General features: G+C 49.9%; 61 protein-coding genes, 1 tRNA gene and 1 pseudogene (2 of these 63 only partly in view). 30 read left to right on the plus strand and 33 right to left on the minus strand.

All coding sequences use genetic code 11. The annotated features are described in order from the left end of the window. From SU32_RS08700 to SU32_RS08755, 12 genes are all read left to right on the plus strand, one after another. Positions 1-596, plus strand: the 3' portion of a protein-coding gene (locus SU32_RS08700; protein ID WP_053998967.1) for a two-component system sensor histidine kinase NtrB. It extends 511 nt beyond the left edge of the window; only the last 596 of its 1,107 coding nucleotides appear in the window; its start codon lies beyond the left edge, outside the window; its stop codon occupies positions 594-596. 18 nt (positions 597-614) lie between these two features. Next, positions 615-2,066 (plus strand): nitrogen regulation protein NR(I), encoded by a 1,452-nt coding sequence (gene ntrC / locus SU32_RS08705; RefSeq protein ID WP_053998968.1) that lies wholly within the window; start codon positions 615-617, stop codon positions 2,064-2,066. A 105-nt stretch (positions 2,067-2,171) separates the two neighbouring features. Continuing rightward, entirely contained in the window at positions 2,172-4,484 is a 2,313-nt protein-coding gene (locus SU32_RS08710; RefSeq protein WP_053998969.1) for a sensor histidine kinase NtrY-like, read from the plus strand. Further along, the gene (gene ntrX, locus SU32_RS08715; RefSeq protein WP_053998970.1) at positions 4,481-5,842 is read left to right on the plus strand and encodes a nitrogen assimilation response regulator NtrX; all 1,362 of its coding nucleotides are present in this window, start codon (positions 4,481-4,483) and stop codon (positions 5,840-5,842) included. The genes SU32_RS08710 and ntrX overlap by 4 nt, the downstream gene beginning before the upstream one ends. 6 nt (positions 5,843-5,848) lie before the next feature. Next, positions 5,849-7,225 carry a Trk system potassium transporter TrkA gene (gene trkA, locus SU32_RS08720; RefSeq protein ID WP_053998971.1) on the plus strand — a complete coding sequence of 459 codons (1,377 nt, stop codon included), beginning with the start codon at positions 5,849-5,851 and terminating at the stop codon, positions 7,223-7,225. 20 nt (positions 7,226-7,245) lie between these two features. Further along, a complete protein-coding gene (locus SU32_RS08725) occupies positions 7,246-8,115 on the plus strand; it encodes a D-amino-acid transaminase (RefSeq protein WP_053998972.1) in 870 nt (289 codons plus the stop codon). A 131-nt stretch (positions 8,116-8,246) separates the two neighbouring features. Next, positions 8,247-8,498 (plus strand): RNA chaperone Hfq, encoded by a 252-nt coding sequence (gene hfq, locus SU32_RS08730; RefSeq protein ID WP_053998973.1) that lies wholly within the window; start codon positions 8,247-8,249, stop codon positions 8,496-8,498. Positions 8,499-8,569: 71 nt separating this feature from the next. Next, positions 8,570-9,889, plus strand: coding sequence for a GTPase HflX (gene hflX, locus SU32_RS08735; protein ID WP_053998974.1), 1,320 nt, complete (start codon positions 8,570-8,572; stop codon positions 9,887-9,889). After that, complete coding sequence (locus tag SU32_RS08740) at positions 9,889-10,938, plus strand: DNA polymerase III subunit delta' (protein WP_053998975.1); 1,050 nt, start codon at positions 9,889-9,891, stop codon at positions 10,936-10,938. The genes hflX and SU32_RS08740 overlap by 1 nt, the downstream gene beginning before the upstream one ends. Positions 10,939-11,088: 150 nt before the next feature. Continuing rightward, on the plus strand, positions 11,089-12,621 hold the full coding sequence (gene metG / locus SU32_RS08745; protein WP_053998976.1) for a methionine--tRNA ligase: 1,533 nt from the start codon (positions 11,089-11,091) through the stop codon (positions 12,619-12,621). Continuing rightward, the gene (locus SU32_RS08750; protein WP_053998977.1) at positions 12,621-13,415 is read left to right on the plus strand and encodes a TatD family hydrolase; all 795 of its coding nucleotides are present in this window, start codon (positions 12,621-12,623) and stop codon (positions 13,413-13,415) included. Before metG ends, SU32_RS08750 begins: the two co-directional genes overlap by 1 nt. Beyond that, positions 13,408-14,217 carry an MBL fold metallo-hydrolase gene (locus tag SU32_RS08755; RefSeq protein WP_053998978.1) on the plus strand — a complete coding sequence of 270 codons (810 nt, stop codon included), beginning with the start codon at positions 13,408-13,410 and terminating at the stop codon, positions 14,215-14,217. Before SU32_RS08750 ends, SU32_RS08755 begins: the two co-directional genes overlap by 8 nt. 35 nt (positions 14,218-14,252) lie before the next feature. On the opposite strand, the gene hglS is transcribed toward SU32_RS08755, so the two are convergent. The 4 genes from hglS to SU32_RS08775 are packed head-to-tail and all read right to left on the minus strand — an operon-like array spanning position 14,253 to position 19,433. Then, the gene (gene hglS, locus SU32_RS08760) at positions 14,253-15,626 is read right to left on the minus strand and encodes a 2-oxoadipate dioxygenase/decarboxylase HglS (RefSeq protein ID WP_201454905.1); all 1,374 of its coding nucleotides are present in this window, start codon (positions 15,624-15,626) and stop codon (positions 14,253-14,255) included. 53 nt (positions 15,627-15,679) lie between these two features. Continuing rightward, complete coding sequence (gene amaB / locus SU32_RS08765; RefSeq protein ID WP_053998980.1) at positions 15,680-17,179, minus strand: L-piperidine-6-carboxylate dehydrogenase; 1,500 nt, start codon at positions 17,177-17,179, stop codon at positions 15,680-15,682. 27 nt (positions 17,180-17,206) lie between these two features. Continuing rightward, positions 17,207-18,388: a pyridoxal phosphate-dependent aminotransferase gene (locus SU32_RS08770; RefSeq protein WP_053998981.1), complete on the minus strand. Its 1,182-nt coding sequence runs from the start codon at positions 18,386-18,388 to the stop codon at positions 17,207-17,209. Continuing rightward, the gene (locus tag SU32_RS08775) at positions 18,378-19,433 is read right to left on the minus strand and encodes a saccharopine dehydrogenase family protein (RefSeq protein WP_053998982.1); all 1,056 of its coding nucleotides are present in this window, start codon (positions 19,431-19,433) and stop codon (positions 18,378-18,380) included. Before SU32_RS08775 ends, SU32_RS08770 begins: the two co-directional genes overlap by 11 nt. A 99-nt stretch (positions 19,434-19,532) precedes the next feature. On the opposite strand from SU32_RS08775, the gene SU32_RS08780 reads away from it, so the two are divergent. From SU32_RS08780 to SU32_RS08810, 7 genes are all read left to right on the plus strand, one after another. Continuing rightward, on the plus strand, positions 19,533-20,435 hold the full coding sequence (locus SU32_RS08780) for a LysR substrate-binding domain-containing protein (RefSeq protein ID WP_053999071.1): 903 nt from the start codon (positions 19,533-19,535) through the stop codon (positions 20,433-20,435). A 133-nt stretch (positions 20,436-20,568) separates the two neighbouring features. Further along, positions 20,569-20,898, plus strand: a complete 330-nt coding sequence (locus SU32_RS08785) for a hypothetical protein (protein WP_053998983.1) — start codon at positions 20,569-20,571, stop codon at positions 20,896-20,898. A 57-nt stretch (positions 20,899-20,955) separates the two neighbouring features. Further along, positions 20,956-21,510 carry a L,D-transpeptidase gene (locus SU32_RS08790; protein ID WP_144421084.1) on the plus strand — a complete coding sequence of 185 codons (555 nt, stop codon included), beginning with the start codon at positions 20,956-20,958 and terminating at the stop codon, positions 21,508-21,510. Further along, the gene (locus tag SU32_RS08795; protein ID WP_053998984.1) at positions 21,507-21,812 is read left to right on the plus strand and encodes a hypothetical protein; all 306 of its coding nucleotides are present in this window, start codon (positions 21,507-21,509) and stop codon (positions 21,810-21,812) included. The genes SU32_RS08790 and SU32_RS08795 overlap by 4 nt, the downstream gene beginning before the upstream one ends. Then, positions 21,809-22,297 (plus strand): DUF411 domain-containing protein, encoded by a 489-nt coding sequence (locus SU32_RS08800; protein ID WP_053998985.1) that lies wholly within the window; start codon positions 21,809-21,811, stop codon positions 22,295-22,297. Before SU32_RS08795 ends, SU32_RS08800 begins: the two co-directional genes overlap by 4 nt. Then, positions 22,294-22,983 carry a L,D-transpeptidase gene (locus SU32_RS08805; protein ID WP_053998986.1) on the plus strand — a complete coding sequence of 230 codons (690 nt, stop codon included), beginning with the start codon at positions 22,294-22,296 and terminating at the stop codon, positions 22,981-22,983. Before SU32_RS08800 ends, SU32_RS08805 begins: the two co-directional genes overlap by 4 nt. 63 nt (positions 22,984-23,046) lie before the next feature. Beyond that, a complete protein-coding gene (locus SU32_RS08810) occupies positions 23,047-23,466 on the plus strand; it encodes a c-type cytochrome (RefSeq protein ID WP_245625512.1) in 420 nt (139 codons plus the stop codon). Positions 23,467-23,525: 59 nt separating this feature from the next. Here SU32_RS08810 and SU32_RS08815 read toward each other — a convergent pair whose 3' ends face one another. Beyond that, positions 23,526-24,500 carry a L,D-transpeptidase family protein gene (locus SU32_RS08815; RefSeq protein ID WP_053999073.1) on the minus strand — a complete coding sequence of 325 codons (975 nt, stop codon included), beginning with the start codon at positions 24,498-24,500 and terminating at the stop codon, positions 23,526-23,528. A gap of 280 nt (positions 24,501-24,780) precedes the next feature. Further along, the gene (locus SU32_RS08820; RefSeq protein WP_053998988.1) at positions 24,781-25,698 is read right to left on the minus strand and encodes an MYG1 family protein; all 918 of its coding nucleotides are present in this window, start codon (positions 25,696-25,698) and stop codon (positions 24,781-24,783) included. A gap of 262 nt (positions 25,699-25,960) precedes the next feature. On the opposite strand from SU32_RS08820, the pseudogene SU32_RS08825 reads away from it, so the two are divergent. Beyond that, positions 25,961-26,371 (plus strand): annotated as a pseudogene (locus SU32_RS08825) (GNAT family N-acetyltransferase); the annotation flags it as partial. 87 nt (positions 26,372-26,458) lie between these two features. On the opposite strand, the gene SU32_RS08830 reads toward SU32_RS08825, so the two are convergent. Continuing rightward, positions 26,459-28,318, minus strand: coding sequence for a TRAP transporter large permease (locus tag SU32_RS08830; protein WP_053998989.1), 1,860 nt, complete (start codon positions 28,316-28,318; stop codon positions 26,459-26,461). A 66-nt stretch (positions 28,319-28,384) separates the two neighbouring features. Beyond that, positions 28,385-29,419: a TRAP transporter substrate-binding protein gene (locus SU32_RS08835; RefSeq protein ID WP_053998990.1), complete on the minus strand. Its 1,035-nt coding sequence runs from the start codon at positions 29,417-29,419 to the stop codon at positions 28,385-28,387. A 124-nt stretch (positions 29,420-29,543) separates the two neighbouring features. Between SU32_RS08835 and SU32_RS08840 the strand changes: the two genes are divergently transcribed. After that, the gene (locus SU32_RS08840; RefSeq protein ID WP_053998991.1) at positions 29,544-30,266 is read left to right on the plus strand and encodes a GntR family transcriptional regulator; all 723 of its coding nucleotides are present in this window, start codon (positions 29,544-29,546) and stop codon (positions 30,264-30,266) included. A 213-nt stretch (positions 30,267-30,479) separates the two neighbouring features. Here SU32_RS08840 and SU32_RS08845 read toward each other — a convergent pair whose 3' ends face one another. Beyond that, positions 30,480-30,770, minus strand: a complete 291-nt coding sequence (locus tag SU32_RS08845) for a YciI family protein (RefSeq protein WP_053998992.1) — start codon at positions 30,768-30,770, stop codon at positions 30,480-30,482. 112 nt (positions 30,771-30,882) lie between these two features. On the opposite strand from SU32_RS08845, the gene SU32_RS08850 reads away from it, so the two are divergent. Continuing rightward, positions 30,883-31,197 carry a winged helix-turn-helix transcriptional regulator gene (locus SU32_RS08850; protein WP_053998993.1) on the plus strand — a complete coding sequence of 105 codons (315 nt, stop codon included), beginning with the start codon at positions 30,883-30,885 and terminating at the stop codon, positions 31,195-31,197. Positions 31,198-31,378: 181 nt separating this feature from the next. On the opposite strand, the gene SU32_RS08855 is transcribed toward SU32_RS08850, so the two are convergent. From SU32_RS08855 to SU32_RS08865, 3 genes are all read right to left on the minus strand, one after another. Next, positions 31,379-32,554 (minus strand): helix-turn-helix domain-containing protein, encoded by a 1,176-nt coding sequence (locus SU32_RS08855; protein ID WP_053998994.1) that lies wholly within the window; start codon positions 32,552-32,554, stop codon positions 31,379-31,381. Between the two features lie 178 nt (positions 32,555-32,732). Then, positions 32,733-32,930: a hypothetical protein gene (locus SU32_RS08860; protein ID WP_053998995.1), complete on the minus strand. Its 198-nt coding sequence runs from the start codon at positions 32,928-32,930 to the stop codon at positions 32,733-32,735. A gap of 294 nt (positions 32,931-33,224) precedes the next feature. Then, the gene (locus tag SU32_RS08865; protein WP_053998996.1) at positions 33,225-33,830 is read right to left on the minus strand and encodes a LysE/ArgO family amino acid transporter; all 606 of its coding nucleotides are present in this window, start codon (positions 33,828-33,830) and stop codon (positions 33,225-33,227) included. A 91-nt stretch (positions 33,831-33,921) separates the two neighbouring features. On the opposite strand from SU32_RS08865, the gene SU32_RS08870 reads away from it, so the two are divergent. Next, positions 33,922-34,791, plus strand: a complete 870-nt coding sequence (locus tag SU32_RS08870; protein ID WP_053998997.1) for a LysR family transcriptional regulator ArgP — start codon at positions 33,922-33,924, stop codon at positions 34,789-34,791. Positions 34,792-34,832: 41 nt separating this feature from the next. On the opposite strand, the gene SU32_RS08875 is transcribed toward SU32_RS08870, so the two are convergent. Continuing rightward, entirely contained in the window at positions 34,833-35,156 is a 324-nt protein-coding gene (locus SU32_RS08875) for a DMT family transporter (protein WP_053998998.1), read from the minus strand. A 398-nt stretch (positions 35,157-35,554) separates the two neighbouring features. Here SU32_RS08875 and SU32_RS08880 point away from each other — a divergent pair, with 398 nt between their 5' ends. Together SU32_RS08880 and SU32_RS08885 are read left to right on the plus strand one after the other, a co-directional pair. Continuing rightward, entirely contained in the window at positions 35,555-36,139 is a 585-nt protein-coding gene (locus SU32_RS08880; RefSeq protein WP_053998999.1) for a biotin transporter BioY, read from the plus strand. Beyond that, entirely contained in the window at positions 36,136-36,558 is a 423-nt protein-coding gene (locus SU32_RS08885; protein WP_053999000.1) for a DUF1284 domain-containing protein, read from the plus strand. The genes SU32_RS08880 and SU32_RS08885 overlap by 4 nt, the downstream gene beginning before the upstream one ends. Before the next feature lie 24 nt (positions 36,559-36,582). Here SU32_RS08885 and SU32_RS08890 read toward each other — a convergent pair whose 3' ends face one another. Next, positions 36,583-37,458 (minus strand): DMT family transporter, encoded by an 876-nt coding sequence (locus tag SU32_RS08890; RefSeq protein WP_053999001.1) that lies wholly within the window; start codon positions 37,456-37,458, stop codon positions 36,583-36,585. Positions 37,459-37,638: 180 nt separating this feature from the next. Between SU32_RS08890 and mazG the strand changes: the two genes are divergently transcribed. Continuing rightward, entirely contained in the window at positions 37,639-38,466 is an 828-nt protein-coding gene (mazG, locus tag SU32_RS08895) for a nucleoside triphosphate pyrophosphohydrolase (protein WP_053999002.1), read from the plus strand. On the opposite strand, the gene tmk is transcribed toward mazG, so the two are convergent. The 4 genes from tmk to SU32_RS08915 form a co-directional block, all read right to left on the minus strand. Further along, a complete protein-coding gene (gene tmk, locus SU32_RS08900) occupies positions 38,461-39,171 on the minus strand; it encodes a dTMP kinase (RefSeq protein WP_053999074.1) in 711 nt (236 codons plus the stop codon). The genes mazG and tmk overlap by 6 nt on opposite strands. Continuing rightward, positions 39,168-40,376 (minus strand): D-alanyl-D-alanine carboxypeptidase family protein, encoded by a 1,209-nt coding sequence (locus SU32_RS08905; RefSeq protein WP_483756990.1) that lies wholly within the window; start codon positions 40,374-40,376, stop codon positions 39,168-39,170. Before SU32_RS08905 ends, tmk begins: the two co-directional genes overlap by 4 nt. Before the next feature lie 104 nt (positions 40,377-40,480). Further along, positions 40,481-41,281, minus strand: coding sequence for a septal ring lytic transglycosylase RlpA family protein (locus SU32_RS08910; protein ID WP_053999003.1), 801 nt, complete (start codon positions 41,279-41,281; stop codon positions 40,481-40,483). 155 nt (positions 41,282-41,436) lie between these two features. Continuing rightward, on the minus strand, positions 41,437-41,829 hold the full coding sequence (locus SU32_RS08915) for a hypothetical protein (protein ID WP_053999004.1): 393 nt from the start codon (positions 41,827-41,829) through the stop codon (positions 41,437-41,439). A 146-nt stretch (positions 41,830-41,975) separates the two neighbouring features. Between SU32_RS08915 and SU32_RS08920 the strand changes: the two genes are divergently transcribed. The 3 genes from SU32_RS08920 (at position 41,976) to SU32_RS08930 (ending at position 43,498) form a co-directional block, all read left to right on the plus strand. Then, positions 41,976-42,065 (plus strand) — tRNA-Ser (locus SU32_RS08920). A 132-nt stretch (positions 42,066-42,197) separates the two neighbouring features. After that, a complete protein-coding gene (locus tag SU32_RS08925; protein ID WP_053999005.1) occupies positions 42,198-42,761 on the plus strand; it encodes a hypothetical protein in 564 nt (187 codons plus the stop codon). Beyond that, entirely contained in the window at positions 42,740-43,498 is a 759-nt protein-coding gene (locus tag SU32_RS08930; protein WP_053999006.1) for a hypothetical protein, read from the plus strand. The genes SU32_RS08925 and SU32_RS08930 overlap by 22 nt, the downstream gene beginning before the upstream one ends. Positions 43,499-44,068: 570 nt before the next feature. On the opposite strand, the gene SU32_RS08935 is transcribed toward SU32_RS08930, so the two are convergent. The 15 genes from SU32_RS08935 to SU32_RS09005 all read right to left on the minus strand — a co-directional run bounded on the left by SU32_RS08935 (position 44,069) and on the right by SU32_RS09005 (position 54,907). Beyond that, positions 44,069-44,488 carry a thermonuclease family protein gene (locus SU32_RS08935; protein ID WP_144421085.1) on the minus strand — a complete coding sequence of 140 codons (420 nt, stop codon included), beginning with the start codon at positions 44,486-44,488 and terminating at the stop codon, positions 44,069-44,071. Beyond that, a complete protein-coding gene (locus SU32_RS17645) occupies positions 44,488-45,120 on the minus strand; it encodes an SH3 domain-containing protein (RefSeq protein WP_082376591.1) in 633 nt (210 codons plus the stop codon). Before SU32_RS17645 ends, SU32_RS08935 begins: the two co-directional genes overlap by 1 nt. 83 nt (positions 45,121-45,203) lie before the next feature. After that, complete coding sequence (locus SU32_RS08940; RefSeq protein WP_053999008.1) at positions 45,204-45,692, minus strand: hypothetical protein; 489 nt, start codon at positions 45,690-45,692, stop codon at positions 45,204-45,206. Positions 45,693-45,714: 22 nt separating this feature from the next. Then, positions 45,715-46,074 (minus strand): hypothetical protein, encoded by a 360-nt coding sequence (locus tag SU32_RS08945; protein WP_053999009.1) that lies wholly within the window; start codon positions 46,072-46,074, stop codon positions 45,715-45,717. Positions 46,075-46,294: 220 nt separating this feature from the next. Then, positions 46,295-46,666: a head decoration protein gene (locus SU32_RS08950; RefSeq protein ID WP_053999010.1), complete on the minus strand. Its 372-nt coding sequence runs from the start codon at positions 46,664-46,666 to the stop codon at positions 46,295-46,297. An 18-nt stretch (positions 46,667-46,684) separates the two neighbouring features. After that, entirely contained in the window at positions 46,685-47,131 is a 447-nt protein-coding gene (locus SU32_RS08955; RefSeq protein WP_053999011.1) for a hypothetical protein, read from the minus strand. A gap of 71 nt (positions 47,132-47,202) precedes the next feature. Then, a complete protein-coding gene (locus tag SU32_RS08960; protein ID WP_053999012.1) occupies positions 47,203-47,454 on the minus strand; it encodes a hypothetical protein in 252 nt (83 codons plus the stop codon). A 26-nt stretch (positions 47,455-47,480) separates the two neighbouring features. Further along, a complete protein-coding gene (locus SU32_RS08965; RefSeq protein ID WP_053999013.1) occupies positions 47,481-49,913 on the minus strand; it encodes a phage tail tape measure protein in 2,433 nt (810 codons plus the stop codon). A 303-nt stretch (positions 49,914-50,216) separates the two neighbouring features. Beyond that, on the minus strand, positions 50,217-51,230 hold the full coding sequence (locus SU32_RS08970) for a hypothetical protein (protein ID WP_144421086.1): 1,014 nt from the start codon (positions 51,228-51,230) through the stop codon (positions 50,217-50,219). A 482-nt stretch (positions 51,231-51,712) separates the two neighbouring features. Next, positions 51,713-51,994 carry a DUF6074 family protein gene (locus SU32_RS08980; RefSeq protein ID WP_053999016.1) on the minus strand — a complete coding sequence of 94 codons (282 nt, stop codon included), beginning with the start codon at positions 51,992-51,994 and terminating at the stop codon, positions 51,713-51,715. Positions 51,995-52,049: 55 nt separating this feature from the next. Beyond that, on the minus strand, positions 52,050-52,652 hold the full coding sequence (locus SU32_RS08985; protein ID WP_201454906.1) for a hypothetical protein: 603 nt from the start codon (positions 52,650-52,652) through the stop codon (positions 52,050-52,052). Then, positions 52,645-52,833, minus strand: a complete 189-nt coding sequence (locus tag SU32_RS08990) for a hypothetical protein (protein ID WP_053999017.1) — start codon at positions 52,831-52,833, stop codon at positions 52,645-52,647. The genes SU32_RS08985 and SU32_RS08990 overlap by 8 nt, the downstream gene beginning before the upstream one ends. Continuing rightward, the gene (locus tag SU32_RS08995) at positions 52,833-53,033 is read right to left on the minus strand and encodes a helix-turn-helix transcriptional regulator (protein WP_053999018.1); all 201 of its coding nucleotides are present in this window, start codon (positions 53,031-53,033) and stop codon (positions 52,833-52,835) included. Before SU32_RS08995 ends, SU32_RS08990 begins: the two co-directional genes overlap by 1 nt. Positions 53,034-53,133: 100 nt before the next feature. After that, a complete protein-coding gene (locus SU32_RS09000) occupies positions 53,134-53,688 on the minus strand; it encodes a hypothetical protein (RefSeq protein WP_053999019.1) in 555 nt (184 codons plus the stop codon). Further along, positions 53,681-54,907, minus strand: coding sequence for a tyrosine-type recombinase/integrase (locus SU32_RS09005; protein WP_053999020.1), 1,227 nt, complete (start codon positions 54,905-54,907; stop codon positions 53,681-53,683). Before SU32_RS09005 ends, SU32_RS09000 begins: the two co-directional genes overlap by 8 nt. Before the next feature lie 322 nt (positions 54,908-55,229). Here SU32_RS09005 and SU32_RS09010 point away from each other — a divergent pair, with 322 nt between their 5' ends. Next, positions 55,230-55,455, plus strand: partial view of a glycosyltransferase family 87 protein gene (locus SU32_RS09010; protein ID WP_053999021.1) — the 5' end (the start) only. The gene runs 965 nt beyond the window's last position; the window shows 226 of its 1,191 coding nt (coding positions 1-226); its start codon is at positions 55,230-55,232; its stop codon lies off the right edge, out of view.

Genomic DNA, 55,455 nt, shown 5'->3' on the forward strand with positions numbered 1-55,455 from the left:
AAGACCGCGCTTTGGCGCAATTGATTAAGGATGAAAGCGACCGGATTGTCCAGCTTGTCGATAAAATGGAAGTGTTTTCAGATGAGCGTCCGTTGGACCGCGATCCGGTGAACATTCATGTGGTTTTGGACCGTGTGCAGCAAATTGCTAAATCCGGCTTTGGGCGCGATATCGAGTTCAAGCAGGACTTTGACCCGTCCTTGCCTTATGTCGCCGGTAATCAGGATCAACTCATTCAGGTGTTTTTGAACCTTGTAAAAAATGCCTGTGAAGCTGTGGCGAATGTCGAAAACCCGAAAATAAAACTTAAGACTGCGTACCAGCCCGGTGTTCGGCTCTCCATACCTGGGCTGAACGAGCGTGTTTCTCTGCCGCTTGAGTTTTCGGTTCAGGATAATGGACCGGGGGTCACTGAAGAGATTCAGAACTTCATGTTCGACCCCTTTATTACAACAAAAACAAATGGATCAGGCCTCGGACTTGCTCTAGTGGCAAAGATTGTCGGCGCGCATGGCGGCGTGATCGAATGCGACAGCCAGCCGGGAAACACCAAGTTTAAGATTTTGATGCCCACCGCGCCCAAGGCGCTGAGCTAACGTTTTTAGGTAGATGCAATGAACGGAACAATTCTAGTCGCTGATGATGATGCAGCCATTCGCACGGTGCTCAGTCAGGCGCTGTCGCGGGCAGGGTATGATGTCCGCATCACGTCCAATGCATCGACGCTATGGCGCTGGGTTGCCGAAGGTGAGGGTGACTGCGTCATCAGCGATGTCGTTATGCCGGATGAAAATCTGTTCGATCTTCTCCCCCGGATGAAGAAAATGCGACCGGACCTGCCGATTATTGTCATGAGTGCGCAAAACACATTTATGACCGCCATTAGAGCCTCGGAAAACGGTGCATATGAATATCTGCCCAAACCGTTTGATCTTGTCGAACTGACGGCGATTATCGAGCGGGCTTTACAGGAAGGGCGGCGAAAACCGTCAAGCAGCGACAATGCGGTCGCGGCAAAAGACGAATCCATGCCGCTTGTAGGCCGTTCTCCGGCAATGCAGGAGATTTACCGTGTGCTGGCCCGCATGATGCAGTCTGATTTGACGGTATTGATCAACGGCGAATCCGGGACAGGCAAAGAACTTGTTGCCCGCGCATTGCATGAATATGGCAAGCGCAAAAAAGGCCCGTTTGTTGCGATCAATATGGCGGCTATTCCGCGTGATCTGATCGAATCGGAATTGTTCGGCCATGAAAAAGGGGCGTTCACAGGCGCACATAGCCGTGCGACCGGCCGTTTTGAGCAGGCTGAAAACGGGACGCTGTTTCTTGATGAGATCGGCGATATGCCCATGGATGCGCAAACCCGTTTGCTGCGCGTTTTACAGCAAGGCGAATACACCACGGTGGGTGGACGTACGCCGATCCGGACCAATGTCCGTATTGTAACGGCGACCAACAAAGAATTGCGCAGTCTTATCAATCAAGGACTGTTTCGCGAAGATTTGTATTACCGGCTAAATGTCGTGCCGCTGCGCATTCCCCCGCTGCGTGAGCGTATTCAGGACATTCCTGATCTCGTTGGCCATTTCTTGAAAAAAGTACAAGAAGAAGGGCTTGAGGAGAAAAGGTTGCTGCCGGAGGCTATCGAAACGCTGTCGCGCTATTCTTGGCCGGGCAATGTGCGCGAACTTGAAAATCTGGTGCGCAGATTGGCGGCGCTCTATCCGCAAGACGAAATCACCGCTGATGTCGTTTCCGTAGAACTGCAAAGTACGGAAGAGGGCAGTACGCCGGATATTGGCAGCACTGAGAGCAATACAGATCTAACGATCGCGCAGGCCGTTGAACTGAATATGCAAAAGTATTTTAATTCGTTTGGTGATAGCCTGCCTCCTCCCGGTCTTTATCACAGGCTTTTGTCTGAACTGGAATATCCGCTTTTGATGGCCACATTGACCGCGACACGCGGCAATCAGATCAAGGCTGCCGATGTGCTGGGCCTGAACAGAAATACACTTAGAAAGAAAATCCGCGATCTGGGTGTCAGCGTTTTCAAGGGATAAGAGAATTCACTGAAATAATTTTGGTGAGAGGTCATTTATGTTGCGAAATGGCCACAATCTGTTGCACAATCGCCTCACTACGAAAAGGCTGGATTGAATCGCAGAATGGTCTCTCTCGACAAAGAAATGATGACGCCGGTTTCCGGTCTTGCACCTGGTAGGACAGTTTTACGCTACGGCTTCATTCTGGTTTTTGCCGCTGTTATTGTCGCCATTGCTTCATTTGTGATTTTGATTGGGCTGACGCCGATTCGTCCAGACAATACTGTGGCTGTTGCTGCTGTTGTTATAAACGGCCTGTTTGTGGTCGGACTGCTGGTCCTTATTGGTATTGAGTTGAAGCGTATTACTGACGCCCGGCGTTATGGTCGTGCCGGTGCGCGTTTGCATGTGCGTATCGTTACGCTGTTCTCGATTATTGCCGCTGCTCCCGCATTGGCTGTTGCTATCGTTGCCGGCATTACACTGGACCTAGGGCTGGACCGATGGTTCGAGATTCGCACAAGAACGATTGTTGAGTCATCCAAAGAGGTCGCTGAAAGTTATATCAACGAAAATGCGATCAATCTAAGGGATGCTTCTATCAATATGGCGTTCTCGCTGGATAATCAGGTGCGTCTATTTCGGCTTGATCAGCGTGGGTTTCGCAATTTTCTAACACAGCAAGCCAAAGGGCGCGGGATGCTTGGCGCTTCTGTTATTCGGCCCAATGGCACTGTTATTCATAGCGCTGATATTGCAACCAGCGAGCCGCTTCCTTTGCCGCCAGCAGATGCGCTTGAAACGGCGAAAGACGGTGCGCCTGTGATTATCCCGCCTGGGGTGACAAATCTCGTGGGCGCTCTGATTATGTTGCGCGATATCGACAATGCGATGCTTTATACGGTGCGCAGTGTGGATGCGGACGCGCTCAATGCGGTTCGTTTGATGGAACAGAACCGTCTGGAATACAGTAACCTTGAAGGCAACCGTCCCGTTCTTCAACTCGCATTTGCGATTCTTTATTTCGGGCTAACGTTGATCATGCTGCTTTCAGCAATCTGGACAGGTATCGCTGTTGCCAACCGTATTGTGCGGCCGATCAGGCAATTGATTACAGCGTCTGACGAAGTGGCAGGCGGTAATCTTGAAGTGCGGGTGCCGGTGCGTGCTACCGATGGCGATGTGGCGCATCTTGGCGAAACATTCAATGATATGATTGTTCAGTTAAAGACACAGCGCGATGATCTTCTAACTGCGCGTGATACAATTGATGAACGCCGAAGGTTCTCGGAAGCTGTTCTATCCGGGGTGTCTGCGGGTGTTCTCGGGGTCGGACGAACCGGATTGGTTCATGTGGCCAATAGTTCTGCAGCGCAAATTCTTGTCGGCAATAATCAGCAGATTATCGGCCGGCCGTTAAAGGATATATCACCGGCTCTTGCGGAAGCATATGCGGATATGGCCGCAAATGACCGCGATGATTTGCGCAGGCAGGTGACTTTTCTTGATAATGCCGGCCGTGAGCGCGTTCTCAATGTGCAATTGACATTAGACCGTAAAAATCCCGGTCAGGACGACGATGATGAGCCCGGGCGTTCAAACACGGATGTTCTGACGATCGATGACATATCCGATCTTATGGAGGCGCAGCGCTCCAGTGCTTGGGCAGATGTTGCCCGCCGTATTGCGCATGAAATTAAAAACCCGCTGACACCGATCCAGCTTTCTGCAGAGCGCATCCGTCGCAGGTTCGGCAAACAAATTGCCGATGAAGATCGCACCGTCTTTGATCAATGTACGGACACAATAATCCGGCAGGTTGGTGATATTGGCCGCATGGTCGACGAGTTTTCGTCTTTTGCGCGAATGCCAAAACCTGTCATGGAAATGCAGGACTTGCGCACGGTCATTAAAGAAGCTGCGTTTCTGGTTGAAGTTAGCCGCAATGAAATCAAGTTTGACCATGATTTTGGTGAAGAGCCTTTGAAATGTCTGCTTGATGATCGTCTGATTGGACAGGCGGTTGGCAATGTTATCAAAAATGCCTCTGAAGCAGTGGAAGGCAGAATTCTGGAAGAACGGCTCGAGGATGTGCAGGGACATATTTTGATTCGTGCATATGCGGCCAACGGTCAGTGGATTCATTTGGATGTAATCGACAATGGTCGCGGATTTCCAAAAGCCAATCGTCAACGCTTGCTTGAGCCCTATATGACCACCCGTGAGAAGGGAACAGGGCTCGGATTGGCGATTGTGCGCAAAATTATGGAAGATCATCATGGCCGTCTCGAGCTTCATGATGCCCCACATGAACATCATGAGGGAGTCGGTGCCATGGTGCGTATGATTTTCCCAAAAAGCGAAGCTGCGTTCAACGAGACAGCAGCAGACAATAAAATAGATAAAAACACGCCAAGTGTGGAGAATTCAGTATGAAAGCAGATATTCTCATCGTCGATGATGAAGCCGATATTCGTGATATCGTATCCGGTATTCTGGAAGATGAAGGACATGAGACTCGAACCGCCTATGACAGTGACAGCGCGCTTGCTGCGATTTCCGATCGTGTGCCGCGCTTGGTGTTTCTTGATATCTGGATGCAGGGCAGTAAGCTTGATGGACTTGGTTTACTTGATGAAATTCAGGCCATGCATCCCGGATTGCCTGTCGTCATGATTTCCGGCCACGGCAATATTGAGACAGCTGTTTCGGCCATACGTCGCGGTGCTTTTGATTATATTGAAAAACCATTCAAAGTTGACCGCCTTGTTCTGGTGGCCGAGCGGGCGCTTGAAACCAGTTCAATGCGCCGTGAAATTTCCGAGCTTAAAAAACGGTCGTCTGACTCCAAGGAACTGCTTGGTAACTCGGCGGCCATGATGGGCTTGCGACAGAGCATTGACCGCGTTGCGCCAACCAATAGCCGTGTGCTTATCAAAGGGCCGACCGGTGCGGGAAAAGAACTTGTCGCAAGAGCAATACATGCGGCTTCATCGCGCGCTAAAAGCGCGTTTATTTCGATCAATGCGGCGGCCATTACGCCGAGCCGGATGGAAATTGAGCTGTTTGGCACCGAGCCTGATGGTACAGAACGCAAAGTAGGTGCGCTCGAACAGGCGCATGGCGGCATTTTGTACCTTGATGAAATTGCCGATATGCCACTCGAAACACAATCCAAGATTTTGCGGGTTCTTGTAGAGCAGGAATTTGAACGTGTAGGCGGGGTTAGGCGTGTTAAAGTTGACGTACGGATCATCTCATCCACCGCATTTGACCTTGAGCAACTGATTGAAGAAGGCAAGTTTCGCCGGGATTTATTTAACCGGTTGGCTGTCGTGCCGATTGACGTGCCGCCGCTCACAGCAAGGCGTGAAGATATCACCGTGCTTGTCCAAGCGTTTATGAAGCAAATATCCGCACAGACGGGCATCCGCGCAAAAATCATTGATGATGATGCAATGGCTGTTTTGCAGGCACATTCCTGGCCCGGCAATATTCGTCAATTGCGCAACACCATCGAGCGCATCATGATCTTGACTCGCGATGAAAGCGATGAAATTCCGGTCACAGTGGGTAAATTACCCGCCGAGCTTAGCGAGAATTTGCCAAAAGCGCCAACAGAGTCAGATACGCATATTATGTCGTTACCGCTGCGCGAAGCGCGTGAACGTTTTGAGCGGGATTACCTTTTGGCGCAGATATCGCGGTTTGGCGGCAATATCTCACGTACGGCTGAATTTATCGGTATGGAGCGCTCTGCGTTACACCGCAAACTCAAGTCCTTAGGAGTTTAAACGCCCATGCGGGTAATTATATGTGGCGCCGGACAAGTCGGTTACGGTATCGCGGAGAGACTGGCGGCGGAAGACAATGATGTTTCCGTCATTGATACGTCTGCAACGCTGATACAACGGGTTCGCGATACGCTGGATGTGCGCGGTTTCGTCGGGCATGGCGGGCATCCGGATGTGCTGGCTGCTGCCGGAGCAAACGATGCTGAAATGATTATTGCCGTGACGCTTTATGACGAAGTGAACATGATCGCCTGTCAGGTTGCGCACTCATTGTTCGATGTGCCGACCAAAATTGCGCGTATTCGTGCGCAGTCCTACCTTCAAGACCAGTACCGCGACATGTTCAGCCGCGATAATTTGCCAATCGATGTCATTATTTCGCCGGAGCGTGAGGTTGGAGAGGTTGTTCTAAAACGTATCGCGCTGCCGGGTGCGACAGACGTCGTACAATTCGCTGATGAAAACGTCACCATGATGGCGATTGAATGCCGCGAGGATTGTCCGGTTATCAATACGCCACTTAGCCAGTTGAGCGAGCTTTTTCCGGACCTAGGCGCAACAGTAACCGGTGTTTGGCGTAACGATAAACTGTTTGTTGCAAAATCAAGCGACCAGCTTTTTGCCGGTGATCTTGTTTATGTGATTTCGGTCAAAGGGCAAGTTCGCAGAACGCTGGCTCTGTTTGGCCATCAGGAAACACAGGCACGCCGTATTGTATTTGCCGGCGGCGGCAATATCGGGCTTTATGCGGCCGCCAAGCTTGAGCAATCGGCCATTAAAGCCAATCTAAAAATTATTGAAGCAAACCGTACGAGAGCGGTTGATGTTGCTGACCAATTGATGCGCACCATCGTGTTACATGGTAGCGCCCTTGATCAGCAAATTTTACGTGAGGCAGATGTGCAGGATGCCGATCTCATGGTGGCGCTCACCAATGATGATCAGGTCAATGTTCTATCATCGGTGATGGCCAAAAGATTGGGCTGTAAATCAACCATGACGTTGATAAACGACCTTTCCTATCAAAGCTTTACGTCGGCACTGGGTATTGATGCGCAAATCAACCCGCGTGCGGTCACGATTTCGCGCGTGTTGCAGCATATGCGCCGCGGACGGATTCGTCAGGTCCATTCAGTGCAAAAAGGACAGGCTGAAGTTATCGAGGCGCAAGCTTTGGAAACCTCGCCGCTGGTCGGCAAACCGCTACGCGAACAAGATTTGCCGGAAGATGTGCGTATTGGCGCAATTTATCGCGAAGGTGTGGTGCTCAAGCCGGATGGCCAGACCATCGTCAAAGCAAATGACCGCGTGATCATGTTTGCGAAAACATCTGCCATTAAAAGCGTTGAGCAGCTATTCCGCGTTAGCCTTGAATTTTTCTAAGCCCTTGGAAGGGAATTACCATGTCGCGTATCGCTTATGTCAACGGATGTTATGTGCCGCACAATCAAGCGGCGGTGCATATTGAGGATCGCGGTTACCAATTCGCCGACGGCGTCTATGAGGTTTGTGAAATAGCCGATGGCTATATCATCGATATGACACGCCATCTTGAGCGCCTGAACCGTTCTTTGAGTGAATTGCAGATGGCGTGGCCGGTCAATAAAGAGGCTTTCGTACATATCGTTAAAGAGGTGGTGGTGCGCAACCGTGTGCGCAACGGGCTTGTCTATATTCAGGTAACGCGCGGGGTTGCCAAGCGTGATCATGTCTTTCCCGAACCGGCCACCAAATCAGCGCTTGTGATCACCGCGCGCCGGAGTGATCCGGCAATCGCGGAAATGAAATTAAAAACCGGCGTTGGTGTAATTACCGTTCCAGAAAACCGTTGGGATCGTGTCGATATCAAGACCGTTGGTTTGCTGCCCAATGTGATGGCAAAACAAAAGGCGAAAGAGCAGGGCGCTGCTGAAGCATGGTTTGTTGATGCTGATGGCATGGTCAAAGAAGGTGGCTCGACCAATGCGTGGATTGTTACCCAAGACGGTACATTGGTCACACGCCCCGCTGATCATGGCATTTTGCGTGGTATCACCCGCGCAACCGCAATTGATGCTGCTTCAACGCTGGGCTTAAAATTTGAAGAACGCCCGTTTTCTGTCGAAGAGGCAAAAAATGCCCGTGAAGCATTTATAACCGCTGCGACAACAATATTAATTCCGGTTATTTCGATTGACGGTGATTCTGTAGCCAATGGTCACCCTGGGTCAATAACTGAACAACTGCGCAGCCAATTTCGCCTCGAAGTGGAAAAAATATCTGTCTATAGATAGGGCATTTGAAGGTTTTCGCACAAAAGGTACTGCAATTGACGTTGACGTACTGGTGGGAACTGAAAATATGCTTATACATGGCAATTCAATGCTACGAGCTTTAATCGAGGCTCAAGTTACACGGTAAGAAAATGGCAGATAGATCACAAAACTTACAGGATCAGTTTTTAAACGCGGTCCGAAAGCAAAAAATTTCCCTGACAATTTTCCTTGTAAACGGCGTCAAGTTGACAGGTGTTGTCACTTCGTTTGATAATTTCTGTGTTTTGTTGCGGCGTGACGGTCATGCGCAACTTGTTTATAAGCATGCTATTTCAACGATCATGCCAGGCCAGCCTGTGCAGATGTTTGAAAGTGAAACGGCTAATCAAGGCGACGAGTAATCGGCTCCATATTTGATGATATTGACGGCGCGGATGACGCCAAAGGTCCTCGCGGTTCGTTTGATCACGCGATCGAGCCAACACGCGCGATTGTTATTGCGCCCGACATAACCCAAACCAATCAGGCAAAATCGACCTTTGCCAGCGGCGCAATAGAGCGGAGTGCCGCTGAAAGACTTGTTGAAGCTGAAGGCCTCGCGCTCGCCATCGATCTTGTGATTGCGTATTCGGCCGTTGTCAGTGTTGCAAAACCGCGACCCGCGACACTGCTTGGTTCGGGTAAGGTCAAAGAACTGGCTGAAATCGTAAGAGCCGAAAAAGCCAAACTCGTGGTCATCGACCATGCTCTAACACCAGTGCAGCAACGCAATCTGGAAAAAGAGCTTCATGCGAAGGTGCTTGACCGGACAGGTCTGATTCTTGAAATTTTCGGACGCCGTGCCCGCACAAAAGAAGGCACGCTGCAGGTTGAACTTGCACATTTGAATTATCAACGCGGGCGGCTGGTGCGCTCGTGGACCCACTTGGAGCGCCAGCGCGGTGGCGCGGGCTTTCTGGGCGGCCCGGGTGAAACGCAGATTGAAGCGGACCGCAGAATTCTGCGTGATAAAATTAAAAGTCTTGAAAGTGATTTGGAGGCTGTGCGCCGCACGCGCACGCTTCACCGTTCTAAGCGCAAGAAAATCCCGCTGCCTGTCGTTGCATTTGTCGGCTATACAAACGCCGGTAAATCAACACTTTTTAACCGAATGACCGGCGCGGATGTCCATGCCGAGGATATGCTATTTGCAACACTGGACCCGACGCTGCGCCGCGTTCAATTGCCGAGCGGTACGTGGGTTATTCTATCCGACACAGTGGGTTTCATATCGGATTTGCCGACACATCTGGTCGCCGCCTTCCGTGCGACACTTGAAGAGGTGCAGGAGGCAAATCTTGTACTGCATGTTCATGATGCGTCAGACAGCGCTGCATCCGCGCAGGCCGATGATGTGCAACAGGTCTTAAAAGATCTTGATATTGATCCGGAAGACAAATCCCACGTTATTGAAGTTTGGAACAAGATTGATGCGTTGGAACCGGAAGATCGGGAAGCTCTGCAAAAGCGTATCGAGCCCGGTAAAGGTGAAGCGCTCAATCAGGTTGCTGTCAGCGCGCTTGACGGTTCAGGGTTGCCTGATCTTCTAGCACTTATTGAGCAGAAAATTGCCGGATCGCTTGTTTCGCGCCGTTTGGAGATTTCTCCTGCGCGGTTTTCTGATGTCGCTTGGCTTTATGAGAATGGAATTGTACGCGATCGTGAAGCGCTTGAAGACGGCACGATTGTTGTTGAGGTCGACCTTACACCAGAAAATTCTGAAGCTTATGACCGGCGGGCAAAGAGCAGCTAATGTCTGTGCAAGAGATAGAGTATCCTGAGTTTTTTGATAGCCTTGATGAGATTGCGCCGCCTTGTGCTGCGACATCATTGATCGGCCACGAGCCTTCAATGGAACAGATATTTTCTGCCATTTCCGGCGGGCATCATGCACTGATCCTTGATGGCGAAAGAGGGATTGGAAAGGCGACGGCTGCCTTTCTAACGGCCAATGCTGTTCTTGGTGATGTGTCTTTGACGGGCGCGCAGACGCTCTATAGTTGCGATTCAGGCTCTACAACCTACCGTCAGATTGCGCAAAATGTGCATCCGAATATGCTTTATTTGACGCGGCCGAAAAAGGATGACGGTAAAGGGTTCAAGACAGTCATCACTGTTGATGAAGTGCGCCGCTTGCAGCGCTTTTTGGGTATGACATCATCAGCAGGCGAGAAACGTGTCATCATCATCGACGGTCTTGGTGATATGAACCGCAATGCTGCAAACGCGGTTCTAAAATTACTTGAAGAACCACCTGTTAATACATTGTTTTTGCTGGTTTGTCACGGATTAGGCGGCATTCTTCCAACCATCCGTTCGCGGTGCCAGGTTGTCAGATTTCAACCTTTGGATGACGCACAGGTCCGTGCCGTTTTAGATATGGCTGCGGGGTCAATCCTTGATGCGGACCAACTGCCTCAGCTTACAGCTTTGTCAGGTGGTTCTGTTCGCTATGCACTGTTGATGGCGCTGAATGGCGGGCTGGAACTTAAAGAAAATCTGGATGCTTTTTTAAATGCGGACCAGTTTGATACTGCGCGTGCACACAAACTTGCGGACGTAGCCGGAGCGCGGGGAAGTGACACGCACAATATTTTGCTGCGTCACATGATGTTTGAAGCAATACAACAAGCCGCTATCCAAGCCGCTAATAATGGTAATATTCACCGCGCCGCACAGATTGCGCGTTTTGATGAAGAGTTTGGTGAGCGTGCACACATTGCCGACGGGTTCAATCTTGACCGCAAACAAGAGTTTCTGATTATGGCCAACAAGGTGCATTCCTTGTTGCATACGGCATAGAAGCGAAACCTCGATTAAAGAGAAAATTCTCGGTTGGCTGACAAAGATACCGCCAAATATCTCCAAAATTTTGAGCAAGTTGCAATTTCAATTCGGGATGATTTGTTCTAAAGCACGGCTACAAATTTCAATATGACCAGATTGTAGCTTATGAGCGATAAATTCTTCATCACGACACCTATTTTCTACCCAAATGGTGTTCCGCATATCGGACATGCTTATACGGCGATTGCTACCGATGTGCTGGCACGTTTCCAGCGCCTCGACGGCAAAGATAGTTTCATGCTGACCGGCACTGACGAGCACGGCCAGAAGATGCAGCGCACGGCCGAAGAACGTGGCATCACACCACAGCAACTGGCTGATGAAAACGCTGCCGTATTCCAAAAGATGGTTGAGACATTTGGCTGTTCGCACCGCGAGTTTATCCGGACGACTGAAGAACGTCACGCCAAGGCTGCTCAAGCGCTTTGGAAGAAGATGGAAGCTAATGGCGACATTTATCTTGATACTTATGGCGGCTGGTACTCTGTGCGTCAGGAAGCCTATTTTGATGAGAGTGAAACGACAATCGGTGAAGATGGTGTGCGCCGCGAACCGCTAGGTTCCGAAGTGGAATGGGTGGAAGAGGAAAGCTACTATTTCAAGCTTTCTGCCTATGGCGAAAAGCTGATTGAATATTACGAGCAGCACCCTGATTTTATTGCGCCACAAGAGCGCCGAAACGAAGTGTTGAGCTTTGTAAAGAGCGGTTTGCGCGACCTGTCCATATCACGCACGACATTTGACTGGGGCATTCCGGTGCCGGGCAATGATGATCACGTCATGTATGTCTGGGTTGATGCGCTGACCAATTATTTAACTGCGGCCGGATATCCGAACGAGCAGGGGGCTGATTGGGGCTACTGGCCGGCGACACACATTATCGGTAAAGATATTATTCGTTTTCATGCCGTTTACTGGCCTGCTTTCTTGATGTCAGCCGGTGTGGAATTGCCGAAACGGATTTACGCGCACGGCTTTCTTTTCAACAAGGGTGAAAAGATGTCCAAATCGGTGGGCAATGTGATTGACCCGTTTGAACTCGTGGACCTCTACGGGCTTGATAAGGTGCGTTATTTCTTCATGCGCGAAGTGCCGTTCGGCAATGACGGTTCCTATAGCCACGATGCGATTATCACACGCACCAATGCCGACCTTGCCAACGGACTTGGCAATTTGGCCCAGCGTTCGCTCTCGATGATTGCGAAAAATCTCGACGGTGTTCTGCCCGAAGCAGGTGATTTGCAGGCTGAAGATAAAGCACTGATTGAACTTTGTGTTCCGGCTTTGGATACTGCGCGTCAAGCAATGGACAAGCAGCAGATACACAAGGCGCTTGAGGCCATTTTTGATGTCGTGAGCGCCGGTGACCGCTATGTTGACACAATGGCGCCATGGGGACTTAAAAAGACCGATCCGGCTCGTATGGCGACAGTGCTTTACACGGTTGCAGAAACGGTGCGCCGTATCGCGATCATGTGCCAGCCGATCATGCCGGAATCGGCAGGCAAGTTGCTCGACCTTGTGGCGGTGCCAAACGACCAGCGTCAATTTGCCAATATTGAAGATGCGCTTGTTGGTGGCACGGCGCTGCCAAAACCTGAGGGCGTGTTTCCCCGACATGTGGAGACAAAAGCTTAATGTCTGCAATTGTTGACAGTCATTGCCATTTGAATTTTCCTGATTTTGCGCCTGAACTGGATGCTGTTGTCGAGCGGGCACGCGAAGCCGGTCTCGTACGTATGGTAACGATTTCGACGCGTGTGTACGAGTTTGATAAAATTCTGGCAATCACAGATGCTTATGATGATGTTTATTGTTCGGTTGGCACGCATCCGCACAATGCCGATCAAGAACTCGACGTGACGACTAAAGATCTGTTGGCGCATGCCAACCATCCCAAAGTCGTGGCAATCGGCGAGGCCGGGCTTGATTATTTTTATGATAATGCGCCTGTAGATGCGCAAAAAACCGGGCTTGTTCGTCATATCGATGCGGCGCGCGAAACCGGCCTGCCATTAATTATCCATGCGCGATCAGCCGATGAAGATATGATGCAAATTCTGCGCGATGAAACAGCAAAAAACGGCGCGTTTCCGTTTGTTCTGCATTGTTTCTCGTCTGGTAAGGCGCTTGCGGAATGCGGCATCGAGCTTGGCGGCTATGTGTCGTTTTCGGGTATTTTGACTTTCAAAAACAGTCAGGAAATCCGCGATATTGCCAAGTGTTTGCCAATGGACAAATTGCTGGTGGAAACGGACGCGCCTTATCTCGCGCCGCCGCCGCATCGCGGTCAGCGCAATGAGCCGGCTTTTGTCGTTAATACGGCCAAAGTGTTGGCGGAAACGCTTAACGTCTCGTTTGATACTATAGCCGCGCAAACAACCGATAATTTCTACCGTCTGTTTTCCAAGGTGCCGCGTCACGATGGTTGATAGGCCCGGCAAACTACAGATGACCATTTTGGGCTGCGGTTCATCGCCAGGTGTGCCGCGTCTTAACGGTGACTGGGGCAATTGTGATCCTAACAATATAAAGAATAAACGTCTGCGCGCTTCTGCTTTGATTGAGAGAATTGCGGACAGCGGTGAAAAAACAACCGTTTGTATTGATACCGGCCCCGATTTTCGTGCGCAGATGATTGCCGCTAAAGTCTCGCATATGGACAGTGTCGTTTACACCCACGCGCACGCTGACCACGTGCACGGCATTGATGACTTGCGTACATTTGTGATTTCTCAAAAACAACGCATGGATATTTATGCCGATGATTTGACAATGGAACGTCTGCGTGACGGTTTTGCATATTGCTTTGAGACGCCAGTCGGCAGTTCTTATCCGCCTATTTTGCACCCTCACAAAATTGCTCACGATACGCCGTTTACAATTCATGGAGCAGGCGGCGCTTTAGAATTTATTCCGTTGGTTCAACAACATGGCAGTATTCATTCGCTCGGTTTCCGCATTGACGATTTTGCATATTGCTCTGATGTGTCTGCCTTTCCAGAGGCAACGCTCGAAAAAATGTCAGATCTAGATGTTCTGATCATTGATGCCTTGCAGTATCGCGAGCATCCAAGCCATTTCTCTCTTGAGCAAACATTGCAAGTCATTGAGCGTTTAAAGCCAAAACGCGCCTATCTTACTCATATGCATATTCCGCTCGACTATCAGACTGTACTTGATGAAACGCCGGACCATGTGGAGCCGTGCTATGACGGTTTGGTCATAAACTAAGCAGCGTTTCGTATAAGCAAAATGCACAGGCCGGTTTAAGCTGCCGCTTGATCTTGCAGCAAATGGTTTTGCCCGAGTTGTGTTAGAGCAATCGCAAGACTGTCTGCTTCGATCCGGCTATAAAGCGCCATCTCGTCGATAACTTTTGCACCTAGTGCATCTTCAAAAGCATCCTGATTGGAAGCAGCGCTAAAATTGGATTGATCTTCCGCGCCCAGGTTTGACTGGAAGATGCCAGCGGCGGAGACGGGCAGGAAATCCTCGTAAATTTGTGGGTCTGCAATAAGCGCGCCGGACGCGATCAATTCAGATATATTGGCGGCTTTGTTTGCCACTTTTCTATTGCCCGCACGGTAGCTGAAGAATGCCAGTCCTTGCTGGCGCAAGGTTTCTAAATCGTCCGGCAGGGAGGAAAAAGCCGCTTTTAGCAGTGATGTATAATTTTCGCCGCCGGATTTCGCGGCCGCTTCACGGGTGTCCGTGATCGCTTTATCATAGAAAGCGCGGCCTGCCGGTGTAAGTGCAATTCCGCGTTGTTCAATTTCGCCAAAACGGGCTGTATGGCTTCCGGTCACACCTTGGAAAACCACTTCTTCATCCAGCGCTTTAAAGGATGTCTGACGCAGCAAAATATCTGTTTTACGTGAGGGCGGACCTTCAATGACTGCTTTAGGCGCAATGCCACGCTGCGGCATTTGTGTTTGTACAGTATCAATATCCAATGTCCGGGGCGTTAAATGATTAATGTGCGGGCCTTTAAAACTCACCACATCTGCTATCAGGCGATGCGCTTCAACCAGTTGTGTATAGGTTTCAGTGTCAACAGTTGCATCGCGGTGCCAGCGAAAGGTTTCCAAAGCTTCGCGGACAAAATCATTTGCTTGTTGCTGCGTCAGGCCGCCTTGTTTTTCTGCAATTTCAATCAGTTTGAATGCGCCATCTGTTACAATCTGGCGCTTGTTGAGAATATGTTCTGCCTTTTCGGCTAGCGCGCGGTTCTCTACCAAATCGAGCCGCAAAAGCGATGTGAATACGCGGAACGGATTTCGCTGCAGCGAAGCCTGTTCGACTGGGCGGAATGCGGTTGAATGGACCGGTATTCCGGCTACAGACAAATCATAATAGCTTACCGGATACATGCCCATGACTGCGAACATGCGCCGGATTGCTTTTAATTCCTGCGCCGTTCCAAGACGGATTGCGCCGTGACGTTCCACATCAAGCCGGTCCAACTCGCCCGCCGCTCGCAGCCGCGATTTTAATGCCGGATCAGCCTGAAGTGTCGCATGGTTCACATCACGCACAAGTTCCATAAGGGTGCCGTATTGCGGCACTTCTTTGCGATACATATCCGACATGGCTTGAGAAAAAAGCGTGCGAATTTCATCGGGGTGAATATGGGCCGTCATAGTAATTCCTGAAGGGTTGGTCTGGCATTGCTAAATGAGCCAGACCGATAGGTTTAAATGTCGAATGATACGCCTTGTGCGAGCGGCAGTTTAGCTGAGTAATTCACGGTAGATGTCTGGCGGCGCATATAGCCTTTCCAGGCATCCGATCCGCTCTCACGCCCGCCGCCTGTCTCTTTTTCGCCGCCAAAAGCGCCGCCAATCTCGGCGCCTGACGGGCCGATATTGACATTGGCGATACCGCAGTCTGAACCGGTTGCGGATAGGAATGTTTCCGCCTCGCGCATATTGAGAGTGAAAATACAGGATGAAAGACCCTGTGGCACATCGTTTTGCATTGCGATTGCTTCATCCAATGTGTCGTATTCCATGACATAGAGAATTGGCACAAAGGTTTCGGTTTTCACTGTATCGCTTTGGCTTGGCATTTCGACCAAAGCGGGCGCTGCGTATGCACCTGCCGGTACGCCTTGCGTTACCGGTTCGCCGCCATGAACAGTTCCACCTTCAGCTATGGCATTTTCAAGTGCATTTTGCATCGCTGACAATGCGTCCTCGTCTATCAACGGACCAACCAGCGTGTTTTTGTTTCGCGGATCGCCAACAGAAAGGCTGCTATAGGCGGCCTTCAACTTCTCCACGAGTTCCGACTTAATTGATTTGTGCACGATCAAACGGCGCAATGAAGTACAGCGCTGTCCGGCTGTGCCGACAGCAGAAAAGACTATGCCGCGCACGGCCATTTCCAGATCAGCGGACGGCGCGACAATCATCGCATTATTGCCGCCAAGCTCGAGAATGGAGCGTCCCCAGCGGGCAGCGACTTTTGGCCCGACAATGCTGCCCATACGGGTTGAACCGGTAGCTGAGACAATCGGCACATCTTTGCTTTCCACCAATGCGGCACCAATATCAGCCCCGCCAATGAGTAATTGGTGCAGGTCATCCGGTGCATCAGCCCCAAAGCGGGCAATGGCACGCTCAAGAATTTTGGCACACGCCATAGCTGTCAGGGGTGTTTTTTCAGACGGTTTCCAAATGACCGGATTGCCGCAAATGAGGGCAAGGGCAGTGTTCCACGACCAGACGGCAACCGGAAAGTTGAAGGCGGAAATAACGCCGCATGGTCCCATCGGATGCCATGTCTCCGACATTTTATGGCCGGGCCGCTCAGAAGCAATAGTAAGGCCGTATAGCTGGCGTGACTGCCCCACGGCAAAGTCACAAATATCGATCATCTCCTGTACTTCGCCCAAGCCTTCAGAAGTGATTTTGCCGGCTTCCAAGGTGACCAAAGCACCAAGCGCATCTTTTGATGTGCGTAACTCTTCACCGAGCAAACGCACCAATTCACCGCGGCGGGGCGCAGGCAATGTGCGCCATGCTTTGAATGCTGCCTGGGATTTTGCGATGATCGCCGGCACGTCCGCGAGCGTAGTTTCGTGTACTTTTGCAACTTCTGCGCCATCAATGGGGGAGGTCACAACATGTGTGCCGCCTGTCAGTTCAGCGTCTGTAAAACCAAGGTTTTTCAATACTGTGGTATGATCCATGATTACTCTCCTAGATAAGGGCGCTTGTCAGCGTAGTTTTTTGAGGGCGTCGGCTATGCGCGACAAACCATTGTTGAGATCGCTTTGGCTGTAAGCGAAAGAAATGCGGGCATGTCCGGCCAGCCCGAAGGCTGACCCTGGAACAATGGCGATATGTGCTTTTTCGAGCAGCCAGTTGCAGGCGTCGCTGCAGCTCTTAAAACCGCCTTTGGCCATCATTTCCTCGATGTTGGGAAAAACATAAAATGCACCGTCAGGTTCAGGGCATGTGATGCCTGTCATAGCGTTTAATCCGGCAACCACCAATTTGCGCCGTGTATCGAAGTCTTGCAGGCGGTCTGTCAGTAATTGTCTATCGCCGGTTAGGGCAGCCAGTGCTGCCGCTTGGCTGATCGAACATGCGCCGGAGGTGACTTGCCCTTGAACGGCTGTCATGGCGCGGATCAAAGGCGCTGGCCCCACGCCCCATCCAATACGCCAGCCGGTCATGGCCCATGCTTTTGAAACACCATTGACGATCAAGGTGCGGTTTGCCAGTTCCGGTGCTGCGGCTGCAAAACTGACAAATGGCGCATAGCTTAGATGTTCGTAGATTTCATCGGCCAGCACCCAAACATGCGGATGGTTTTGCAAGACAGCGGCAAGGGCGCGAATTTCAGTTTTTGTATAAATGGCACCGGACGGATTGGACGGTGAATTGAGCATCAACCACCGCGTTTTATGTGTGATTGCCTCTTCCAACGATGCAGGTGTTATTTTGAAGCCTTGAGCCATCGGGCAGGGCACCGTAATGGCTTTCCCGCCCGCCATTGCAACTATATCGGAATATGAGGTCCAATAGGGTGTTGGAATAATAGCTTCATCACCTTCATCCAATGTGGCAAGCATGGCATTGGCCAACACCTGCTTGGCACCGGTGGACACGATTACCTGATCGCGGGAGGCATTGTTTTGCCTTGCAATTTCATCGCGTAGTTCATTTGTTCCGGCTGTTGCCGTGTAGCCGGTTTGTCCGGCGAGAGCGGCATTATGGGCGGCTTGAATCACAAAGTCAGGCGTAGGGAAGTCCGGTGCGCCGGTTGATAAGGCAATGACATCGGTTCCGTTGCTACGCATCTGAGCGGCCGTTTCGGAGATTTGTACAATCTGCGAAATCTCTATGCCGTTTATGCGTTTTGCGCGTTGGAACGCACTTACACTATCCAGCATAGCGCGCCCCGTTGGCTGTTTTTAAAAACGCAGCCAGCGAAATGTCTTCCTGTTTAAGAAAGCCTTGGTTCGGTAATGCGCCATCGCGCACCATTTCGATAACTGCGACCACCGATGATGCGGTTGTCCAAGCAATCGCGGTACGGTGTTTACCGGCAATCTCCAGCGGCTTTAAGCCTCGAACAAATTCACGGCGTTCCAGACGTCCTTCAATTGTGCCTTCCGCCGAAACATGAATATAAACGATGTCATCGCTGACCGGCGGCTTGGCATTGACGAGAATTTCACCAGCTTCCTTGCGGCGGTCGCGCATTAATAGTTCATGGAAGAAAAAGTTCATAAGGTCGACATGGCCGGGGTACCGCATGGTTTTATAATCCATGTTTGGTACTGTTTTGGCGTATGTCTCACACATCGTGCCCAGACCGCCCGAGGTGGTGAATGCCTCCAGCTCTATGCCGCCGATGACGATTTTCTCAACCCACTCCATCGGGGAAACCCACTTGGTTTCACCGTTTTCGAGCACTTCGCAATCATTGAGATATTCATTGACGACACCTTCCGGTGACCAGTTGAAGGAATAGCCCATAAGACCCGTCGGGTTTTGCGGCAGTGCGCCGACACGCATTTTGCATGAGCGGCATTCGTCGAATTTGGCAATGAGGTCAGCGCCTACAATGCCAACAAAGCCCGGTGCGAGGCCGCATTGCGGTGCCATCAACCCTTGGGACGTTTGAGAGAGTTTCAAAATTGCTTTGGTTGTCGGCACATCTTCGGTCAGATCAAAATAATGCAAACCCAGATCATGGGCGATTTGGGCAACGCCAATATTCAGAAAATAAGGAAGGCAAGACAGAACAGCGTCCATATCGGATAGCGCATTTTTAAGCGCTTCCAAGTCAGACACATCCACGGCTTTGGTTTCAAAGGGCAGGCCCGTAATAGCGCGATTGTCGATACCTGTTACTTTAAAGCCCGTATCATGCAGCAGTTCGCCTGCCAGCGTGCCGACTTTACCCAACCCCAGAATCGCGATGTTTTGCATGTGAACTCTTCCCTGTTTGGCAAGATCGTAAGCACAATTCACATTGCAATAAATATCTGCGATATGTATTTATTCATTCACAAAACGAATGGGTTATTCATGGCACAATCCGAGCGCCTACCGACACTTGCTGTATTGAGATGCTTTGAAGCCTCTGCCAAGCAGGAGAGTTTTACCGCTGCGGCAGAAGAGCTGGGGCTGACGCAAAGCGCGGTTAGCCGGCAGGTAAAAGAACTGGAAGATCAAATCGGCGCGCCTTTGTTTCGGCGCGAAGGCCGCGGTGTACGATTAACCGGCGCAGGGCGGGCACTGGCTGATGCCGTGTGTGATGATTTGGAGCGGCTTCGCCGGACGGTGCGCCATGCTGTTGCCGCTGGAACTGGGCCGCAAGTTTTGGCAATTGCCGCACCGCCGACATTTGCGGCACGCTGGTTAGTGCCCCGATTGCCGGAATTTCGCAATATGCATAACGGGTTGGAAATGGTGGTGTATAGCCGTTCCGAGCCATTTGATTTACATAAAGAACAAATCGATGTTGCGGTTCATTTTGGCGGGTGGGACTGGCCGGGCGCCCAGCTTTCTCCTCTATGTCCGGAAACACTGGTTGCTGTTGCTGCGCCTGATCTGGTTGCACGCTATGATGTGTCAGAACCGATGGATGTGCTGAACATGCCGCTTTTGCATTTATCTTCACGGGGTCATTTGTGGGAAGAGTTTGCGCTAAGCGTGGGCGAAAACGGGTCAACACTACGCAGGGGAAGCACTTTCGATCAATTCAGTCTTGTTATCTCTGCCGTACTTGTCGGAATGGGCGCGGCGATTTTACCAACCTATCTGATTGAACCCGAACTCAATGACGGCCAGCTAATCCAGTTGGCAGATGTGACAACCGACACAGCGAAAAGTTATTTTGTAGCAACGCCTATGGGGCAAAATCTGCCACTTTCAGCTTCATTTACTAGCTGGCTTCGCAAGCAAGTGGTTCAACCTCGTGCATTCTAACTGCCGACTATTGAATACTAAGTGTCTGTTTTATAATGCTATTGATCAATCGATGTTGTGATCAAACAAATGTGTTTTCGCCTGTGACCTGATGTCTCTGGAAAACTTCAAAGGGGCGGTGTATGAGAGGAATATGCGTGGTTTTGTAGCTACATTGATGGTTCTGGTTTTAACAATGGCATTATTGCCGTTGCAAATGCCGTTCGCCCAACACAATGAGCCTAGCCATGCTGCAACGATTCTCAGTGACGCTGGCATGCAGAATATAGAGTCTGGTTGTTGTGATATGCCGATGAATGCTATGCATCACGCCGGTGCCCACTGCTTTTTGGATTGTCCAGTATTTGCTTATCATTCTGGCATCTATTTTGATGCTCATGCGGTCCGATATCCAAATGTCGCAAATGACCGTCTCGTTTCAGAAACGGCCTCCGCACATTTTAGACCCCCAATTTTCATTTAATCAGATTTTAGCGCCGATAGCGGCGCTACATCCGATTTTTGAAATAGAGGGTAAGTCATGCTTACAAGACGTTATTTATTGCTTGGTTTAACAACCATAGCATTTTCACCCGCATTGCCGACTTGGGCACATAAGATAGTAAAGCTCAGTCGGGAATTTCACCCGCAAACCGTAGCCTTTTCAGGTTATGCGCCGGGCACGATTATTGTCGATCCGCACAATTATTTTCTGTACCTGCAACTTCGTGGCGGTAAGGCCCGCCGCTATGGTGTGGGTGTTGGCAAGGCCGGGTTGGCTTTTCGAGGAATAGCATCCGTTGGCCGAAAAGCGAAGTGGCCACGGTGGACACCCACAAAGAACATGATTCGCCGTGAACCTTCGAAATACGCCAAGTTTGCAGGTGGCGTACCAGGCGGGCCCGGCAATCCGCTGGGCGCACGCGCGCTTTATCTTTACCGCAACAATCGCGATACGCTTTACCGTATTCATGGCACCACCGATCCTTCTTCCATTGGGCGATCAGTTTCAAACGGCTGTATTCGTATGGTCAATGAACATGTCGAAGATTTATACGAACGTGTTCCGGTGGGTACAAAGGTGGTTGTCATATGAACGGACCCTCAGAAAACAAATTATCGCCATATAGTTCTACCAAGGATGCTTATGCGCTCAATGAAACCAATAACACGCGAGCAGTAAAACACCGTAAAGCCATGAATAAGTTGATGATTGCATGTTGTGTACCGATGATTGTCGGTGGCGCAATTGTCTTCTTTTCAATTCCCGAGGGTCAAAGCCTAGGCACAAAACTGGCTGCTTTAGCACCAATCTCAGGCTGTTTTGTGATGCATTTTATCATGCACAAATTCATGAATAGGGCATGCTGCTCAAGCGTTAAAAAGGAAGAAAAATGAGAAATTCAAAGAACATCGCAATTTTGGCTTCTATGGTCATGACAACTCTGCCGTTGGGCGCCATATCGCATGCTGCCAGTGAAAATGATGACCGGACCATGACTGTCTTTAAGACACCGTGGTGTGGTTGCTGCGAAAGCTGGGTCGATGCGATGAAAGAGGCTGGTTACAAAGTTGAAGTAAATGATCTTGAGGATTTATCCCAGATCAAGAAGCAAGCCGGTATCACAACGGATTTGGAAGCATGTCACACTGCGGTTCTTGGCGGCGAAAGGAAATATGTTCTGGAAGGGCATGTTCCGCTTGCAGCAATAGAAAAACTTCATTCTGAACGGCCGGAGATCAAAGGTATTTCAACACCGGGAATGCCGATGGGCTCTTTGGGAATGGGTGATGATGAAAATGCCCGATATACTGTGTATGCTTTCACCAACCGTTCGGGTGAGCAACCCACAGTGTTTTTTGAAGCTGGTAAGGATCAATGAGTTATAACTTTAAACCTGTTCAAAGACGGAAATTTTTGACCGGATCGGCAAGCCTATTGGGGCTTGCCGTTACCGGATGTTCAACCATTGACACATTGAATCCGGTGCCTGAGGCGCCGAAAACACCTTCTATCGCGCCAAGTTATGTTGCAGCTTATGGCCCTATGCCGCAAGAACGGTTTCCAGTCCCGGCCGTTGATCTGGAAAAAGTGCCACAGCAGTTCTGGCGCCGTCAGGTTGATTATACGACGCCATATCCGGTCGGTACGATCATTGTCGATACAAGTTCCTTCTTTCTTTATCTTGTTCAAGAGGGCGGCAAAGCGATGCGCTACGGCGTTGGTTTGGGCCGTGCCGGTTTTTCATGGTCAGGTGAGGGGCGAATTGCTTGGAAGCAGGAATGGCCTAAATGGACACCGCCTGCTGAAATGATTGCCCGTGAGCCGGAACTTGAAAAGTGGAGCGCGGAGAACGGCGGCATGCCGCCCGGACTAGATAATCCGCTGGGTGCTCGGGCGCTTTATATCTTCCAGGGGAATGTGGACACACTTTACCGAATACATGGTTCTCCAGAATACTGGACAATCGGTAAGGCTGTTTCCAGTGGCTGTGTAAGGTTGATGAATCAGGATATTATTGACCTTTATTCGCGTGTGCCAAAAGGGTCGGTACTAATTGTTACCTGATTGTTTCTACCCGTGAAAAGACGACAGTTCTTGATTCTCGCGGGCAGTCTGTCGCTTCTTCTAGTGGGCATTGCAATTGTCAGGCTGCACCAACTTGAAGAGCAGCCGGTTGCTATTTTACGACCGGATGATGCTGCTTATGTTTCTGAGGGAAAAGTAGTTTACGCTGAGAATTGCACGTCATGCCACGGCGCGAAATTAGAAGGGCAGGTTGCGGATTGGAAAAGTCCGGATGCGAACGGAAGGCTGCCCGCGCCACCTCATGATGATACCGGCCATACGTGGCATCACCCAGATAAGACATTATTTGATATTACTAAATTTGGCGTCGCTAAAGCGGCGAATCTGAAGAATTATGATTCGGCTATGCCCGCTTATGAAGGCATTCTTTCGGACCAGCAAATTGTAGCGGTTCTTTCCTATATAAAAAGTACGTGGCCCGATGATATCCGGCAACGCCACGACATGTTAAACCAGCGCTGACGCGCTACACCTGTGCGAAGCGCCGCTTAGGAAATAAACGCTATCAATGCCTTATTGGCTTATTCTTCCGGCGTATGCGGATCGGCCAATGCCGCCTTGGGGCGACTAACCGGTACAGATTTAACAGATGTTTTCTCTGCCAAATGTTTATGGCCTTTATTTTCAAGAATATTGCGGAAGCTGATGTGCATACCGCCATCTTCATAGGCAAGGGGAGCGGGTGCCTGTTCAGCGTCAAAAGACCCTTCCATCGATATTGCCGCTTCCATACCGAATGTTCTCTCACTTGCAATTGCAGATACGAGACTGTCATCAGCACAGGCTGCCAAAGGTGATTTTCCTTCATAGCTAAGTGCTGCTTCACCAAACATATAACGCCCCTCACAATAACCCACATAAGGCTGCTGGCGGGTTCTTTCGAAAATATCGTAGCCATATTTTAAGTCACGCCAGAATGCGTAATTCTCATTGCCGCGGTGGCGGGCCATATTGGCTTTGGTCATTCGGAACGGATAAGCCTGAACCTGAAAGTTTTTCTGGCCGCGTCGTAAAGCGTCACGGACAACGGCGTATACTTCAGCGACTTGTTCATCCGTGATGGCAAAACAGCCCGCAGAAGAGCAGGCACCATGAACCATCATCGCATCTCCCGTATATCCCAAAGCTCTTTCCAATCTGTTCGGATAGCCGAGATTAAACGATAAATAGTATGCAGAGTTCGGGTTCAGCAATGCGGTTGATACGTGATAAAATCCTTCCGGCGCTTGCCGGTCACCGCTTTTTTTCTTCGGTCCAAGTTTGCCGGACCACCGGCACATTGGATAGGTTTTGAGCAACGCATATTTGCCTGTCTTATCAACCTTCCAAAGTTCAAGCTCGCTTTCCTGTTTAAAAATTCGGATGAGAACAGGACTGCCATTTGACATGGACTTCTTGTTCATCTGTGCAATCAGCTTGGAAGGAACTTTTATTTCGCCGCGAACAGGCACGTCCAGCACGCTGCTGACGCAGCCTGAAAGCAATATGCCTGTCATAGCGAGTCCAAAAGATTTAAAAGCGAGCTTCAAAATAAATTCCAAACAAATCAGGCGTATCAAATGCCGTCGTGATGTAGCAAAATTAGTACGCGTCAAACAACCTTTCAATAATACAATTTATTGTGAGTTATCACAATTTAAGAAATGTTTTATTAACGAGCTAAGCTATTTTAATGCCAACCTAATTTGATGCATTACTAATAATTGCGGCAATTTCACGATAACCACGCGCTTTAGCGTGCACAAGCGGCAAAGACTAATAGGTTGACTGCTATAACTATTTTAATTCTTTCACCGCAATTTGCGCCATTTTCATGATCGCTTCACGGGAGTCTGCGACCGCTAGAAAGCGTGCGTTGTGGCAAAATTTAGCGCCTTTCACGCCGCACGCTTCTTCCAGCGCTGCATCTGATAGCCCTGCCCAAGACGCAGGAAGGTCGGCGCGCTGGTCAAATGTATCGTTTGACAATTTTATGCCGTTCAATGTCCATTCATTCCCGCGTGGATTAACAACGAACATGATGTGATCGGCTTTGGTTTTTTCCAGTGCTGACAGGTGTGGCATGCCGGTTGGCAACTCCAGTATTGGTGAGTCACCAGTTTCAGCAATGGCTTTTAATACGATACTTTGCGCTCTGGCTTTTGCTTTGAGCGTATGGACGAAAGCTTCAACAAATTGGCGTGCGATAGGCAGGGCAGTAAAAAACGCACCGTCATCGGCCGTTGGTGACGGATCATCAAAAACCGGTTTCAAGCTCGTTAAAAGCGCAGGTAATGTTAAATTGGACAGCGGCCCTGCCACTGACGGTTCGATTGCGCCATTGTCCAAAAGGTCAATTGGCAGAACGAATTTGGCATCGAATTTTTCGTGAATTTGCTCAATGTCATCAGCCGGCACATCCATGGCTTCAAGATATGCGCGTCCATAGTGCTTCCATATCAAGCCGAACGAACTGAAGGGCTGTCCATCTTCGCGTTGCGGATTTGGCCGCTGGTGATGGTCAAAGATTTGGGCTTTGGCATCGTAATCTCCGCCAACATCAAAGATGATCTTGTCGGCAGATGGCGTAATCCATTGCTGTTCGCGGCTACGGATGAGTTCTGCTTGCGGGTAAAGCTGTGTAAGCACGACAGAAGATAATAATTCATCTGCATGAAAGCCACCGGAATGGGTGACAAGATGGGTGATAATCATAGGGGGCTCCAAAACACAGCTTTTCAATCCAACCGCCATTTAAGGTGAATGGCTAAATATTCGGGCCGTATTCACAGCCAATGGCGGCAAGATCAACCATTTTATTTGATTACATCGAAACGTCACGATACCCGATGACAATGTGCTTTTCGTTAAAGTGAGACGTGTGCCTTTTGATTCCTGAGATTGAGACTGATCGGTTAATTCTTCGCGGCCCAAAACCGGCAGATTTGCCGGTTTATGAAAGTTTTTTGCCGACGAAAAGGCATCGGCAGGGTATGGCGGACCACGTAATGCCGGTCAGGCTTGGCGGAATTTGGCGCTTGATATCGGCCACTGGGCACTGAGAGGTTATGGCCGCTGGGCTGTAATCGAAAAGCAATCGTGTGAAATGGTTGGAAGTTGCGGATTATGGTGGCCGGCGGGCTATCCGCGTTCGGAATTAACTTCGTGGATTATATCATCCGCCCGCAGGAAAGGTTACGCCAAAGAGGCGTCGATTGCCGCTATTCAATACGGATATAATGATCTTGGCTGGTCAATCGTCGAAACCCATATAAAAGATGATAACCACGCTGCAAGGCATCTGGTTGAATCGCTTGGAGGTACTGTTATCGCCAGAGAAACCTTTCCTGACGGGTTGGAAAGAAATATCTGCAAACTACCTCAGTAAAGTCGCGGCCAACCTCTCTTCTTTCGAGTGCTTTCCGCCGTCCGGCTGGAGCATGTCCAGCGCAGACAGTCATCAGGTGCTTACTGTTTACGGCCCGAACCATTTTATCGGTAGCATAGTAAATTGAGGCACCAGCGTAATGAGGACGAGAATGACCAGTTGTGCTGCAACGAAGGGCAAGATTGCCTTGAAGACAGCTGTTGAGTCGGTCCGTCCCACCCGTGCGGTTGTAAATACAAGCACACCAAGTGGCGGCGTGAGCGCACCAATCACCAGATTGATAACCATAACGACACCGAAGTGAAGCGGATCCACGCCGGCAGCGATAACCACCGGTACAAGGATTGGCACAAGAATGACCAAGGCTGCAATCATCTCGATAAACAGGCCAACAAATAAAAGGAACAGGTTTATCAGCAATAACAATAATATAGGGTCTGAACTTAATGTTCCGAGCCACGCCGCTATCTTCTGAGGCGCTTGCTCGAACGTCAAAATCCAGGCGAAGGGAGAGGCCGCAGCGATAATAACGGCAACAGCAACCGTGTCTTCTGCAGCTTCACGCAGCGCTCCGATTAGATTGGCTGCGCTCAAAGCACGGTAGATAAAAGCACCGCAAAAAAGAGCGAATAAAAACGCCATTGCACCGGCTTCTGTTGCGGTAAAAATTCCGAAGCGCACGCCGCCAACGATCAGTACCGGAAGAAGGAGCGCAGGCACTGCGAGGCCGAAGGCACGCCAGCGCTCTGCACCAGTTGAGCGTATTTGTTCACCGCCATAGCCCTTTATTGTGGAGACGATGTAAACGACGATCGACAATGCCAAAGCAACCATCAAGCCGGGTACAATGGTTCCGACAAAGATTGCGCCAACTGAGACCGAGGCGAGGGCGGCATAAATGATCAGCCCCAAACCTGGCGGAATCATATTGGCCAGCGTCGATGCCGCCGCAGTCAACGCGCAACTGAACGGGCGGTCATAGCCATGCTTTTCCATTTGGGGGACCAGCAATTTGGCGGTTGCCGATGCGTCGGCTGTTGACGAACCGGAAACGCCGGCAAGCATGACATTGGTTGCAACGTTAGCCTGTGCGAGTCCGCCTTTGAAATGTCCCACCATATGCGATGCAAGATCAACAATACGCACGGTAATACCGCCTGCATTCATGACTGCTGCGGCCATGATAAAGAATGGAATTGCCAGCAGCGTAAAGGAATTAAGTGACCCGGACATGTTCTGCGTGATGATCACAAGCATGGATGCGGGCTGCGTTGACATCGCCGCAAAAGAACCAAGTACCAACGCAAACATTATCGGTATCTCAAGGAAGATGAGGGCCAGACCAACAATCATCAAAATAGAGGAGATGCTCAAGCTTCCCCACACATTGCTTCCTGTATGGCGTAAAACATAATAAAATCCGATGCCGGCCAGCAATGTTGCCAAACCTGACCACCATGATGAATCTTTTATCGGCCGTGATAAAAACACCAGCCCCATCAGGCTGCCGATTGGCACGGCCATAAACATGTATTTTAGCGGGATTTGTAACGCCGGTGTGACCTGCATTGAACGTTGTGCAAAGTCGATACCGTGTACAACCATCATGTAACAAGCAGTCGCAATAAAAATACGCAATAAAACAGCCTGAATGGCCTGAATTTTTTGCGGCAGCATTTTGACAAACAGTGAAATAGCGATATGCCGGTCGCGGTGTACTAAAACCGCCATGCCAAGAAAGATCGACCAGATGAACAGAAACTGCGCCAGCTCTTCAGGCCAGGGCAGGGAAGCGTTCAGCACATAGCGACAAAAGACCTGCAAAATGGCAATACATGTTGCCAGCAATATTGCCATAACCGAAAGCGCTTCCAGAATGCGGTCCAACCAAGTCAATCCAATAGACGCTATGGATTGCTTTACCGGTGCGCTGAATGTTTCCGTCATCTAATTCCCCATATTCAAAGTCGTAAAAAGCCCGCCCGACTGAGTAGGGCGGGCAAGTTGGGAGGATTAGCCTAATGCACGAATTTTCGCGATCATTTCAGCTGTTTCAGGGCTTGCTTCGCCCATTTTCTCGAACAGGAATTCAGTTTTCTCTTCCCATTTTGCACGTTCTTCAGCCGGGAAAGGTTGAACGGTACAGCCAACGGCCTTGAGATCTTCAAGCGCCTGGTCTGCGCCCGCACGGTTGATTGTGCGCTGCTCAGCGAACACTTCTTTGGCTGATGTACGGCACAATTCCTGCAAGTCAGCAGGCAGTGAATCAAGCCATGCAGCGTTCATACGGATCGCCTTTGGCAGGAACCAATGGTAAGTTGGCGTAATATTTGTAGCCTGCTCATGCCATTTAAATCCGAGTACTGAGAAGTAATCAGAGTCCAAACCGTCAATAATACCGGTTGAGAGCGCTGAGTATTGTTCCGAATATGGCAGCGGTGTCGGATTGGCGCCCAGTGCTTTCCAGAATTCGACCCAGATGTTCACTTCAGGCACACGAAGCTTTACGCCCTGAAGGCTTGCAAGATCCGTAACCGGTTCTTTTGTCAAAAGGTGTCTGAAGCCAACTTCGCCATAAGCGATGAACTCGACGCCTGTTTTCTCCCGTGCAATCTTGCTGATTTCGTCACCGATATCGCCTTGCAGAACAGCATCAACATGCGCTTCATTTTTATAAATGAAGCCTGGCGCACCAGCGGTTGCGGCAATCTCAGGCGCAATGGCTTCTTCACTGTCAGGACCGGCGGCTGTGACCTGAACGGTGCCGATGCGGCTCATTTCCAGCAATTGTGCCAAGCCACCAAGCTGGCTGGCAGGGAAATGCTGCGCATCAATGCGGCCTTCACTGCGCTCGTTGAGAATTTTTGCCCATTTATCAAAGGCATTTGTAAAAGGCGAACCAATCGCTTCTGAGTGAGCGATTTTACAAACGAATTTTTCTTGGCTGTATGCGCTTTTTATCAGCGCAGGCATAGCCAGTGCTGCAACACCGCCACCGATTAATTGACGCCGATTTATTGAGAAACTTTTGCGCAGTTTATCCTTCATGATATTACCCTCCCTTGAGTGTTTAAACAGTTTGGCAAAGTTTTCCCTCGTGGAATTCACGTCTTCACCATACCGGTATGGTAGTGTATAGTACGTAAAACGCAAAATGCAAAATGGAATTTAAATGATAAATCCACTACGGCTTGATCAACCCATAGCACCGCAACTGTTTTCCGAGCTGCGGCTGGCTATAATTGAAATGCATCTCAAGCCGGGTGAGGCGTTGTCGGAAAAGGAAATTTCGCTGAAATATGGTGTTAGCCGTCAGCCGGTTCGCGAGGCATTTATCAAGCTGTCAGAAGCTGGTTTGGTGGAAATACGGCCAAGCCGCGGGACATATGTCAGTAAAATTTCAGTGCGCAGGGTTGCAGATGCGCGGCTCGTGCGTGAGGCAGTTGAATGTTCATTGGTACGTAATGCGGCACGTCTTGCTAAAGCCAAAGATTTTGAGCTGTTGGACAAATTGCTCGACGAACAGGCTCAAGCTTTTGCCGAGGATAATTTTGTCCGGTTTAATCGCAGTGATAACTTTTTCCATCGTGCGATCGCTAATATTGTACAGTGCGATTACGCGCTTAAAACCGTTGAAGGCGCACGCAATGAGATTGACCGGGTCCGGTTCTTGAGCCTGGGCATAGCGACACCGATGAAACGATTGATCGAGCAACATAAGAATATTGTATCTGCCATACGTACAGGAAAAGCAGATATGGCTGATGAAGCTATGCGTGAACATTTGCGGGAAATTCTGCTGGCATTACCGCAATTGGCTGAAGCCAATCCGGATATATTTGAAGATAGATCGCTACCGGAACACACAATCTATATTATCAATGAGATGTCTTAAACGAAGGGCTGTTACTCGAATTCCAAACCTGCACCGGTTATTAGTGACATAAAATAGTTCCATAATCTATCTTATGCGACAATTGGATGTTGCGCCTCAATCCCGTTCACTTGTTGGGAATGCCCGAGATCTGAGCCAATGAAGTTAAGTGATTTGGTAGATTTCAAGCGATGAGAAAGCATTGAAATCTACCAAACATATTTCGGATGAACTTCAGTTGTTGTCTGTTAGGAAATCCAACTGGGAAATCGTCCGCTTTACATCAACGGTATGAATTTCAGCAGACACAATTCCTTGCTCGACAAACGGGTCAGCATTTACGCGCTCTTTGATAGCAGCTTCGTTCTCGTTGCTTGCAAGGATAAAACCTCCACCGGATTTTAGTGATCCAACAAGTTTGAATACGTCTTCAGCAAAGCCTTTTGCGATCCATGAATTGTGCCCTTCCATGAAATCTGGCGCCGCAGCTTTGTTCTCGGCAAATTTTAGCAGGATTACGTGCATAGGTAGTCTCTTTCATGCTGTACAAATTTGAAGCACAGTTTCACCTTTACATTGATTTGCAAAGTAGGCAGTCTTTTCTTACTTAGTATCTATTTCATACTAATGAGGTATTATGTCTGAAAATGAAGATATTTGTCCGGCTCCGATCATTTTCACGATGATTGGCGGCAAGTGGAAACTTTCAATTTTGAAAGCATTGATTTTCAAGGGTACCATGCGCTTTGGCGCGCTTCGTCGGGAGATTGATGGAATAACGCAGACTATGCTTACCCAGCAATTGAGAGCCCTAGAAGCAGATGGTTTGGTAGAACGTCAGATATTTCCGGAAGTCCCTCCCCGTGTAGAATATAGCGTGACCGACGATGGTAAAGCATTAAAGCCGGTGTTTGAAGCAATGCACAAATGGTGGCTTGAGCAGAAGCGATAAATTCGTTTATTCCATGTAAGTAATTGATTATCTATGCTTTTAGTATTAAGCTTAATGCAATCGCCCACATTATGCAGCCGACAAAAACATCCAGAATTTGCCACGCACGTGCATTTGCGAAATATGGTGCATCGGGTCTTGTTTCACAAAAGCGGGGCAATACATCTGTTGGTGCTTGTCTTCACCGCAGTACTGCCGGCAATTTTCTCATGCCAGAGGGGGTTCTTCCTGTTTCGCGCTTGAATGCTTTGTAGAACGCTGAGCGCGAGTTAAAGCCCACGTCGTATGCTATAACCAGTATTGTCTCATCTGTCTCGTTGAGCTGCTTGATCGCATCTTTAATTCTCCAACCATTCACCAGATCGAAAAAGTTTTTATTCAATTGTGTATTCAGAGCCTGAGACACATAATGAGATGTAACCCCGATGTGCTTTGCCAAATCCCAAAGCGATAAGTTCGGGTCGCGATAAAGGCTGTCCTTGGCCATCGCTGCTTCAATCTTGCGCGCGATGTGCTCAAGGCGATCATCATCAAGTGCAGATTTCTCATATTTTCGCGACGGTGTATCACCAGGCTCTGGCAGAACGGCAACGGGTTGACGTGTCATTCCTGGACGCTGCCGTAATCCCCAAATGCCGATGGCCCAGAAAACACCTAGCAAGGCCGCCCCGTTCAGTGTCGGCAACCAATTATTATAGGTCTCTTCATTAAAGATGCCCGACACAACCGATGCGGTGAAAGCAATGCTTACGCAGAGATAAAATGCAATGCAGATCAAGATCACCCATATCCACGTCAGCTCCCGGTTTTCCGTACTGGCAAACACATCCTTGAGACGCTTACGGTATGTCATGAGGCGGCGGATTGTCAGATAGACATAGACTGCAATCATTGCTTTGAATACGAAGTCTGCCAGAAGAACCATCAACGCAATAAGGGTAAATCCCAACAAGCGCGGGTCGTCATCGTTCATCTCGGATTCGGCAAACCCGGCGGGAAGAAAAAGTAGAGACCAAAACGATACCAAAACAAAGATCATCGGGATCAGGTGGTAGCTTAATTTCGGGATATTTTCCGTTGGCCCTTCTGTCGTGAGCGCACGGACATATGCCCAAAACAGGAACGGAATAGTGCTTTCCAAGCCGCCGACAAGAACGCTTATATGGAAAAGAACGCCAACGCTATCAGGGTCATATGTTTCCGTCAGTGCGGCGACGCCTGTAGAGACGCCTTGAAACAGAAACAGCAAGGCAAGAGGCAAATATACGCCGATGTCCTGTCTTCTGAGCAGCAAAAGATGCGCGCAGAACAAACAAATAGCTGTTATGAATATGCTGATGGATATGTCCGAAGTCATTTGATTTTCGTTTAACTTTCTTCGTTCAATAGAGTGATATGCCGCACGCTTCAGCGTATTGCAATTTGCAGCGCGGATTTGGGCAGCGCAGACTGTCGACGCAGCTGCCCAAGCTGTGATTTGGTTGATTTATTTCTTTAGCGTGCGCATACCAGTTCTGCAGGTAGCCGCCACCTCGTTAAAAGCCTGCAGCCGTTGTTGCCAAGAGCTGGCCTTCTGCGGCAACCCTCTCCTGAACCGCCCTGCACGCCTCCAGGTTTCCTTTTATACATGCGGCATCAAGCTGAGTGCGTGCCGAGCGTTCTGCGGTGGTCTCGCAAGCGGTAAGGCCGAGTACGGCGATGCCGATAACGGCGAAGATCTTTGTTCTTTTCATTGATATTTCCTATTTTGGTTTTACGTATCGTCGTAACGGAGGGCTATCGTCCGAAAGCGACGCATGTCTTGAATGTTTTTGTGATCTATGAGCGGGTTGTGGCTGCTTCTCCTGATTGATCGGTCAGGATCACCTATCAACCGCGCAGCGCTTCCTGTCGTCCGCCCCAACAGGCGAAGACACTTTTCTTAGTAATTTATGGGGTGCTAACCAGCCATGCATCGACAAACGCTCGCTTGACCTGCGAAACCAGCGTTTGCAAGTTCAATAGCGTGGCGGACTGACCGTAATTATTTATTGGGCTCTGAATAATAAGCTGAATGCAATCGCCCACATTACGCAGCCAACAAAAACATCCAGAATCTGCCACGCACGTGCATTGGCGAAATATGGCGCAACTAGACGCGCGCCGTATCCTAAAGTCACAAAAAAGCTGAAAGACGCTAACGCTGCGCCGATCCAAAATATGAAAGCATCATTTGGATATTGCGCCGATACAGAGCCAATCAATACGACAGTATCCAGATACATGTGCGGATTGAGCCATGTCACCGCCAGGCACGTTAATACTGCGGATTGCCAGCTTTGTTTTATATTACCGACGGCATGTAATACGCCTGAGCCTGTCCAGGCTGAGTAGAAAGATTTTGCGCCGTAGAAGATTAGAAACGCCACACCGCCATAAAGCAGAAAGTCGGTTAATCGCGGGATTTCTGTCGTCATCCAGTTAAAGCCGGCAACGCCCACACCAATCAACAGAGCATCTGTAATCGCGCAAATGATGACGACAATACCGACATTTTGCCGTTGAAGACCTTGTTTGAGTACAAACGCATTTTGCGCACCGATAGCAAGAATGAGAGACAGGCTGACGCTAAAGCCTGTGAAAAATACGCTCATTTTATTATCCAGTAATCATTTCATTGACTGGCATATCGAAGAAAGTATCCTTAGCCAAATTAAATGATATTTATTTGCATTAGGAAAATTAATGTTCAAGCATCCTCAACTGGAAGCTTTAAACGCCGTGATACGCACGGGTAGCTTTGAGGCTGCCGCTGCTTATCTCTCTGTCACCCCTTCTGCTGTTTCACAGCGGGTAAAACAGTTGGAGGAACGCGTTGGCATGATTCTGATTGAGCGCTCATCGCCATGCCGGGCCACGCCCGCAGCAGCCAGAATGATCAAACACAGAGATCAATTGCACTTGTTGGAGCGCGAGCTTTCTGTTGATCTTGGTCTTTCAGTTGATAATTCGACACCGGTTAGAATTGCTGTCAATGCTGACAGTCTTGCCAGTTGGCTACTGGCTGGACTTGCACAGGCCGGGGGCTTCTTTTTTGACCTTGTTATTGATGATCAGGACCACTCAGAAAGCTGGCTTAAGAACGGCGAAGTGGCCGGCGCAATCACGTCGCGCATAACCCCGTTGCAGGGTTGTGATTGTTTCCAGCTGGGCACATTGAAATATATTGCCACGGCTAGCCCCGCATTTTGCCAGCGTTATTTTTCCGACGGCATTAATGTCGATAATTTTCTGAAGGCGCCCGCTTTGACCTTCAATTCCAAAGACAGATTGCAGCGTGATTGGGTGGCAAAAGTAGTTGGCAAACCCGTCAATATACCAACTCATTACATCGCCAGCAGTCATGGCTTTGTCGATGCGGCGCTGCTTGGCATAGGTTGGGGAATGAACCCGACTGCACTGGTTGACCAGCATATTCAAAAAGGTCGTCTCATACCGCTTGTGGCCGATCAACCGCTTGAAACACCGCTCACATGGCAAGTTAATCGGCTCACAGCAAGAGCACTGCTTCCGGTCACAGAAGCAATTTGCAAAGCGGCTAAAGAGCTTCTTTGAAAGATAGCAAGGTTTGCTTTGTGCAAATGCCGATATGCGCTTTATACCGTTGTGCTTGAGACTTTCATGAGAATTATGCCAGCCAGTATCAAAGCGCCAGCAGTTAGCCGCATTGGGCTTATGCTTTCGCCAAGCACAAAAATACCAACGGCAAAGGCCCCTATTGCGCCAATACCGGTCCATACAGTGTAAGCTGTGCCTAGTGGAAGTGAGCGCATAGCTAGCGCAAGTAAAGAAAAACTAGCAATCATTGTGATGATGGTGATGGAGCTTGGCGCCAAAAGCGTGAAGCCTTCGGATTTCTTCATGAAAAACGCCCAAACAATTTCCAGCAAACCTGCGAGTACGAGATATATCCAAGCCATTATTGACCCCTTTTTGGGGTCGTCCCCGAATAATTCGCTTGAGTGCAGGTCGTCCTGTACTAGCTGTTACCTATGGTCAGAAATTGGAAATTTCAAGATATTTTGCCGCTGCATATTTAGGGCGGCAAACCAATGTTTTGGCAGCACTATCAGGATAGAGCTTTTTTCAAAAAGGTGTTTCTCCGCATGTTAACCCGCTGATGCAATGTGTGAGAACAGACAGACAAGAAAGTGTATTTGTCATCACGCCGTATAGCTCAAATGTGTCTATGCCGAGTGCAAAACAGCACAATTTTTATCTTTGGACGACCGTTCTGCGGTGGCTGCAATGAATTGCAATGAGACCTAAGTGCCGTTAAAGACTTGGCGGAAATTCACACATCGGAGAATGAACTTCTATGACTCAATCAAGCACACTGAAGACAGCATCCAATCCGCTCAACCTTCAGCAAAGGTCCCTCGCCTGGCAAATCACAGCCGTCGTTCTTGGTACAATATTCCTCGCGGTTTCCTCCTATATCGAAGTGCCAATGGTACCTGTTCCAATTACGATGCAAACATTTGCTGTCGCTTTGGTTGGCGCACTTTACGGCTGGCGTTTGGGTGCAATCACAGTCACGGCATGGCTGGTTGAAGGCGCTATGGGCTTTCCTGTTCTTGCTGGCGGTGCCGGCGGTCTTGCTCATTTTGCAGGCCCAACGGGCGGTTATTTATTTGCGTTCCCGTTTGCTGCCGCTGCTGCCGGCTGGCTTATCGAAAAAGGCTGGAATGGCGATCGCCTGTTTCTGGCGTTTTTGGCAATGCTGATCAGTAATGCAATTTGTCTTGTAGTGGGGGCAACCTGGCTGTCATTCATGATCGGCGTAGAAAAAGCGATTGCTTTTGGCGTAACGCCATTCCTTTTGGGCGCAGTTTTAAAATCCGGTTTGGGCGCAGCAACGCTCAAACTCTTTAAATGGGGCGCTGAACGTCAACGTTCATGACGGTTCGACTTCGTCCACACCATCTTCTTTGCCTGCTAACCTATGTGGGCAAAGGATATAGCGCTGAATTTATCGCGAATTACGATAGGATTGCAGCGCGCCTTTCAGACGGTGAAGATATCGAGATTGTTGCGGGGCCTGATGATATCTGCGCTCCGCTTCTTGATGATGCTGAGGCACATTGCTGGCGGGACAGTATCACCATTCGCGACAAAGCTGCCGCCGCAGCGCTCACCGAAAAGCTTCAAACATCGATTGATGCTGGCCTCAGACTTTCTCTGAGCCAATCCACTCTCAATAAAATGCGAAAATCATTTGCTGCTGGCTCAATCCGGCAGGCCTGTACCAGATGTGAATGGCACGATTTGTGTACTGACGTCGCCGCATCCGGCTATGACAATGCCAAAGTCAGCAAATAGAACCGCTGTGGCCCGAGTCTGAGACTATGATTTGCGTGCGGCCTGTTTTAGGGCAAAGCCGATAAAGCCGGTTGCCAGTAAAAGCGCCAGTCCGAGCAAACTCAAACTATCCGGCAATGTATCAAACACGATGACGCCCAAAATAGTCGCGGAAAGCAATTGAACATACACAAGTGGCGCCAAGCGTGAAGCGTCGGCCATTTTGGTTGCAGTCACATAAAGCAAATTGCCAATGGCTGAACAAGCGGCGCTCAAGAGTACAAGTATAGTGACATCCATATCCATTTGAGGGGCTGCAGGGATGCCCCAAGGTGCCAGAATGACAGCGCCAACAATAAGGTTTGACAAAAGAAGGCTTCGTGAATTTGACAGATGCGAAAGCCATTTTGTGGCAACCAGAAAACAGCCATAGAAAAGACCGGCACTCACCGCCCATAAATGTCCGACAGTCAGACCAAAGCCGGGTTTGACGACAAGCAAGACACCGCAGAAGCCGATAAAAAGCAAAAAAGTCCTTACGCCGGAAATCTCCTCTTTTAAAAGCCAACCGGCAAGAAAATAGGAAATGATTGGTCCAATAAAGAAGGCTGCAAATACATCTGCAATAGGCGTTGTTGAAAGCGCGGTTAATATACATATGATGGCGAGCATAATAAAAATACCGCGCAGCCATACGCGCCAGTTGGATAGAATTTTATAATCAAACTGCCTGCCCGCATATGCTGCAATGATCAATATTGAGCCGAGTGCAAACCGGCTCCAGGCGACGAAGACCGGCGCAATAGCGCCCTGATCTGTCATGCCGGATGTCATCCATTTTCCAGCGGTATCGCCTGCTGGAATAAACATCATCCCAAGGCACATAATAAGTGCGGCTTTGACTAAAGTTGTTTTTTCCATCTAATGGCGGATGCCCAAATTGTTTCTAAATAGCATTGTTGATACTCTAAAAAACGGATTCACAAGGTCTGTTGGCCGCTGTTTGGTTCGGTCGTGATAGATTGCATATGAGGAAACATTGGCCTTTGGACAAAGCGTGTTTGGGCGTGACAAGTGCAATAAATTCGTCAATCTAAAGGAATGGAACCTTCAAACGATATTAAACGTCTCGTCGACATAATGGCGCGTTTGCGTGATCCGCAGAACGGTTGTGCCTGGGATGTCGAGCAAACATTCGAAACCATTATGCCTTATACAATTGAAGAGGCATATGAGGTCGCAGACGCCATTGAACGCGGCGATATGGATGATCTGGCTGACGAGCTTGGAGACCTGTTGCTGCAGGTTGTTTATCACGCGCGCATGGCTGAAGAAGCCGGTTTGTTTGCATTTGGTGATGTCGTTCATGCGGTAACAGATAAAATGATCCGCCGTCATCCGCATGTTTTCGGTCCTGACAACACCCGCAGCATGACAATGGCTAAAGGCATGTGGGAAAAAGTCAAAGCACAAGAAAAGGCCGATAAAGCCAAAAGGCAACTTGAAGCTGGCACAATTAGCAAACGGCCCTCTTTGTTGGATGATGTGCCACGCGCGCAGCCATCGCTTATGCGTTCGCTAAAACTGCAAAAGAAAGCAGCCACTGTTGGCTTTGACTGGTCTGAAGCGGAGCCGATTCTTGATAAAATACATGAGGAAATCGGCGAATTGAGCGAAGCGATGCAAAGCGGCGATGAAAAACATATTACAGAAGAATATGGTGATCTTCTCTTTGTGATGGTCAATCTGGGGCGGCATTTGGGCATCGAGGCCGAAGCTGCACTTGCCGGAACCAATTTAAAGTTCAGCCGGCGCTTTGCATTTATAGAGGAAAAGCTGGATCAGGCCGGAAAGTCGATCAAAGATGCAAGTTTGGATGAAATGGAAGCGCTGTGGCAATTGGCCAAGACAGAGTTGAAGCCTTTATGAATGGTGGACTTTTTCGTCGCTACGGTTGAATTCGAAACCGGCATTGCCGAGTGCTTCTTGAACAACGGTCCAAATCTCGTCAGCAATCTCCTCAATCGTTCCTGATGCGTCGACAACTTTACAACGATCCGGCTCGGCCGCTGCAATTTCCAGAAAAGCTGCCCTGCGCGCCTGATGTTTTGCCAGTGTTTCGCGCTCAAACCGGTCAACGTCCACATCCGCCCCCCGCCGCTCGGCAGCGCGGTCCAGACCAATCTTAGGATCCATGTCCAAAATGAGCGTGAGATCGGGGCTTGTCTCATGAATTGCGACCCGCTCCAGCGTGCGCAGGAAATCACTGTCCAGATCGTTCGACGCACCCTGATACACACGAGTCGAGTCCATAAAACGGTCAATAATCACCACATTGCCGCGCTTTAATGCCGGTTTGATGACGTTTTCGACATGATCGAGCCGAGCCGCCGCAAAAAGAAGAGCTTCCATTTGTGGACCGAACGGTTCCGCCGCCGCTTTGTCCAGCACGACATGGCGTACAGCCTCCGCACCGGCTGTCCCGCCCGGTTCCCGCGATATCGTTGGTGAGAAATCCAGTTCAGCCAATCGTTCGGCGAGTTTGCGAATCTGCGTGCTTTTGCCGACGCCCTCTCCGCCTTCGAAGCTGATGAAAAAGCCCGGCCCCTTACGAATTGATTTAGTCGTGCTCAATTCTTGATCCAACCGATCGCTAGTTCAGTAATGGCATCAAGTGCTTGCCTATGGATTGGTCCTTTTGCAATGGACGCAGCAGTAAGCAATGGCGCCTGCTGTGCAAGTTGATCGCCGATATAGACATTCAGCGTCGCAATTTCCTGACCCTCTTTCACCGGAGACGCAATCGGACCCTCATAAGTAATCCGTGCCTTTAGTTTATCGCGATTGGTGAGCGGCACCAGAATTGTCACTCGATCCTTGGTTTTTAGTGGGACATGAAGATATGCGCCGCCATATAAACGCGCCTGCCCTACCACTTCATCTTTGTCGAACAATGTAAATGGCTCGAATGCGCGCAAACCCCACTGAAGCATTCTTCGGGACTCTTCGGCTCGTTCCCGTTCGCTTTCAAGACCGCTCATAGCAACAACCAAACGACGCCCGTCCTGTTTAATGGATCCGACAATTGCGTAGCCTGATGCTTCGGTATAGCCGGTTTTCAAGCCGTCAGCGCCGATGTCCATGCCAATTAACGGATTGCGGTTTCGCTGACGTATCTTGTTCCAGGTAAATTCGGTTTCAGAATAATATTTGTAATAGTCCGGATATTCCCTTTGCAGGTGAAGCGTTAATGTCACCAAATCACGGATTGAGACTTTCTGCTCCGGATGCGGCAGGCCGGTCGAATTGTAAAAAATGGAATCCTGCAGGCCGATTTGTCTGGCGCGATCATTCATAAGCCCCGCAAAGGTCGCCTCAGAACCTGCCATCCCCTCTGCAATGATGATGCAGCCATCATTGGCCGATTGCACGATGACTCCTCTTATCAAGTCCTCAAGAGGAATCGAAGACTTGAGCTCTGCAAACATCGTCGATGTGCCCGAAGGCGCGCCGCCTGTCCGCCAAGCGTTTTCACTGACATAAAACTCGTCCGTCAAAGTAAGACGGCCTGTTTTCAGCGCATTGAACACAACTTCCATTGTCATCAATTTGGCTAGCGATGCGGGTGGTATTTGCTCGGATTCCTGCTTTGAAAACAAAATAGAGCCGGTTCCGACATCCACCAGCATTGCCTGTTTGGCGCGTGTTTCAAACAGTTGCGCTTGGGCAGCACAAGTCATTGCAAAAAGTGTGAAAACAACGATCGACAGTATCGCAGCCACTTTTTGCAGCGGAAACGCCGGATTTTGAAAACTGGACTTAACTGAAATGGTAATCATCAATCAGGAACACTTTGAAACACAAGGAGCTTTCCTTGTAGCGCGTGCCAGATCAGCAATGCAAATGTCAATTTAAGATTGTATTATGCCAATGGCCGTTGGTATTAGTCGCGGCTGTTCATGCGTTTCCACAAAAGGCTGGTTTTTTCGGTTTTATAAACGTCAAAAGCCGCATTCACCCGCTGTGATGCATAAGCCGAAACAGGCACGTGTGGTCTTGGTGCGGTGATATCCGAGCCAGATGCTGTTAGAATATTTGCATCAACTCCGGGCAATGGCATTGCCGGGTTGCCGCTATGTCCTTGTACAGACGCCATCAAATATGCATCGTCCTGCCCGTGCAATGGCGCAGGGCCAACATATTCTACTCTCACTTCGGCTGTACCGAGCAAGGTATAGTCCAGAATTTCAGCAGCGCGCTTTGACAGGTCTATGACGCGATCATTGGAAAACGGACCACGGTCATTGACGCGAACAATGACGGAATGGCCATTTTTCACGTTCGTTACACGCGCATAGCTTGGCAGCGGCATTGTTTTGTGCGCTGCCGTTAAATGGTTCATGTCATAGACTTCGCCATTGGCGGTTTTGCGACCGTGAAATGCCTTGCCATACCAGGAAGCGCGGCCAAACTGGACCGGCTTTGGTGTGTTCGTCGGGTGGTAGCGGCGTCCTTTTACAACATAGGATGAGCCGACTTTGGCATAACCACCACCGCGTGGCAGCTTGGTACCTGTCGCGACAATCGGGCTTGCCGAAACGCCATAGGCGCTTTCTGTGAAGTTTTCCGCACCGGATGTCGCGCCGTTATCCAACGGGCCTGGCGCGGCGAAATTCATTTTAGCGCGTGGCGTACCGGATTCGGTGCCAATTTTCGACGTGGAAGATGAACATGCAGAAAGCATAGCGCTGCCTATGAAAAGGCATGCCAAAACTTTGATTCTGTTTTTGTATAGATTGTCCACCATCGCTAGGTGACATACACAAAAGTCTTTTTATAGCCAAGTTAAAAACACGGCAGGTCAAATCACGTTTTCTAACAAGGTTATTCAGTTCTTAATCAGCCGCTAATGCGTGCTGTGCCTGAATAGCCATCATCACGGGTCCAGTTCAATGTGGTTTGCCCTGTTTTCTCAATGGTAAAGCAGGATACTCTACCCTTGTACCAGGTCGGAAATTGCTGGCAGAGCTTCTCGCCGTCCACAAACCATTTGCCGGTTTCCTTGGGCGCAAAATATTTACCAAGGCCGGTTTTGGTTCCGTCTCCTGTCACTTGGCCGTTGGAACGGTACTCAAGTGGAAACTCGCCGCCTAAACGTATTTTCAAATATACACGCTTGCCGGAAACAAAGTTCTTCAGTTCGGCGCCGCTCAATTGTTCACCGGCATTTACATAATTGGATGTCAAAGTGATTCCCAAAATGCCGACAATCGCTGCAATCCGGTTCCGCATTATTCTCTCCATTTGTTTTTTTAATGATATTTACGGGTGGAGAACGGTTCGGATCATTTGAAACTGAAGAAAATCAAAAAAAAATTACATCAATGCGGGATTGATCTTGCGGTCATCGAATTGTCATGCCATTAGGAGCGCGGTTTGGAGGGGTGGCCGAGTGGTTTAAGGCACCGGTCTTGAAAACCGGCGTGCGTGAGAGCGTACCGTGGGTTCGAATCCCACCCCCTCTGCCACTTATCTTAATTAAGCCACTGATTTCAGTGGCTTTTTTGTTATTTATTGTGCGGTGTCCTAATGCGTTACCGAATTCCTAAACTAAGAGTTTTATCCTAATCTCAGCAATGTTGGAGGGCTCTGCTTAGAATATGTCGATTCTAGATGATTGGATTGAGCGCGCAGAAACTCCCAAAACACTTGGGGACTGGCCAGCATGGGAGGCTATTGCTCCTCGTGGTCGAGACGCTAAGCACGGTCCTGAAACGCGGCTCGCCTCGATGCGTTGCGAAAAATATGAGTTCGTGGTGCCATTGGCTACGGCGTCCAGCCTCTTGATCCAAGGTTTAAGGCTCCGAATGTTAGCTCCAAGTCAAAGAAAAAATGAAGATTTAGTTGCAAATTTGGAATCTCTGTATCAAGGCAAGTTTCGATGTATTGCTCGAATCGAATTCTGGCCGGAATCGCCACATTTCAATAAGCATTGGAAAAGGCTTGGAATACAAGCAAATGTGCAGGGTTCTCATGTGCATTCTACTCGGCTCAACTCAAGGCTGGGTGAAGATGCGTTTCTCCCTTTTGAGAACCTGCCTTGCGCAGAACCTATTGATGAGCCCACCTCCTTCAGAGAGGCTGTTAATAAAATTGAGACGATCTATAATATATCAGGTTTAAAAGAAATCGAGGCGCCGCCATGGAACGATCAGCTCTTTTGAATAGCAGAGAAGACATCCGCTCCGTCGCTAAAGAATTAGCGAGTTCACTCGCATTCACACAGGAGCGTGCTGGACGAGTCAGCGTTGTCACGCCGGTCATTTATCCCGGCGGGGCTAGAGTCGTGCTGACAATCGAACCTTCTCCAGGTGGGTATTTTGTCAGCGACCTAGGGTCGGCATTCAGGGAAGCTGACATAATGAATGGAGCGTCAATTTTCACTCGGATTGCTCGGCAAACAGCCGCGAAGTTTGACATACGCTTTGATTCGGAAATGTTTTTTGAGCTAGAAATCCCTGAGGATTCACTCGTTGCTGCAGCTCTCGCCGTTTCCAATGCTTCGCGACATGCTGTAGAGCAGGTCGCGGAAAGTTTGTCTGAAAAACGTGCTGATCAACAACGTGACGTGCTTTGGCAGAAGCTTGAACGAGCTTTTCGTCCCGAAAGAGTCGAAAAAGATGTCGAGTATAGAGGCGCGAGTGCTAATTGGAAGTTTGATGCTTTGGTATCATTAGATGGTGGGCGGCGAGGACTGTTTGAACTCGTTCAGCCAAGCCCAGTTTCAGTAAACTCAGCTATCAGTAAATTTCTTGACGTTTCCGATTTAGACGATCGCAACACTCAACTAAATGCAGTTGTTACTGATCGAGATAAAACTGCTCATTTGACTTTATTGGGAAGTAGAGCAAACGTTATTCCAATCAATGCAGCGACGGAGCTTTATCTGACTGCGGCTTAGTTTTTTGTCTGACAATTAGTTATCTGTAAAATAATAGATGCAGATATTTAACAATCCCAAGCAATTGGTCGAGGGTTTCGACCTCAACTTGTCGCTCAATGCCGACAAACGACAAGGACAAAGTCCACTGCCCTGTCCGAGGCGGTTTTTTGAATAACCCGAGCAAGGCACTGATTGCCATAATTATGCATCGATCATAGTGTGGTATCCGGTCGGCCGATGATAAAACTTTCTCTGATAACCGGATTGAACGCCATAGCTGGCGACGAGTCGGGGCTTGGGTGGCATTCGTAATCTCCTTAACTGTCGAATCCACCTGATAGGAAGTTATTCTCTATGGCTGGATTTCGTCAATTGCGAAGTTCGAGTTTCATTTTCTATTTGACGCGCTTGAAGAGCCAGCGCACACTCCGGCAGAAGTTCTTTATCGAAGGGAATGAACATGTCCGGCTACGATAAAAATAAGGACTACGGCGGCCCTGCCCCGACATGGTGGGGATCAGCTTTGCTGATACTGGCGATCGTGGGCTCTGCAGCGCTGGCGCTGATGTATACGCACTAGCGCGATAATCAATTGCCGCACCACACCCGCGGCGGGTGCGGCCAGCGAACAGCCAGACGCTCTGCCAACAACACGTCGCCGGCCATCCGCCCATTGCGCAGCTTTATGCTAACGAGGTCGCGGTTCATACCACCCTTCTCGCCGTGCCAAATGATTGAATAACCACCTGACATCAATTGCTGCAGGCGCGCCGTTGCTCGGGCTGCAATCGCGGGCTCTCTCGCGCACTCGGCATGACCGGCATACTCGGGCGTATCCCAGCCCTTGGCGCGCCATTTGACGCCATTTTGCCAGCCGGTATCACCGTCCACCAAGCAAGTAACCTTGCGGGCTGCGCGATTGCCGCCTTCGCAGAGCGGAATCGCAAACGCTGACGACATGACCAAAGTTGGAACAAAGAAAAGAAGAGCAAGAATCAGTTTTTTCATCAATTGAAACATATCGGCGATCGGCCGCCTGGTCGAGACCAAGCACTCCGCCCTCCACAGCGTGCGCCGTTACGCATTCTATCGTACGGGCAATCGCAAGAGCCTGTCCTCGGACTCCTTACGGGTGTACCTGCCCCACTTCGCGCCACCTTTGCCTTGGGCCTTGGTGTAGAAATAAGGGATTGTGGTTTGGGTACGCCGAGGGCTCGTTCAGTAAGATAATCACCGTGAACCCATGCGTTTCGAAAGTTTGAAGGCATTTGAATTTGTCGCCACGCTCCATCGCGTGATGCAACAAGGATCCGCGTTCCCGCCGCAAGTTTACCAACAATTTTTGAATCTGTGGTTGGCCTGCTTCTCACATTCAAAGTTGTTGTAACCGACAACGATTGAGAGGGCTCAACCGATACTTTAGGCACTGGCACAGACCGCTTGGTATCCGGCGTAGGCGCCTGTCTATTTGGTATGGATTTTGGAACTGGATAGCTGACCGTTTCCTGAATCTGTGGGGCTTGCGTAACAGGCGCTCTGTTTGCTGGCGATTCAGTCGCATCATCACCGTCGCCAATTAAGTAGCCGACTATAAGTGCGCCGATCACAAACCAGCCTGTTTTGCTGCTCGCTTTGCCCATATAGCCATCCCCCGCAGAAAGCTAACACGGAAGCTGATTAGCACAATAGGCTATTTAATTTCGATGCCACATGGATGAAGTCGTCAGGTTATTTGGATATTCTTTGCTATGAGACCGTTGGCGATCGCTCTGGCGGCAAAGTGCGATCTGTTGCGCAGTTGGCGCTCTGTTATGCACTGAAAGCGTGCGACACACTTGACAGGCATTTCCTTTGCTTTGGCAAGCGAGCGGGCGCACAGCGCCCTCGCCTCGGCACTGTAACCGCGCAGGAATTGGATTGGCCATGCCAAGACAATTTCCATTTGAGCTATTTCGGCGGGTGTTGGGCGCGGTCGATAGATGATGCGCTTCTCGGGCTGCTCACTGTCAACCTGCGCCACAAGGTCTTCAAAAGTCGCCGCATATTCAGGCCACGCATTGGCGTGTCCGCGAGGTCCTGTGCGCTCGCGTGGTAGCGCGAGCAGTGTCATGTAGGCTTCGATCATCAGACGTTCGACGTGTTCTGGCGTCCACTCTGGCGGCGTGTAGACCTCGTCAAGATCGTCCCGAAAGGGATGCGCGGGAAAGCCCATTTATTGTCCTCCAAGAACTTGTTTAGTCGATCATGTCATTCAGCGCCGAGACAACGATCGCTTCCATCAATTTGATTTCGCGCGCATCTTCATCACCGTCTGGCACAAAGAAGGCGAAAGCAGCCGCCTTGGCTTTAATCTGCTTCGTTTCTTGCGATTTAGCGGGGATACGCGCCATGAGTCCGCATAAATCGTATAAATCATCTGAGATGGTTTTGATCCTTGCCCAGCGGTCTTTGGTGCTGTTTTTGAAGGCTTTGTCTGTCGCCTTGTCCATTTTTTTGCTCAACCGCTCGAAGTCACGACCATAACTTTTGAGTAACAGCTCGCTCGTGGTGTTCGATTTCGGCTGGGCGGCAGTTCGTGGGTTTTCGATCAACATTTTGGTTTCCTTACATTGCATATTGATGATGAGAACATGCTGCCAAGTGTCTGAAAAACAGTCAATTTACGGGATTTGCTAATATTTCACGGCTGGGCTGTGCGGATATTGTTGCAAATGCTGGATTGACTGGCATTGGCCTTAATAAATGATGCTAATCTTAAATTAGCGAACCTTGCTAACCGAAACGGCTGGCAAGACTCGCTGATTCTGTATGCAGCTATCTCGGAATGATCCCGATGTTTATTAGCTGTAGCTGCGCGGTCGTTTTTAGTTCGTCAGTGGTGAAGCCAGCGCCGAATATTAGCACTGGCTTCTTGACCTCTGCGTCACGCACCAGCGCGACCGCTTTTGCAGAATTCACGCTTGCGTCAGTTCGGTATAGAAGAACAGCAGCCGCAACCTCACTGCCGTCTACTGCGTCCGGGTCGGCGGGCACATATTCTTTGGAACTGCTGACTTGTCCGAGAACAGTTCCAGCATCTAAGTCACCTGCCCCAGCGGCGATTGTGATTGTGTCACGCGAGCGATAGCCGTTGGCCTCAGAGAGAACAACTTCAAGGTCGCGAGCGCGTTCAGTCATTGTAGACATGGGAGTTTCCTTTATCTTTTATCGCTGCCCGTCGAACGGTTCGGCCTTCGCCTTTCTTCGGCTTGCAAACACTTCTGAGGCATTCGGCAATGTGTTGGCTGTTTCAGACGCTTGAGACTGCTGTCCGCTTGATAACAGCTCACCCAGCGCGTCTGTGCCATTGAGACGATTTTGCAGGCTGGCGGGATTGTTCGCCGGTGCTTCTGCGTTGCCGGTCTTGAGAGCAAATTCGATCACCTTGTCCGCCGACATATCAGGCGCGTCAGCTGCAAGCGTTAGCGCTGCTTTGAAGGCAGACGCATTTTCAGCCAGCTTGTTGGAGTTGGCGATCGATAGGATGCGGGCGCGTTCGGCATTGGCACCCACTTTTTGACCGTCAGCATGACTGGCGGCGATCGCATCGTCTGCGTCTGCCTTCATGGCGACTTGGCCGCCGGCATCGGAAGAATAGAAATAATCTAGCATTTTAAAGTCCTTCTCAGTTGGTTTTCTTGGAGGGGGAATCAGGCACGCTGCGCTCGGCTACAATCTCATCATCAGACATACGGGTTCACGACTTGTTCAAGAATTTCTATGATTGAATCGTCGGTCTTAGGTAAAGCAACGTGCAGTTCACGTGCTAACTTGGACAGATATTCGTCCAGCGCGAGCAGCGATGCTATAATGTTTGCTTCTTCCTGTTTTGGCGAAGTATCTGATGCTGGGAGCAGTTCTGAATAGAGCTGCGCAGTGTTTTCGAGGTTATTCTTTAAAAGAATAATGCTCTCGTTTATAGATTTCGAGCTCATTGGTTTTATCTCCATTTTGCGCTTTTTTAAGCAACACTCCATTCTTGGTCGAATTGACCGCCTGCCAGCGCATCAGCCTGCATCTCACCAAGCTTTTGATTAATGCGTTCTGCCAGCGCCTCAGCGCTTTCGCCGGGCTGTTGGTAGATGGCGATCGTCACACCGCCCATATTGACCACAGCTCCACCGCCGGCCATTTTCGCTGTATTGGCAGCGTTGTGGACATAACCGTTTTTATTAGCAGTAATCAGTTCAGGGCCGCGCTCACCGGTCAGGTATGTGCTGCCGCGGTAAATTGGCCCGCCGCTCGCGCGTGCGCCTGCAATCCCGCTCTGCGGGCCGCGAACAGTTACACCGGGCAACGAACGCATTCCCTGCGCAGCTTTGGATAATTTCAAATTAAAAGAATCAAGGCTCGAGCTGTCGATATTCGGCCTAACCGACAGTTCGTTGAAAGACCGGATTTGATCTTCTAATTGAGCGGCTTTTTGCTGCAAAGGACGCACAAGGTTTTCGGCGTGTTCTGGCAGTTTTGATGTCTCTCGAATCTGCTGAATTTTGGCATACACCGCATCAAGCTCTGATTTCATATTATCAACAGCTGCCTGATCTTCAGGCGTGTAATACTTGCCGCCTATAACACCGCCCAGCGCATCGGCGCCTTCGCCGGCTTTCGATCCAAGCCATGCACCAGCGCCAGCCGCACCCGCCCAACGCAGCAACCAGCCATATTTTGCCAACCCCGCAAACGGACCGCCGCGCGCAGCACCTTTTCCCGCACCGCCGGTTGCAACGCCGCCGCCTGCAACGGCAGCACCGCCACCCAATGCCTGCAATACTCTCAGGCCACCCTTCAAGATACTGAACGCCGCAGATACACCGGTGATGAAGGCTAAGCCTCGCCCCAGTTTCATCAAAGCCGATGCCATGATTGACACACCAAGAGCCGAAGCCGTTAGCGTAAGTCCATAACCGCCAAGCTGTCCGAGCGACTCGGCGACACTTCCTGGTTTCAGTCCAATAAAACGTTCTGCTTTTGCAGTGAACTCACCAGCAGCCTCTCCAAAATTTTTCAGAGTATCTCCGAAAGTCTGAAAGTCCGCCGCAATGGCAGACAAGCTTGTTTGCTTCTCACGGCGGAACATTTCCGAAATCCAGATATCGCCGGTGTCAGGCACATCCTTGCCAAACACGAAGTCATGGAGTGATTTTAGACCGCTATTGAGCGCGTCAACGCCAGCCGCCGCATCATCAAAGCCTAAGCCCGCAGCAAAGCCGTCCATGCCGGCACCGATCTTGTCAAACAGTGTCGTACGATCGCTCAATGTGGCGAGTGTGTTAACAATTTTGTCTGAAAACGCGACAATCGGCGGCAGCAATTTAGAGCCAAACATTGCGCCGATATTGGATATATTGTTGCCGAGAACTTTGAGCTTTTGCTCTGTGGTATTGGCGAACAACTCAAAGGTTTTGTTGACCGAACCTGCCGCGTTTTTGGCATCGGATAGCTTATCCAAACGGCCAACAATCGTATCTATGTTCTCCGTAATTGCAGCCGCATCGTCGCCATATTCAAGGCCAAACATGTCGAGGAAAAGACCGGCGCGGGATTCCGCATCCATCTTTTTCGCCATCTTAAACAGGTCTTTCATGGCCTCGACAGGCGTGTCGTAGAATTTCTTTTGGAGTTTGAGCGAGTATCCCTTGCCGCCGACCTTATCGAGCGCCTCACGTGCTTTCTTGTTTTTAGAGATCGTGCCCATTTTGGTCATCATGGCATTCATGCCGGTACCGGCCTTAGACGATTCAATACCGATCTCGTTCAAGCTCGCACCAAAGGCAGCAAGTTGATCGGCCGTCACGCCGAATGTTTTGCCCGTCGCCGCAGTGCGGATGAGAAAATCAATGACTTTTTGTTCGGATGTTCCCGCGCTGTCGGCCGTATAGTTGATTGTATCGGCAAGGCCGCGCAACTGCGCCATATCAAGCCCGAACGCGTTCTTGAGCTGCGACAAGCTGTTTGCGGTGTCTTCTGGCATCATATCGAAGGCGACCGCTGCCTTGGCACCGAGCAATGCAAACTCTTCGAGGTCTTTGTTGGCAATGCCGAACTGAGCTGCTTGAGCAACCAGCGTTGCGATCTCGGTACGTGCCAGTGGCATCGAGTTGGACAGCTCTGTAATCCGGCGTTCCATCACACCCAGCTCACGTGCGCTGAGTGTCGATTTCTTAGCAACGTCAGCCATTGCGGTTTCGAACTTCATTGCATTGCGGATTGAACCGCCAATGCCGACACCGACGCCGATATATCCCGCACCAAGTAGCGCGAGATTCCTGATTTGACTACCAACCATTGCGCCCGTCGCGGCCTGCGATCGGGCAAAGCCTGATGATTGCCGGCGCAACGACCCCAACGAACGGCCAATCCCACGCGCTTTAGCACTAACTCCGTCCCGCATCGAGAGCACTAATTCTGATCTCAAGCTTGCCATTTAATGGTCCTCTTCAAGAAAATGTGAATCTGGGTGCGACGCGGACATTTTCATTTTTCGCTATGTCGCACTTTTTGATTCAAAATCCTTATTTTACTCAGTATCTGGTCTGAAAATCGGGACCGGACTCGCAAAAACCCAAATCTGAAAAACACGCGATATTCGGGCCGCAGCGCCCCCGCGTCTCTTCCTTTTTGCTCAAAAGGGACCCAGCCGGGGGGTGGGCAGGCAGCTGGAGACTTCCAAGAACAGCCGCCTGCCCGCTGCGCGTCAGGACGTTGGAGTAAGTTCGCGCGCATTTGATTCATCCAGTGCTATGTCTGCCGGGCTGCGGCCGTCGTCGTGGATGATCTCCACGCCCAGCAGTGCTTCGATGCTAACCTCCGGTCGGTGTTCAAATTGATTTGGATTATTTTGAATCAATTCGCATTCGACGCGTTCGAGCTTAAGTCGCTCTTCTGCGAGAGCTGTCAGCTTCGCTTCACGCTCGGCCGGATCCAGTGCGTTTTCATCGTCAGCCAGCTCATTTATCTCGGCTTCGATCTTTGCGATCATCGCATCTTTATGAAGCCAGGCCATTTGGCATGTCCTAAGGTCCGCGCCCACGAGGCTCAACTCATCAGCCGCACCAAGAAAGCTGAATTTGAAGGGCTCGCCTGTATCAATGCAGTGCAGCATATCTGGGGCGCCTGCCGCCGCCATGCGTTCAATCTTTGCTCGGGACGCTTGCTTAGCCATTGAAGCCGGATATGGTGCGCTTTGAACTTGATGCATATCTGCCGTGAGCTCTGCGATCTGCTGTCTTAGTTTTGAGATGTCGCTGCCCTTGGGCAAATCAACATTGCACGGCTGCAAGAAATCATCCCGATCGATCTTTTTCAGCCAGTTTAAAGCCCGGTCAGCAAGGGCTGCGATTTTTTGAAACTGATCTTCTTTTGAGTGAACTTTCTTTTGAAGTTCTGCGATTTCATCATCCAGATTCGCAATTTCTTGACGAATTGCCGCGATTTTTTTGACATTAGACCCGAGCTGGAATTGATTGTAATTATCATCTTCAAGCTGTCCGATTTGGGGAACAAGAGCGTCGCGTTCTTTTGCAAGCACTTTGAGCTTATCCATTGCAACCATTACGACTGCATGGGCTGCCTCGCGCGCTTCGAACAAAGATTCAAGAATTAATTCAGCGTTCGCTGGCAGTTCAATGCCAAGAGCTTTCGAAATTTTGCTCGAGTTTTTAATTCTTTGTGCGTCACTAGCGAATGTAGTTACGATGGACTTTGACATTTGAGGCTCCTTAGTCCAGCCAGCATCCACAGAAGCTTTTGAACTTAAAAGGCCCATCTAATTTCAGAGAACATTCAATATCTGACGGGTTGTAAGCCCGGCGTCGCGTGCCTTGAGTACGAGCCAACAGAGTTCATCTTTACGGTTTGTGTGTCGGCATGTTTGATCGGTTCGCGTCCGTGGCCATACTGTTGAGCGGTATCGATCCAAGAGCTGGCTTATTTCTTCGGCTGCTTTGTTTGTTGTGCGATTGCCGAAGACTTCTTTGCGCAGCGCTCGGATAAGTTCGTTGCGATTATTCAAGGCGACACTAAGTGCCAACGAGTTTTCGCCGCGTTTAGTAAGATAGCCAATTTCGCGACCAAACGGTTCAACGTTACCCAGCAGCGCTGATTCCGCGAGATTTGCGAGCCGATCACCATTTGGATGCATGCGCAATGAATCTCTTATCAGGCGCAAGTTTGCTATTGATGGCTGTACTGTCACTTGCGCAGCATCCCGCGCGCTTCGATCAAAGCAATCTCGCGCTCAACAGCCTCACGAAACTCGTCAAGAGAAGCACGCGCTGCAAATTCACTAATTCCAACATTTGTTTGAGCCGCTACATAGTCGTCAGCAATTCTGTACCAGTAGCTACGACGTTGTTTGGCCGTCTTGCTTAGATAGAGCTTTGCGACTTGGCGGGCCTTGCCTGTGCGGCGGCCGCCTGGAAACGGAATCACCTTTGCAGTTGGTCGCCAGTTGAAGAGTGGGAGATCGGTCATCGCAGACCCCCATCGTATGGTATAGATAAAGATAACCTAGAAATCAGGACGGTTTTCATCGCACACCCCCATCATTCGTCCCTGTTTTCTGGACAGGCCATCCTAGTTTTCGGGATAGGGATTCCAATTCCGTCCCAGTTTTAGGGATGGGACCGTCCTTGTTTTCGGGATGGGATATTTTTTTACCGTTGCGTCCATTCGGGTTGTTTGGATTTGCTTTGACGATGTTGTAATCATTGTTTTCCGACCAGTGTAGGTACAGCTTTCGGGGCTGCAACGGCCGACCAGCGTTGTCTTTGCCAGGCATTGCCAGTTCAGTAATTTCATACTCTGGCGACTTTCCCTCGCCATCGATACCAAGCCTTCCTGGTTCTTTCACGACTATGAACCCCTTGGCCTGAAGGCACTGAAAGGCTTTGGCCGTTGTATCGGTCGACCCTACTCCCATTGCTTCAGCAGCTTGGCGGACGCTGAGTTTAATTTTGCCGTTATTATTGTGCTCAGTACCGCGCCACTGGAATTTTATCCAAGGATAAAGAGCCTGCGCGCTGGAACTCAAAGCTCGCCAAGCCGGTGTCTCGCAGGTTGGCCTCAGAACCTTAGTGTAGTGTTCGTAACCCTTTTCATTTGCTCTGTGCTTCTGGGCTCGTTTACTCATACCCGGCCTCCGCGCGCGCTTCACGCGCCGCGACGATTGCTTCGCAGCTTTCCCGCGGTGAGAGCCCAAAATTCTCTTTCAGTAGGCTGATTATCGATCGTTCGTCTCGATCGGCCAGCTTTCGGCGCTGGTGGAGATAATCAAGTATCTGGGCGCGGTCTGGGTGATCGAACGTTGCCATTACGCGGCCTCCCCGTCGCGGGACGCGATACGCGCGTTGATCCAAGCATCGATTTCCGATGCAACGAATGTAACGCGCTTTTGACCGAGAATTACTGCTTTAGGAAAATCGCCCGCAGATCGATGGCGATTGATTGCGGTTCGACTTAGCGATGTGCGCGCGCATACATCTTTTATACTGATGAGTTTTGGCTGGTCCATTTTGCCACTCCGTTTTTGTTGAACGTGGTGGCAACTTGCAAAATCCAGTGCTGGGTGTGCTATTGTGGAAACGTGTTTTCGTCTACCAATTTTGACATGTTTATCTCGGCGGTGAGTTCTTTAAGAATTCGTCTTTCCAACGCCGCGCCACACTGCTGAATCGATCAGCACTAAGCATCGCAATGTCCAATTTCAGGAAAACGGGATCGACCAATGTCGCTGTCCATAAATAATCTTTATTCGTGTCGGCGGGATAAACGGCTCCGTCTTGATGGGCGCCATAAGCAGAATTGAACCGAATTTGCCAAATAGAAACGATGAATTCGGCTTCCATTTGTTTGCAACTCACCCATCGCTGCGAAGTCGATACCTTGATCGCGTCTTTTAGCTGTGCCGCCGTTTCCGTACTGTATTCTGTTTCGCCCCTTGCACTCAATTGAGCAAGAGCAGTTTGAGCTGCTTTCAGGGTATCTGTTCGCTTCTTTTTAAAAGTGCTAAATTTGCGCTCATTTCCAAATTGCGAATTTTCAATCCAACTGTAAAGAAATCGTCGTGCGAAGTGATTCAAGACGTTTTCCAAATGATCGCTGAAATCACCTGCAAATAGTGGCCTTGCTTCGGCGATGACTTTGGCATCGTAAGAATACTCAACCATGTAGCTTTACCACGCCGTCGACAGCAGGATTGAGATATGCCGCCCACGCTTCCATTAGTTTGCGCCGCTTATTGAGCGCTGTGTCTCGTCGATAAGCCAATTCGGTCTTGTCGCCAAAAACGTGTGCAAGGCTCATTTCTATAATGTCGCGCGGCTGACTGGTTTCATTTCCTGCCCAATCTCTAAATGCCGACCTAAAGCCGTGGACTGTGAAATCTGGTTCTAAGGTCTTGAGCAATTTAAGCATCGTCATATTGCTCACGGGCTTTCGGGGGTCTCGCCCTGGAAATACCCAATTCGACAGTTGCCGGTCCGCCATAAAACGAAAAACTTGAACGGCATCCGCCGTTAATGGGATCACATGCTCTCGCTCCGCCTTCATTTTGATGGCTGGGATCGTCCACGTCGCATTTTCAAAATCAACATCTGACCATTCAGCGCCGATTGTTTCGTTGGTGCGTGTTGCGCAGAGGATTGTAAGCTCAAGCGCTTTGGCTGCCATGCTATCGTTGATGCGAAGGCGTTCGACAAGCGCTGGCACTGCAGCGTAAGGCATTGCCGCAAAATGCTCTACTTTGTCTGTGCGCTTACCCAGCAGATGATCGAGATGCCCCTTCAGACGTGCCGGATTGTCTCCAAAACGGAGCTTGAGGGCCGTTGCATAGTCTAGCGTCTTTTCGATGCGGCCGCGCACGCGGTTCGCAGTCTCTCCTTTTTCGCGCCATATTGGTTTCAGTACGCTTACGATATGGTCTGTGTCGACTTCGCCGATCGGCATCTTGAGCAAAGGCTTGGCATACGTCTCTACGCTAGTGCGCCACTGGATAGCATGCTTCGGGTTCTTGAATGTTGGCAGCAGTGTTTCATGAACTGCGATGAGACAGTCGCCAAAACTACGTTGCGGCACGGCCGCTTTGCGGTATGCCATTTCCTTGCGTGGGTCGCCGCCGTGCTTGAGAATATCGCGAGCCTCGTCTGCGCGTGCCCGCGCCTCTTTTAGCGACAGCTTGCCTGCAACATTGCCGAATGCGCCAAAGCCCATTTCATGCCGGCGGCCGTTCCGGATCCATATAAATACCCAGCTCTTATTATGAGGAGCACCCGGATTCTTTGATCTCGAAGGTTTGACATGCAGCCAAAGGCCGTCACCGTCGCCATACTTGCCCGGTTCAAGGCTCGCGCTGTTCAGCTGCGTTACGGTGAGTTTATGCCTGCTCAAAAAAGTCTCTGCCTAACTCGCGTTGCGATCTGGTTCCTAATGCGACACCCCATATTGAGGCGTTGCAGCATGGACGCAGTGTGGCGAAGTGTGCAAAAAATGCAACTATTTTGATGATTTAGGGCGCTTTTTGGTCAACATGGACAGCAAGTTTATGGCAGACGGTGACACCCCCTCTGCCATTTTATGGCGAACCAAAATTAAAGCGTCCCTCGGGACGCTTTTTTTGTTTCATCACACAACGTTGTAAACGACTGTTTACGCCCCGTAAAAGTCTAGCTGTTAAAGCTCTTGTCATTGTTGAAACGGGCAGGAACAGAACATGCTGAGCAGCATTAAGTCTGGCGATTGGATTAATAAGGCCCGCCTTTCTGTTTATCCGGTGAACATTGTCGTTTTGACTGTGGCTTCACTTAGCTATGTTCTTATATCCAATGGCGGCTTCTTGCCGAATGGATCGCCTTTCGGTTCGGACTTCATCAGTTTTTGGACTGCCGCGCGTGAGGCTGTTTCAGGCAATGCGCACACGCCTTATGAACGTTTATTAT

The organism is Ahrensia marina (assembly GCF_001293565.1).
GTDB classification, from domain to species: domain Bacteria; phylum Pseudomonadota; class Alphaproteobacteria; order Rhizobiales; family Rhizobiaceae; genus Ahrensia; species Ahrensia marina.

Excerpts from the sequence above, each read along its gene's own strand:
- ntrC (WP_053998968.1), top strand. The coding sequence starts at position 615 with ATGAACGGAACAATTCTAGTCGCTGATGATGATGCAGCCATTCGCACG.
- SU32_RS08710 (WP_053998969.1), top strand. The coding sequence starts at position 2,172 with ATGGTCTCTCTCGACAAAGAAATGATGACGCCGGTTTCCGGTCTTGCA.
- ntrX (WP_053998970.1), top strand. The coding sequence starts at position 4,481 with ATGAAAGCAGATATTCTCATCGTCGATGATGAAGCCGATATTCGTGAT.
- trkA (WP_053998971.1), top strand. The coding sequence starts at position 5,849 with ATGCGGGTAATTATATGTGGCGCCGGACAAGTCGGTTACGGTATCGCG.
- SU32_RS08725 (WP_053998972.1), top strand. The coding sequence starts at position 7,246 with ATGTCGCGTATCGCTTATGTCAACGGATGTTATGTGCCGCACAATCAA.
- hfq (WP_053998973.1), top strand. The coding sequence starts at position 8,247 with ATGGCAGATAGATCACAAAACTTACAGGATCAGTTTTTAAACGCGGTC.
- SU32_RS08740 (WP_053998975.1), top strand. The coding sequence starts at position 9,889 with ATGTCTGTGCAAGAGATAGAGTATCCTGAGTTTTTTGATAGCCTTGAT.
- metG (WP_053998976.1), top strand. The coding sequence starts at position 11,089 with ATGAGCGATAAATTCTTCATCACGACACCTATTTTCTACCCAAATGGT.
- SU32_RS08750 (WP_053998977.1), top strand. The coding sequence starts at position 12,621 with ATGTCTGCAATTGTTGACAGTCATTGCCATTTGAATTTTCCTGATTTT.
- SU32_RS08755 (WP_053998978.1), top strand. The coding sequence starts at position 13,408 with ATGGTTGATAGGCCCGGCAAACTACAGATGACCATTTTGGGCTGCGGT.
- hglS (WP_201454905.1), bottom strand. The coding sequence starts at position 15,626 with ATGACGGCCCATATTCACCCCGATGAAATTCGCACGCTTTTTTCTCAA.
- amaB (WP_053998980.1), bottom strand. The coding sequence starts at position 17,179 with ATGGATCATACCACAGTATTGAAAAACCTTGGTTTTACAGACGCTGAA.
- SU32_RS08770 (WP_053998981.1), bottom strand. The coding sequence starts at position 18,388 with ATGCTGGATAGTGTAAGTGCGTTCCAACGCGCAAAACGCATAAACGGC.
- SU32_RS08775 (WP_053998982.1), bottom strand. The coding sequence starts at position 19,433 with ATGCAAAACATCGCGATTCTGGGGTTGGGTAAAGTCGGCACGCTGGCA.
- SU32_RS08780 (WP_053999071.1), top strand. The coding sequence starts at position 19,533 with ATGGCACAATCCGAGCGCCTACCGACACTTGCTGTATTGAGATGCTTT.
- SU32_RS08785 (WP_053998983.1), top strand. The coding sequence starts at position 20,569 with ATGCGTGGTTTTGTAGCTACATTGATGGTTCTGGTTTTAACAATGGCA.
- SU32_RS08790 (WP_144421084.1), top strand. The coding sequence starts at position 20,956 with ATGCTTACAAGACGTTATTTATTGCTTGGTTTAACAACCATAGCATTT.
- SU32_RS08795 (WP_053998984.1), top strand. The coding sequence starts at position 21,507 with ATGAACGGACCCTCAGAAAACAAATTATCGCCATATAGTTCTACCAAG.
- SU32_RS08800 (WP_053998985.1), top strand. The coding sequence starts at position 21,809 with ATGAGAAATTCAAAGAACATCGCAATTTTGGCTTCTATGGTCATGACA.
- SU32_RS08805 (WP_053998986.1), top strand. The coding sequence starts at position 22,294 with ATGAGTTATAACTTTAAACCTGTTCAAAGACGGAAATTTTTGACCGGA.
- SU32_RS08815 (WP_053999073.1), bottom strand. The coding sequence starts at position 24,500 with ATGACAGGCATATTGCTTTCAGGCTGCGTCAGCAGCGTGCTGGACGTG.
- SU32_RS08820 (WP_053998988.1), bottom strand. The coding sequence starts at position 25,698 with ATGATTATCACCCATCTTGTCACCCATTCCGGTGGCTTTCATGCAGAT.
- SU32_RS08830 (WP_053998989.1), bottom strand. The coding sequence starts at position 28,318 with ATGACGGAAACATTCAGCGCACCGGTAAAGCAATCCATAGCGTCTATT.
- SU32_RS08835 (WP_053998990.1), bottom strand. The coding sequence starts at position 29,419 with ATGAAGGATAAACTGCGCAAAAGTTTCTCAATAAATCGGCGTCAATTA.
- SU32_RS08840 (WP_053998991.1), top strand. The coding sequence starts at position 29,544 with ATGATAAATCCACTACGGCTTGATCAACCCATAGCACCGCAACTGTTT.
- SU32_RS08845 (WP_053998992.1), bottom strand. The coding sequence starts at position 30,770 with ATGCACGTAATCCTGCTAAAATTTGCCGAGAACAAAGCTGCGGCGCCA.
- SU32_RS08850 (WP_053998993.1), top strand. The coding sequence starts at position 30,883 with ATGTCTGAAAATGAAGATATTTGTCCGGCTCCGATCATTTTCACGATG.
- SU32_RS08855 (WP_053998994.1), bottom strand. The coding sequence starts at position 32,554 with ATGACTTCGGACATATCCATCAGCATATTCATAACAGCTATTTGTTTG.
- SU32_RS08860 (WP_053998995.1), bottom strand. The coding sequence starts at position 32,930 with ATGAAAAGAACAAAGATCTTCGCCGTTATCGGCATCGCCGTACTCGGC.
- SU32_RS08865 (WP_053998996.1), bottom strand. The coding sequence starts at position 33,830 with ATGAGCGTATTTTTCACAGGCTTTAGCGTCAGCCTGTCTCTCATTCTT.
- SU32_RS08870 (WP_053998997.1), top strand. The coding sequence starts at position 33,922 with ATGTTCAAGCATCCTCAACTGGAAGCTTTAAACGCCGTGATACGCACG.
- SU32_RS08875 (WP_053998998.1), bottom strand. The coding sequence starts at position 35,156 with ATGGCTTGGATATATCTCGTACTCGCAGGTTTGCTGGAAATTGTTTGG.
- SU32_RS08880 (WP_053998999.1), top strand. The coding sequence starts at position 35,555 with ATGACTCAATCAAGCACACTGAAGACAGCATCCAATCCGCTCAACCTT.
- SU32_RS08885 (WP_053999000.1), top strand. The coding sequence starts at position 36,136 with ATGACGGTTCGACTTCGTCCACACCATCTTCTTTGCCTGCTAACCTAT.
- SU32_RS08890 (WP_053999001.1), bottom strand. The coding sequence starts at position 37,458 with ATGGAAAAAACAACTTTAGTCAAAGCCGCACTTATTATGTGCCTTGGG.
- mazG (WP_053999002.1), top strand. The coding sequence starts at position 37,639 with ATGGAACCTTCAAACGATATTAAACGTCTCGTCGACATAATGGCGCGT.
- SU32_RS08905 (WP_483756990.1), bottom strand. The coding sequence starts at position 40,376 with ATGATTACCATTTCAGTTAAGTCCAGTTTTCAAAATCCGGCGTTTCCG.
- SU32_RS08910 (WP_053999003.1), bottom strand. The coding sequence starts at position 41,281 with ATGCTTTCTGCATGTTCATCTTCCACGTCGAAAATTGGCACCGAATCC.
- SU32_RS08915 (WP_053999004.1), bottom strand. The coding sequence starts at position 41,829 with ATGCGGAACCGGATTGCAGCGATTGTCGGCATTTTGGGAATCACTTTG.
- SU32_RS08925 (WP_053999005.1), top strand. The coding sequence starts at position 42,198 with ATGTCGATTCTAGATGATTGGATTGAGCGCGCAGAAACTCCCAAAACA.
- SU32_RS08930 (WP_053999006.1), top strand. The coding sequence starts at position 42,740 with ATGGAACGATCAGCTCTTTTGAATAGCAGAGAAGACATCCGCTCCGTC.
- SU32_RS08935 (WP_144421085.1), bottom strand. The coding sequence starts at position 44,488 with ATGAAAAAACTGATTCTTGCTCTTCTTTTCTTTGTTCCAACTTTGGTC.
- SU32_RS17645 (WP_082376591.1), bottom strand. The coding sequence starts at position 45,120 with ATGGGCAAAGCGAGCAGCAAAACAGGCTGGTTTGTGATCGGCGCACTT.
- SU32_RS08940 (WP_053999008.1), bottom strand. The coding sequence starts at position 45,692 with ATGGGCTTTCCCGCGCATCCCTTTCGGGACGATCTTGACGAGGTCTAC.
- SU32_RS08945 (WP_053999009.1), bottom strand. The coding sequence starts at position 46,074 with ATGTTGATCGAAAACCCACGAACTGCCGCCCAGCCGAAATCGAACACC.
- SU32_RS08950 (WP_053999010.1), bottom strand. The coding sequence starts at position 46,666 with ATGTCTACAATGACTGAACGCGCTCGCGACCTTGAAGTTGTTCTCTCT.
- SU32_RS08955 (WP_053999011.1), bottom strand. The coding sequence starts at position 47,131 with ATGCTAGATTATTTCTATTCTTCCGATGCCGGCGGCCAAGTCGCCATG.
- SU32_RS08960 (WP_053999012.1), bottom strand. The coding sequence starts at position 47,454 with ATGAGCTCGAAATCTATAAACGAGAGCATTATTCTTTTAAAGAATAAC.
- SU32_RS08965 (WP_053999013.1), bottom strand. The coding sequence starts at position 49,913 with ATGCGGGACGGAGTTAGTGCTAAAGCGCGTGGGATTGGCCGTTCGTTG.
- SU32_RS08970 (WP_144421086.1), bottom strand. The coding sequence starts at position 51,230 with ATGTCAAAGTCCATCGTAACTACATTCGCTAGTGACGCACAAAGAATT.
- SU32_RS08980 (WP_053999016.1), bottom strand. The coding sequence starts at position 51,994 with ATGACCGATCTCCCACTCTTCAACTGGCGACCAACTGCAAAGGTGATT.
- SU32_RS08985 (WP_201454906.1), bottom strand. The coding sequence starts at position 52,652 with ATGAGTAAACGAGCCCAGAAGCACAGAGCAAATGAAAAGGGTTACGAA.
- SU32_RS08990 (WP_053999017.1), bottom strand. The coding sequence starts at position 52,833 with ATGGCAACGTTCGATCACCCAGACCGCGCCCAGATACTTGATTATCTC.
- SU32_RS08995 (WP_053999018.1), bottom strand. The coding sequence starts at position 53,033 with ATGGACCAGCCAAAACTCATCAGTATAAAAGATGTATGCGCGCGCACA.
- SU32_RS09000 (WP_053999019.1), bottom strand. The coding sequence starts at position 53,688 with ATGGTTGAGTATTCTTACGATGCCAAAGTCATCGCCGAAGCAAGGCCA.